51 protein-coding genes and 1 pseudogene (2 of these 52 cut by a window edge) are annotated in these 57091 nt (G+C 67.3%); 33 read left to right on the top strand and 19 right to left on the bottom strand.

Features of this window, described 5'->3' with window-relative positions; all coding sequences use genetic code 11:
- From cpaB to DIE08_RS10830, 14 genes are all read left to right on the top strand, one after another.
- On the top strand, window positions 1-78 hold the end of the coding sequence (gene cpaB / locus DIE08_RS10770) for a Flp pilus assembly protein CpaB (RefSeq protein WP_124901871.1). The gene continues 768 nt to the left of window position 1, outside the view; 78 of the gene's 846 nt are visible here — the last part of the coding sequence; its start codon lies beyond the left edge, outside the window; the stop codon is at window positions 76-78.
- A 115-nt stretch (window positions 79-193) separates the two neighbouring features.
- Window positions 194-2155 (top strand): type II and III secretion system protein family protein, encoded by a 1962-nt coding sequence (locus tag DIE08_RS10775; RefSeq protein ID WP_124901872.1) that lies wholly within the window; start codon window positions 194-196, stop codon window positions 2153-2155.
- A 20-nt stretch (window positions 2156-2175) separates the two neighbouring features.
- Complete coding sequence (locus DIE08_RS10780) at window positions 2176-2475, top strand: hypothetical protein (RefSeq protein ID WP_059599670.1); 300 nt, start codon at window positions 2176-2178, stop codon at window positions 2473-2475.
- Window positions 2476-2500: 25 nt separating this feature from the next.
- Entirely contained in the window at window positions 2501-3772 is a 1272-nt protein-coding gene (locus DIE08_RS10785; protein WP_124901873.1) for a pilus assembly protein TadG-related protein, read from the top strand.
- Between the two features lie 13 nt (window positions 3773-3785).
- Window positions 3786-4319, top strand: coding sequence for a TadE/TadG family type IV pilus assembly protein (locus tag DIE08_RS10790; RefSeq protein WP_124627436.1), 534 nt, complete (start codon window positions 3786-3788; stop codon window positions 4317-4319).
- Window positions 4316-4759, top strand: coding sequence for a TadE/TadG family type IV pilus assembly protein (locus DIE08_RS10795; protein ID WP_059599667.1), 444 nt, complete (start codon window positions 4316-4318; stop codon window positions 4757-4759). The genes DIE08_RS10790 and DIE08_RS10795 overlap by 4 nt, the downstream gene beginning before the upstream one ends.
- Window positions 4760-4780: 21 nt before the next feature.
- The gene (locus DIE08_RS10800) at window positions 4781-5989 is read left to right on the top strand and encodes a CpaE family protein (RefSeq protein ID WP_124627438.1); all 1209 of its coding nucleotides are present in this window, start codon (window positions 4781-4783) and stop codon (window positions 5987-5989) included.
- Window positions 5990-6008: 19 nt separating this feature from the next.
- A complete protein-coding gene (locus tag DIE08_RS10805; protein WP_124627440.1) occupies window positions 6009-7376 on the top strand; it encodes a CpaF family protein in 1368 nt (455 codons plus the stop codon).
- Between the two features lie 33 nt (window positions 7377-7409).
- Complete coding sequence (locus DIE08_RS10810) at window positions 7410-8387, top strand: type II secretion system F family protein (RefSeq protein WP_124627442.1); 978 nt, start codon at window positions 7410-7412, stop codon at window positions 8385-8387.
- A gap of 38 nt (window positions 8388-8425) precedes the next feature.
- Entirely contained in the window at window positions 8426-9400 is a 975-nt protein-coding gene (locus DIE08_RS10815; protein ID WP_124901874.1) for a type II secretion system F family protein, read from the top strand.
- A 419-nt stretch (window positions 9401-9819) separates the two neighbouring features.
- Entirely contained in the window at window positions 9820-9966 is a 147-nt protein-coding gene (locus DIE08_RS35615; protein WP_185633808.1) for a hypothetical protein, read from the top strand.
- A 424-nt stretch (window positions 9967-10390) separates the two neighbouring features.
- Window positions 10391-13039: a xanthine dehydrogenase family protein molybdopterin-binding subunit gene (locus tag DIE08_RS10820; protein WP_260436507.1), complete on the top strand. Its 2649-nt coding sequence runs from the start codon at window positions 10391-10393 to the stop codon at window positions 13037-13039.
- Window positions 13036-13554 carry a (2Fe-2S)-binding protein gene (locus DIE08_RS10825; protein WP_124901876.1) on the top strand — a complete coding sequence of 173 codons (519 nt, stop codon included), beginning with the start codon at window positions 13036-13038 and terminating at the stop codon, window positions 13552-13554. The genes DIE08_RS10820 and DIE08_RS10825 overlap by 4 nt, the downstream gene beginning before the upstream one ends.
- On the top strand, window positions 13551-14552 hold the full coding sequence (locus tag DIE08_RS10830; RefSeq protein WP_124901877.1) for a hypothetical protein: 1002 nt from the start codon (window positions 13551-13553) through the stop codon (window positions 14550-14552). The genes DIE08_RS10825 and DIE08_RS10830 overlap by 4 nt, the downstream gene beginning before the upstream one ends.
- 223 nt (window positions 14553-14775) lie before the next feature.
- Here the strand turns inward: DIE08_RS10830 and DIE08_RS10835 are convergent, their stop codons facing one another.
- The 5 genes from DIE08_RS10835 to DIE08_RS10850 form a co-directional block, all read right to left on the bottom strand.
- Window positions 14776-15735 (bottom strand): transporter, encoded by a 960-nt coding sequence (locus DIE08_RS10835; protein ID WP_124901878.1) that lies wholly within the window; start codon window positions 15733-15735, stop codon window positions 14776-14778.
- Window positions 15736-15768: 33 nt separating this feature from the next.
- Window positions 15769-16296, bottom strand: coding sequence for a flavin reductase family protein (locus DIE08_RS35620; RefSeq protein ID WP_185715850.1), 528 nt, complete (start codon window positions 16294-16296; stop codon window positions 15769-15771).
- Window positions 16297-16301: 5 nt separating this feature from the next.
- Window positions 16302-17540 (bottom strand): styrene monooxygenase/indole monooxygenase family protein, encoded by a 1239-nt coding sequence (locus DIE08_RS10840; protein ID WP_185715851.1) that lies wholly within the window; start codon window positions 17538-17540, stop codon window positions 16302-16304.
- A 63-nt stretch (window positions 17541-17603) separates the two neighbouring features.
- Entirely contained in the window at window positions 17604-18389 is a 786-nt protein-coding gene (locus DIE08_RS10845; protein ID WP_124901879.1) for an SDR family oxidoreductase, read from the bottom strand.
- 67 nt (window positions 18390-18456) lie between these two features.
- Window positions 18457-19686: a dienelactone hydrolase family protein gene (locus tag DIE08_RS10850; protein WP_124901880.1), complete on the bottom strand. Its 1230-nt coding sequence runs from the start codon at window positions 19684-19686 to the stop codon at window positions 18457-18459.
- Window positions 19687-20040: 354 nt separating this feature from the next.
- On the opposite strand from DIE08_RS10850, the gene DIE08_RS10855 reads away from it, so the two are divergent.
- Together DIE08_RS10855 and DIE08_RS10860 are read left to right on the top strand one after the other, a co-directional pair.
- On the top strand, window positions 20041-21066 hold the full coding sequence (locus tag DIE08_RS10855; RefSeq protein WP_124901881.1) for an AraC family transcriptional regulator: 1026 nt from the start codon (window positions 20041-20043) through the stop codon (window positions 21064-21066).
- Between the two features lie 176 nt (window positions 21067-21242).
- Entirely contained in the window at window positions 21243-22436 is a 1194-nt protein-coding gene (locus DIE08_RS10860; protein WP_124901882.1) for an NnrS family protein, read from the top strand.
- Between the two features lie 207 nt (window positions 22437-22643).
- Here the strand turns inward: DIE08_RS10860 and DIE08_RS10865 are convergent, their stop codons facing one another.
- From DIE08_RS10865 to DIE08_RS10880, 4 genes and pseudogenes are all read right to left on the bottom strand, one after another.
- Window positions 22644-23753, bottom strand: coding sequence for an S-(hydroxymethyl)glutathione dehydrogenase/class III alcohol dehydrogenase (locus DIE08_RS10865; protein ID WP_059599651.1), 1110 nt, complete (start codon window positions 23751-23753; stop codon window positions 22644-22646).
- Window positions 23754-23808: 55 nt separating this feature from the next.
- Complete coding sequence (gene frmR / locus DIE08_RS10870) at window positions 23809-24084, bottom strand: formaldehyde-responsive transcriptional repressor FrmR (RefSeq protein ID WP_059599650.1); 276 nt, start codon at window positions 24082-24084, stop codon at window positions 23809-23811.
- An 83-nt stretch (window positions 24085-24167) separates the two neighbouring features.
- Window positions 24168-24326 (bottom strand): annotated as a pseudogene (locus tag DIE08_RS10875) (LysR family transcriptional regulator); the annotation flags it as partial.
- Between the two features lie 299 nt (window positions 24327-24625).
- Window positions 24626-25639 carry a LacI family DNA-binding transcriptional regulator gene (locus DIE08_RS10880; RefSeq protein ID WP_124901883.1) on the bottom strand — a complete coding sequence of 338 codons (1014 nt, stop codon included), beginning with the start codon at window positions 25637-25639 and terminating at the stop codon, window positions 24626-24628.
- Between the two features lie 234 nt (window positions 25640-25873).
- Between DIE08_RS10880 and DIE08_RS10885 the strand changes: the two genes are divergently transcribed.
- The 6 genes from DIE08_RS10885 to DIE08_RS10910 all read left to right on the top strand — a co-directional run bounded on the left by DIE08_RS10885 (window position 25874) and on the right by DIE08_RS10910 (window position 33518).
- Window positions 25874-27028, top strand: coding sequence for an ABC transporter ATP-binding protein (locus tag DIE08_RS10885; RefSeq protein ID WP_124901884.1), 1155 nt, complete (start codon window positions 25874-25876; stop codon window positions 27026-27028).
- 63 nt (window positions 27029-27091) lie between these two features.
- Window positions 27092-28330, top strand: a complete 1239-nt coding sequence (locus DIE08_RS10890; protein WP_124901885.1) for an ABC transporter substrate-binding protein — start codon at window positions 27092-27094, stop codon at window positions 28328-28330.
- Between the two features lie 97 nt (window positions 28331-28427).
- Complete coding sequence (locus DIE08_RS10895) at window positions 28428-29345, top strand: carbohydrate ABC transporter permease (protein ID WP_059679901.1); 918 nt, start codon at window positions 28428-28430, stop codon at window positions 29343-29345.
- An 11-nt stretch (window positions 29346-29356) separates the two neighbouring features.
- Window positions 29357-30208 carry a carbohydrate ABC transporter permease gene (locus DIE08_RS10900; RefSeq protein ID WP_059679900.1) on the top strand — a complete coding sequence of 284 codons (852 nt, stop codon included), beginning with the start codon at window positions 29357-29359 and terminating at the stop codon, window positions 30206-30208.
- A 36-nt stretch (window positions 30209-30244) separates the two neighbouring features.
- Window positions 30245-32215 (top strand): beta-galactosidase, encoded by a 1971-nt coding sequence (locus DIE08_RS10905; protein ID WP_124901886.1) that lies wholly within the window; start codon window positions 30245-30247, stop codon window positions 32213-32215.
- A 4-nt stretch (window positions 32216-32219) separates the two neighbouring features.
- Window positions 32220-33518: a sugar efflux transporter gene (locus DIE08_RS10910; RefSeq protein ID WP_124901887.1), complete on the top strand. Its 1299-nt coding sequence runs from the start codon at window positions 32220-32222 to the stop codon at window positions 33516-33518.
- 44 nt (window positions 33519-33562) lie between these two features.
- Here the strand turns inward: DIE08_RS10910 and DIE08_RS10915 are convergent, their stop codons facing one another.
- The 3 genes from DIE08_RS10915 to DIE08_RS10925 all read right to left on the bottom strand — a co-directional run bounded on the left by DIE08_RS10915 (window position 33563) and on the right by DIE08_RS10925 (window position 37203).
- Window positions 33563-34723 carry an arabinogalactan endo-1,4-beta-galactosidase gene (locus DIE08_RS10915; protein ID WP_124901888.1) on the bottom strand — a complete coding sequence of 387 codons (1161 nt, stop codon included), beginning with the start codon at window positions 34721-34723 and terminating at the stop codon, window positions 33563-33565.
- Between the two features lie 170 nt (window positions 34724-34893).
- Window positions 34894-35982, bottom strand: coding sequence for an aldose epimerase family protein (locus tag DIE08_RS10920; protein WP_124901889.1), 1089 nt, complete (start codon window positions 35980-35982; stop codon window positions 34894-34896).
- 27 nt (window positions 35983-36009) lie between these two features.
- A complete protein-coding gene (locus tag DIE08_RS10925; protein WP_059599641.1) occupies window positions 36010-37203 on the bottom strand; it encodes a DNA-binding transcriptional regulator in 1194 nt (397 codons plus the stop codon).
- 266 nt (window positions 37204-37469) lie between these two features.
- On the opposite strand from DIE08_RS10925, the gene xylA reads away from it, so the two are divergent.
- From xylA to DIE08_RS10955, 5 genes are all read left to right on the top strand, one after another.
- Entirely contained in the window at window positions 37470-38792 is a 1323-nt protein-coding gene (gene xylA / locus DIE08_RS10935) for a xylose isomerase (protein ID WP_124901890.1), read from the top strand.
- A gap of 4 nt (window positions 38793-38796) precedes the next feature.
- The gene (gene xylB / locus DIE08_RS10940; RefSeq protein ID WP_124901891.1) at window positions 38797-40275 is read left to right on the top strand and encodes a xylulokinase; all 1479 of its coding nucleotides are present in this window, start codon (window positions 38797-38799) and stop codon (window positions 40273-40275) included.
- Between the two features lie 109 nt (window positions 40276-40384).
- The gene (gene xylF, locus DIE08_RS10945) at window positions 40385-41413 is read left to right on the top strand and encodes a D-xylose ABC transporter substrate-binding protein (RefSeq protein WP_059599639.1); all 1029 of its coding nucleotides are present in this window, start codon (window positions 40385-40387) and stop codon (window positions 41411-41413) included.
- 73 nt (window positions 41414-41486) lie between these two features.
- Window positions 41487-43046, top strand: coding sequence for a D-xylose ABC transporter ATP-binding protein (gene xylG / locus DIE08_RS10950; protein WP_059599638.1), 1560 nt, complete (start codon window positions 41487-41489; stop codon window positions 43044-43046).
- Complete coding sequence (locus DIE08_RS10955) at window positions 43043-44242, top strand: sugar ABC transporter permease (RefSeq protein ID WP_124901892.1); 1200 nt, start codon at window positions 43043-43045, stop codon at window positions 44240-44242. Before xylG ends, DIE08_RS10955 begins: the two co-directional genes overlap by 4 nt.
- Window positions 44243-44300: 58 nt before the next feature.
- On the opposite strand, the gene DIE08_RS10960 is transcribed toward DIE08_RS10955, so the two are convergent.
- On the bottom strand, window positions 44301-45203 hold the full coding sequence (locus DIE08_RS10960) for a LysR family transcriptional regulator (RefSeq protein ID WP_124901893.1): 903 nt from the start codon (window positions 45201-45203) through the stop codon (window positions 44301-44303).
- 99 nt (window positions 45204-45302) lie between these two features.
- Between DIE08_RS10960 and DIE08_RS10965 the strand changes: the two genes are divergently transcribed.
- Window positions 45303-46178 carry an aldo/keto reductase family oxidoreductase gene (locus DIE08_RS10965; protein WP_124901894.1) on the top strand — a complete coding sequence of 292 codons (876 nt, stop codon included), beginning with the start codon at window positions 45303-45305 and terminating at the stop codon, window positions 46176-46178.
- A gap of 14 nt (window positions 46179-46192) precedes the next feature.
- On the opposite strand, the gene DIE08_RS10970 is transcribed toward DIE08_RS10965, so the two are convergent.
- The 4 genes from DIE08_RS10970 to DIE08_RS10980 form a co-directional block, all read right to left on the bottom strand.
- On the bottom strand, window positions 46193-46591 hold the full coding sequence (locus DIE08_RS10970) for a cupin domain-containing protein (RefSeq protein WP_124901895.1): 399 nt from the start codon (window positions 46589-46591) through the stop codon (window positions 46193-46195).
- Window positions 46592-46697: 106 nt separating this feature from the next.
- Window positions 46698-46868, bottom strand: a complete 171-nt coding sequence (locus DIE08_RS35625) for a hypothetical protein (RefSeq protein ID WP_185633809.1) — start codon at window positions 46866-46868, stop codon at window positions 46698-46700.
- Window positions 46869-47136: 268 nt separating this feature from the next.
- Window positions 47137-49236 (bottom strand): acetate--CoA ligase family protein, encoded by a 2100-nt coding sequence (locus DIE08_RS10975; RefSeq protein WP_124901896.1) that lies wholly within the window; start codon window positions 49234-49236, stop codon window positions 47137-47139.
- A 19-nt stretch (window positions 49237-49255) separates the two neighbouring features.
- Window positions 49256-50032 carry an enoyl-CoA hydratase/isomerase family protein gene (locus DIE08_RS10980; RefSeq protein ID WP_124627493.1) on the bottom strand — a complete coding sequence of 259 codons (777 nt, stop codon included), beginning with the start codon at window positions 50030-50032 and terminating at the stop codon, window positions 49256-49258.
- Between the two features lie 268 nt (window positions 50033-50300).
- Here DIE08_RS10980 and DIE08_RS10985 point away from each other — a divergent pair, with 268 nt between their 5' ends.
- The gene (locus DIE08_RS10985; protein WP_124901897.1) at window positions 50301-51632 is read left to right on the top strand and encodes an MFS transporter; all 1332 of its coding nucleotides are present in this window, start codon (window positions 50301-50303) and stop codon (window positions 51630-51632) included.
- A gap of 23 nt (window positions 51633-51655) precedes the next feature.
- Here DIE08_RS10985 and DIE08_RS10990 read toward each other — a convergent pair whose 3' ends face one another.
- Window positions 51656-52462, bottom strand: a complete 807-nt coding sequence (locus DIE08_RS10990; protein WP_124901898.1) for an IclR family transcriptional regulator — start codon at window positions 52460-52462, stop codon at window positions 51656-51658.
- Window positions 52463-52549: 87 nt separating this feature from the next.
- On the bottom strand, window positions 52550-53488 hold the full coding sequence (locus tag DIE08_RS10995; RefSeq protein WP_124901899.1) for a LysR family transcriptional regulator: 939 nt from the start codon (window positions 53486-53488) through the stop codon (window positions 52550-52552).
- Window positions 53489-53742: 254 nt separating this feature from the next.
- Here DIE08_RS10995 and DIE08_RS11000 point away from each other — a divergent pair, with 254 nt between their 5' ends.
- The 4 genes in view from DIE08_RS11000 to DIE08_RS11015 are tightly spaced (at most 23 nt apart) and all read left to right on the top strand, a layout consistent with a single transcriptional unit that may run on beyond the window.
- The gene (locus tag DIE08_RS11000; RefSeq protein ID WP_124901900.1) at window positions 53743-55068 is read left to right on the top strand and encodes a cation:dicarboxylate symporter family transporter; all 1326 of its coding nucleotides are present in this window, start codon (window positions 53743-53745) and stop codon (window positions 55066-55068) included.
- Window positions 55069-55091: 23 nt separating this feature from the next.
- Window positions 55092-55652, top strand: coding sequence for a carboxymuconolactone decarboxylase family protein (locus DIE08_RS11005; RefSeq protein WP_124901901.1), 561 nt, complete (start codon window positions 55092-55094; stop codon window positions 55650-55652).
- An 11-nt stretch (window positions 55653-55663) separates the two neighbouring features.
- Window positions 55664-56491, top strand: a complete 828-nt coding sequence (locus tag DIE08_RS11010; protein ID WP_124901902.1) for an SDR family NAD(P)-dependent oxidoreductase — start codon at window positions 55664-55666, stop codon at window positions 56489-56491.
- A protein-coding gene (locus tag DIE08_RS11015; protein ID WP_124901903.1) for an amidohydrolase crosses the window boundary here: on the top strand, window positions 56491-57091 show its 5' portion. The gene runs 236 nt beyond the window's last position; only the first 601 of its 837 coding nucleotides appear in the window; the start codon lies at window positions 56491-56493; the stop codon falls past the right edge of the window. The genes DIE08_RS11010 and DIE08_RS11015 overlap by 1 nt, the downstream gene beginning before the upstream one ends.

Here is a 57091-nt window from a genome sequence, read left to right on the forward strand (position 1 = left end):
TCGCACGCGGCACCGGACGCACGGCACGATTGTGTAGGCGTGCTGACCGGGGTACGGGGCAGCGTCGAATGCTTTTGAAACCGTAGAACACACATCCAGATAAACAGATTAACCAGATCGGCCGCCGTCAGGGCACGGCGGCCTTGGAAGTCGACAACCGGCCGCTCGCCGGTCACTCGGGGGATCAGACGAAATGAAGATCAATCCGCAATATTCAGGTACCGGCCCGGTGCGCACGCGTATCGCACGGGGCACGATGATGGCCGCGATCCTGTGTACGGGGTGGCTGACGGTGTACAGCGCGCTGGCCCAGGAAGGCGCGGAATCGGCTGCGCTGATGAAGGGCGGCGCGAGCGCGCCGGCTGCCGTCGCCAAGGGGCCGATGCAGATGACGATCAGCATGGCGCCGGCGCCTGCCGCCGCGGCTGCCGCATCGTCGGGCCCGCTGCGCGGACCGAATTGCGTGGGCGCGGTGCGCGAGTCGACCAGCGTCAGCGTGCCGCTCGGCAAGTCGCTGCTGGTGCCGATGCCGGAGCCTGTCCGCAACCGGACCATCGGCAACCCGGCCGTCGCGCAGGCGACGATGGTGTCGCCGCAGACGCTGTACATCCTCGGGCTGTCGGTCGGCACGACCAACATGATCGTGCAGGGTCGCAGCGGTGCATGCCGCGTGATCGACGTGGCGGTCGGCGCGGACGCCGGCGGCCTGCAGGCGTCGCTGATGCAGCTGATGCCGAACGAGCGCGACATTCACGTATCGACCGCCGCCGGCACGATCGTGCTGGCCGGCACGGTGTCGAACTCGCTGGCCGCGCAGCAGGCGGTGCAGATCGCTCATGCGTACGGCGACAGCGCCGGTGACGGCGGCGGCAAGGGCGCCGGCGTGCTGAACATGCTGGCCGTCACGTCGCCGCAGCAGGTGATGCTCGAGGTGAAGGTCGCCGAAGTGTCGAAGACGCTGATCAACCAGATGGGCAGCGCATTCAACATCCAGGGCGGATTCGGCTCTTGGAGCGGTGCGCTCGTCAGCAACCTGCTCGCGGGTGTCGCGAGCGCCGGGATCTTCAACAAGGCGAACAACAAGCCGTTCAGCATCGCGGCCGATGCGCAGAACACCGACAACCTCGTCAAGATCCTCGCGGAGCCGAACCTCGTGACGATCAGCGGCCAGGAGGCGACATTCCTTGCCGGCGGCAAGATCTTCATCCCGGTGCCGCAGAGCAGCGGGACGGGCACGTCGTCGATCACGCTGCAGGAAGAGGAGTTCGGTGTCGCGCTGAAGTTCACGCCGACGGTGCTCGGGAACGGCCGGATCAGCCTGAAGGTTGCGCCGGAAGTGTCGGAGCTGTCGCAGACGGGCGTCACGCTGAGCGCGACCAACATCGGCGGCACCTCGATCCTGCCGCTGATCACGACACGGCGCGCGTCGACGACGGTCCAGATGGGCGACGGCGAATCGTTCGCGATCGGCGGGCTGATCAAGGACAACGCGAGCGGCGCGCTGAAGGCGATTCCCGGCGTCGGCGAGGTACCGGTGCTCGGCGCGCTGTTCCGCAGCACGTCGTTCCAGCAGGACCGCACCGAGCTGATCTTCGTGATCACGCCGCACCTGGTGAGGCCGCTGCAGACCGCCGACCTGCCGCTGCCGACCGACAGCTTCTCGAAGCCCAACGAAGCCGACGTGTATGCGACCGGCAACATGGAAGGGCGCAAGGGTGTCCGCAAGGCGGGCGCGCAACCGGCGAACGGCGCGATGGATGCACCGCAGACGCCGGCACCTGCTCCCGCGCCGCAATCGGCTGCGCCGGCCGCACCGGCCGCCGCGCTGCCCGCTCCGCGTGCGCCGCAGCCCGCCGACACACCGGCACCGGTGCCGGCGCAGCCTGAGAAGCCGGCGGCTGCAGCGGCCGCCGCGGCAGGAGCGGTGAACGCCGAGCCGGCGCATGCCGCGCAGTCGCAGCCGAAACCGCAACCGCAGGCCGATGCGGCCAGCGCGGCACGGATCGCGCGCATCGAAGCCGCTGCCGCGCGTCTCGCGGCGGCTGGCTCCGACACGCCGGCCAAACCCGCGCCGCATTCGAAGAACAGTCTGCCGGCCGCCGCCCACGCGCAGATCGCGCGGGCGAATGCGGAACCCGCGTCCACCGATCGTTGAAGCCATCCAAGGGGAAGCTCATGAAATCCGCCTACCTCGTATTCGTGCGCCGTGCGGCGCTCGCCGTCCCGCTCGCGTTCGCGCTTGCCGGCTGCATGTCGTCGACGCCGGTGTGGGACAGTCGCTTCGGCGACTCGGTCCGCGCCGTCACGCAAGCCCAGATCATCGATCCGCATGCCGCCGAACACGCGGCCTCGCGCCCGGGGGTCGACGGCAGCGCCGCCGCGGCCGCGCTCGACAACTACGACAAGTCGTTCAGGCAGCCCGAGCCGAAAGCCAATGCATTCGTGATCGGGATCGGCAAGTCGTCGGGCCAATAACACAGGCACGCTCAGGGAGAACGCCATGTCCAGCGCAGCTCGTCATCCGAAACTCACGCGTCGAGGGTTGCATCGCCAGCAAGGCGCCGTCGCGATCATCGTCGGTCTCGCGCTGGCGGTGATGATCGGATTCGTCGGTCTCGCGCTGGACCTCGGCAAGCTGTACGTCACGCGCAGCGAACTTCAGAACAGCGCCGACTCATGCGCGCTGTCCGCTGCGCGCGACCTCACGTCGGCCATCAGCCTGCAGGTCGCGGAAGCGGACGGCATCGCCGCCGGCCACTCGAATTTCGCCTTCTTTCAGCAGAACGCGGTGCAGATGCAGACGGATTCGAACGTCACGTTCAGCGATTCGCTGACCAATCCGTTCCTGACGAAGACGGCGGTCGCCACGCCGGCGAACATCAAGTACGTGAAGTGCACGGCGCAGCTGACCAACATCGCGCACTGGTTCATCGAGGTGCTCAACACGATTCCCGGTGTGCAGGTCGCGAACGCGGCGCAGGTCTCGGCCAGCGCGATCGCGACGGTGGGCGCCGGGCAGACCACCTGTGCGATCCCGGTGTTCGTGTGCCGCGCGGCGGCCGCCGCGCCGTACAAGGTCGGTGACTGGATCTCGTCGCCTTCCGGCTCGTCGTCGACGTACGGGCCCGGCAACTTCGGCTGGGCCGCGCTCGACGGTTCGACCAATGAAACGACGATCGCCAGCGAACTGTCCGGCAATACCTGCAACATCACGTCGCCGCCCACCCTCGGTTCGACGGGCCTGAAGTCCGCGTCGCTGCGCGCGTGGAATACCCGCTTCGGCATCTACACGAACGGCGCCAACGGCTCGAGCGGCCAGCCGGACTTCACCGGCTACGCGTACGTCGGCCCCAACTACGGGCCGCCGGGAACCGCGGGCATCGTCGGCGACGCGTACAACCAGTTCGTGCTCGATCGTGCGAGCTTCAAGTCCTACCAGGGCGATGGTGCACCGCCCGCCGGCAGCGGCATCGCGACCAACGGAACCGCCACGGCAAGCAACTATCAGATGTTCGGCGGCGACCGCCGGGTCGCGCTCGCCCCCGAGGGCGACTGCTCGACGCTGAACGGGGCAAGCAACCAGCTGACCGTCACGCAGTGGGACTGCGTGCTGATGCTGGATCCGCTGCCGTTCAGCCCGGGCGCCGGCGGGGTCGTCGCGCATCTCGAATACCTCGGCTCGGCGTCGTCCGGCAGCACGCCTTGCGCGACGCACGGTTTGCCGGGCAGCGGCAGCTCGGTCGGCCTCAAAGTGCCGATGCTCGTTCAATAGAGGAGACGCGATCATGAAAAGGCTCCCGATTCGCCGGTCGCGCATGCGCGGTGTCGCCGCGGTCGAGTTCGCGCTCGTGCTGATGCCGATGATCGTGCTCGCGACCGGTGTGGCCGAGTTCGGCCGCGCGATCTATCAGTACGAGACCCTCACCAAGGCGACGCGCGACGCGGCGCGCTACCTGTCGGTCTATCTGCCGGCCGACAGCGCGTATCCGCTCGCGGCGGCGCAGTGCCTGGTCGTCTACGGCAACACGACCTGCGGGTCTGCGGGCACCGAGCTGGTGCCGGGGCTCACGACATCGATGGTGATCGTGTGCGACGCCGCGCATTCGAGCGATTGCGCCGACGCGTCCGATCCACCGCAATTCGCGAACCTGCCGACCTACGACGCGACCAACAACGCGGCAAGCGGCACGGCGACCGGCAGCATCAACGTCGTCGAGGTGAAGGTGAAGGGCTATAAGTACCAGCCGATTCCGGCCTACCCGGGGCTGTCGTCGATCACTTTCGGCAACATCGTCACCGTGATGAGGCAAGTGTCATGAACCCGCGCTCCTGTCTGCCGTCGCGCCGTCGCGCCCAACGCGGCGCGACGATCGTCGAATTCGCGCTGATCGCATCGATCCTGATGATGCTGCTGATCGGCGTCTTCGAATTCGGGCGCGTGCTGTTTTACTGGAACACGGCGGCCGAGGCGATCCGGCTCGGCGCACGCACGGCGATCGTCTGCGACGTGAACGCCGCCGGCGTCGTGAAGCGAGTGAAGTCGCTGATGCCGATGGTGTCGAGTGCGAACGTGTCGGTGAGCTACACGCCGTCGGGCTGCGACGTGAGCTCCTGCTCGTTCGTGACCGTCAGCATGACCAACTTCACGGTCAAGACGATGATTCCGCTCGCTAGCGTCTCGATCACGATGCCGCCGTTCACCACGACGCTGTCGCGTGAAAGCCTGAATTCATCCACGGGCGGCACCGCCTGTCAATAATCGAACCGACGAGGCACAGCCATGATCAATATCCTCGTAGCTGCCGACGATACCGCCCGGCTCACGCAGATCGCGCGCCTGGTCACCGACAGCGGACACTATCGCGTGACACGCGCGCATGGACGATCGTCGCAGATCGAGAATCGAACGGACGGACTCGATTCATTCGACATCCTGCTGATCGACGGCGCGACGACCGATGCGACCGAGCTGTCGGCGCTCGAGCGCATCTGCCGGCTGCACCCGGGCCTGACCTGCATCCTGGTGACGGCCGACGCGGCGCCGAACGTGCTGCTGGACGCGATGCGCGCCGGCGCGCGCGACGTGCTGCAGTGGCCGATCGACCCCGCGGCGCTGGCCCGTGCGCTCGAGCGTGCCGCCGCGCAAAGCACGCGACGCGACGCCGAAGATACGCGCTTCGTGTCGTTCATGTCGTGCAAGGGCGGCGCGGGCACGAGCTTCGCCGCGAGCAATGTCGCGTACGAGATCGCTGAAGGATATAAGCGCCGCGTGCTCCTGGTCGATCTGAACCAGCAGTTCGCGGATGCCGCGTTCCTCGTCAGCGACGAGACGCCGCCGTCGACGCTGCCGCAGCTGTGCGCGCAGATCGAGCGACTCGACGGCGCGTTTCTCGACGCGAGCGTCGCGCACGTGACGCCGACCTTCCACGTGCTGGCGGGCGCGGGCGACCCGGTCAAGGCCGCGGAGATGCGCGAGGATGCGCTCGAATGGATCCTCGGCGTCGCGGCGCCGCGCTACGACTTCGTGATCTTCGACATCGGCGTGAGCATCAATCCGCTGTCGATGATCGCGCTGGATCGCAGCGACCAGATCCAGCTCGTGCTGCAGCCCGCGATGCCGCACGTGCGCGCGGGCCGCCGGCTGCTTGAGATTCTCGTGTCGCTCGGCTACCCGACCGACCAGATGCGGCTGGTGGTGAACCGGATGACACGCGCGGGCGAACGGTCCCGCACCGCGCTCGAGGAAGTGCTCGGCCTGCATGCGAGCAGCACGATACCCGACGACGCCGATACCGTGCGCGAAGCGCTCGACCTGGGGCATCCGGTCTCGCGCGTCGCACGCAGCGCAGCGGTTACGCGTGCGTTGCAGGCCTGTGCGAAGCAGATCGTCGAAGGGGACGTGCGCACCAGGCACGACGCGTCCAGCAGCGAACCGTTGATGTCCCGGCTGTTCGGCCGCAAGGCCACGCCGAAGCTCAAGTCCATGTGAATCTTTCGGGGAAACCATCATGTCATTGCGCGAACAGATGTCCTTGTACCGGACGCAGCCCCAGGCGACGAGCACCGATCCGGCGGGTGCGACGCATTCGTCGGTACGCGACGCGTACCAGAGGCTGCGCCGTGAAATTCACTCGGCGGTTCTTGAACGGGTCGAGCTGGAGCGTCTGTCACGCCTGCCGCAGGAACAGGTGCGGCAGGAAATCTCGGCGCTGATCTCGCGCATCCTCGACGAGGAGCGCCTGCTCGCGAACGACATCGAGCGGCGCCAGCTCGTGATCGACGTGTACGACGAAATGTTCGGTTTCGGCCCGCTCGAGGCGCTACTGCGCGACCCCGGGATCTCCGACATCCTCGTGAACACGTACCGGCAGGTCTATGTCGAGCGCGCCGGCCAGCTCGAGCTGACCGACGTGACGTTCTACGACGACGCGCACCTGATGAAGGTGATCGAGAAGATCGTGTCGCGGGTCGGGCGGCGCATCGACGAATCGACCCCGATGGTCGATGCGCGTTTGCCGGACGGCTCGCGCGTGAACGCGATCATTCCACCGTCGGCGATCGACGGGCCGCTGATGTCGATCCGGCGTTTCGCGGTCAACCCGCTGAAGATGGACGACCTCGTGAGCTACCAGAGCCTCACGCCGCCGATGGCGGAGCTGCTCGATGCGCTGGCCAAGGCGAAAGTGAACGTGCTCGTGTCGGGGGGGACGGGCAGCGGCAAGACGACGCTGCTCAACATCCTGTCGGGCTTCATCCCGCGATCGGAGCGGATCGTGACGATCGAGGACGCAGCGGAGCTGCAACTGCAGCAGCCGCACGTGCTGCGGCTGGAAACGCGGCCGCCGAACATCGAGGGCAAGGGCGAGATCACGCAGCGCACGCTCGTGCGCAACGCGCTGCGGATGCGGCCGGACCGGATCATTCTCGGCGAAGTGCGCGGCGCGGAAGCGCTCGACATGCTCAATGCGATGAACACCGGCCACGAAGGCTCGCTCGCGACGATCCACGCAAACACGCCGCGCGACGCGCTCACGCGGCTCGAGAACATGATCAGCGTCGGCGGCCTGACGCTGCCGCCGAAGACGATGCGCCAGCAGATCGCGTCGGCGATTTCGGTGGTGGTCCAGGCGACGCGGCTTACCGACGGCAAGCGCAAGATCGTCAGCATCCAGGAGCTGACCGGGATGGAAGGCGACATCATCAACATGCAGGAGATCTTCACGTTCAAGCGCACCGGCATGGATCGCGACGGGACTGTGCGCGGACACTTCTGCGCGACCGGCGTGCGGCCGAAGTTCGCCGAGCGGCTGCAGTCGTTCGGCATCAACCTGCCGGATTCACTCTACGACCCGGCGCAGCGTTACGAGACGAAGTGACGACGCGCCGTCGTCTGATTCCGGGGAGGTCTCATGGACTCGATATTCTATGGTTTTGTGATTCTCACCTTCGTCGCGGTGGTGCTCGCGATCGAAGGTGTCTATCAATGGTGGAACTCACGCCACGGTGCCGCGGCACGCCGGATCGAGTCGCGCCTGCGCGCGATGTCGGCCGGCGGCAGCGTGCAGCAGGAGCGGCTGTCGATTCTCAAGAAGCGGATGCTCGACGAATCGAAACCGTTCGACCGGCTGTTGATGCGTATGCCGCGCGTGCAGTCGGTGGATTTGCTGCTGCAGCAATCGGGGCTCGACTGGACGGTGGCGAAGCTCGTCGTGTACACCGCGGTGTTGCCGGTGACGGCGATGCTCGTCCTGCTGTTCACTCCGTTGCCCCTGATCGCCATGTTGCCGATTGCGCTGCTGACCGCGTGCATGCCGGCAATGTACGTGATGCGGCATCGCAACCGGCGGATGCTCAAGCTCGAGCGCCAACTGCCGGATGTCTGCGACATGATCGCGCGCGCGCTGCGCTCCGGCCACTCCTTTACGAGCGCGCTCGGGATGGTCGGCGAGGAGTTTCCCGATCCGATGGGCGGTGAATTCCGGATCACGTTCGACGAGATCAATTACGGCGTATCGCTGCACGATGCGCTGGTGAACCTTGCGACACGCGTGCCGGCCCATGACCTGCGCTACTTCGTGATCGCGGTGCTGATCCAGCGCGAGACCGGTGGCAACCTGGCCGAGCTGCTCGACAGCATCGCATCGCTGGTTCGCGAGCGCTTCAAGCTGTTCGACAAGGTCCGCGTGCTGTCGGCGGAAGGGCGGCTGTCGGCCTGGATCCTCGGGCTGCTGCCATTCGGCACGGCGGGCATGATGGCGGTGTTGAACCGGGAGTTTCTGTCGGTGCTCTGGCAGGATCCGGCCGGCATCAAGATGGTCGGAGTGATGCTGGGGTCGATGGCATTCGGCATGCTGTGGATCCGACGCATCATCCGGATTCGCGTCTGACGCGTGTCTCAGGCTTCACGAACCGATTCGAGGCTGTCATGCAAAACCTGAGCGTAGTACATACCGTGATGCTGGCCGGCTTGTTCATCTTCGTCGCCGGCGGCGTGCTGGTCGCGATGCTGCTGTTTGCGCCGCGCAACATGGAGCGCCGGATCCAGCAGGCGAGCGGAGCAAGTGTAGGCATCGGCGCCGGCGCGGGCGATGGCGGCGGGCAGCCATCGCGCTGGGTCGCGAAGCTCGTCGAGCTGTCGCAACCGATTTCCCGGCTGTCGGTGCCGCAGGAGGGCTGGGAGAATTCACCGCTGCGGATCCGGCTGATGAACGCCGGCTGGCGCGATCCGAACGCGGGCGCGCTTTACTTCGCGGCGAAGACGGTACTCGCGCTGGCGCTGCCGGGCGTCGCGCTGCTGGCGCTCGCCACGACCCGGCTCGCGGGTCAACGCATGCTGCTGTCGTTCATCCTCGTCGCGCTCGCCGGGATCGGCTACTACGTGCCGAACATGATCCTCAGGCGGCGGATCGCGACGCGTCAGCGAGTGATTTTCGAGGACTTCCCGGATGCGCTCGACTTGATGACCGTATGCGTCGAAGCAGGGCTCGGGCTCGACGCGGCGCTGATGCGGGTGAGCGAGGAACTGCGCTTTCGCAGCGAAGTGGTCGCGGGTGAACTCGACTTGCTGCTGCTCGAGATGCGTTCCGGGTTCACGAAGGAAACCGCGCTGCGCAATCTGGCACTGCGGACCGGCGTCGAGGATATCGAATCGTTCTGCGCGATGCTGATCCAGGCCGATCGCTTCGGCACCAGCATCGCCGAATCGCTGCGCGTGTTGTCCGACATGCTGCGCACGCGACGGCGGATGCGCGCCGAGGAGCGCGCCGCGAAGATCGCGCTGAAGCTGCTGTTCCCGCTGATCTTCTGCATCTTCCCGGCGCTGATGTGCGTATTGCTCGGGCCGGCGATGATTCATGTGTATCGCGTGCTGCTGCCGACCTTCACCAGTATCGGGCAGTAAGCAGCGGCGCGGGACTGCCGCGCGAACCGGATGTACGTGCCGACCGGGCATTGCCGGGCCGGCACGGTCACCGTCTTCATGGGAGGCTCCTTCTCCCCCCGGGCGGCGCCGCGACACAGGTCGATCATAGCGGCGTCAATGCAACCCGGACCCATGGTCGACCATGGAGACAGCCGTAGTCCACTGCCCGCGCGGGTGGCCCCCTACGACTAACCTCGAACGCAGTCGCGGCGGCGCGCCGACCGGACTGAAAGCGGATCCGACAGGTCCGATCTGCACGGCTGAATCCATCCGTGTCGATAACGCGAGCGATTGTTTACCGAATTGCCGGCCGGCGCAGGCAGTCGCCGCGCGGCCGCAGCGCCCTCGGGCCGCCAGCGGTGGCATGCGCCAGCCGATGACGCGGCACGTATCCACAGATGCCGCTGCCGATGCGCGTCATCGTGCCCGAAAATCTCCTTGAAATCGTCGATTCGAATTCCTACGATTATTCAAAATCAGGCTTGAATGGAGCTGCGAACGGGACGATCGCCCCGCGTCGCGGAAAGAACGAACACAACGCCTGAAATTGAAGCGGTTGCCCGACGATACGGGCAACAGGCCAGTCAAGCACGATCGGGGCCGGGGGAATCATGAACGAACACGCAGCGCGATGCACGCCGCCTGACGCCTCATCGAGCAGGCGACCACCCGCGTGGACCGAACCCGCGATGCCGCCGGGCTACGGCGCGCGTCGTCTCCCTCCCGATTACTGACAGCCGGCGCGCGCAACCGCGCCCGGAACACCGCTTTCTCACCGACATCCTGTGCACCGACGCACACGCGTATCGGGCCGCTCGCGGCCGGCGTGGCGACGCACGTCGCGCACTCGACGACCGACATAACAATTCGAACGAGGGACGCAGCATGGCCATCCGTGTGCCAGTGACACGCCGGACTTTTCTGAAGCTCGCCGGCAGCGGCGCCGTTGTCGCCGTTTCGGTTACGCATTTGCCGGCACTCGTACTCGCCGCGGGCGAGACGCAGGCCGATGCGGACGGCCCGAGCTGGGCACCGGTGCCCGGAAAGGCGCGCTGGCGCATCGATGGCGTGCCGAAGGTAATGGGCCAGAAGATCTACGCGCGCGACTTCAAGTCCCGCGACTTCGTCGGCTGGCCGCAGCAGGAGAACTGGCTTTATGCGCTGCGCTGCGACCGGGTCGACGCGGTGTACCAGGGCTACGATCTCGGCGTGCTGCCGCACGAACTGCAGCCGATCGCCATTGTCGACAACGCGTTGCTGAGCGCGCGCAGGATCAATCTTGCACCGCGGCCCGATCCGATCGCGAACCAGGACATCTACTGGCTCGCGCGAGTGGGTCATCCGGCGGACTGCTACGGGCAACCGGCCGCGCTGTTGATCTTCGCGAACTTCGATATCTATCGTCGCGCAAGGAAGCTGCTCGATTTCAATCGCGGCGTGATCCGCTACGGCGCGGCGGTCGGCGCCGGCCAGGCCGCACCGGTCGTGCCGTATTCGCCCGTGACCGTCTACGTGCGCGACGACGCACGGCGGTTCAACTACGTCGACAACTACGAGGCCGACAGCACCGGCAAGCCGACCGCGAAGTATCTGGAGGAACGCGAGGCGGCGGTTGCCAACATCGATGCGACGATTGCCCACCACGCGGCCGCCGGCACGTGGATCGGCATTCGGGCGACGGGTGACGACGGGTTCGAGACGCCGGCGATGGATCCGATGTTCATGGAGCCCGAAGCGGGACTCGCATGGTACGACGCGTCCGCCTCGAAGATGAGCCTCGTTCTCGGCACGCAGTCGGCGAACGACGATGCGATCGGTGCGTGTGCGATGTTCGACGGCAGCAACGTCCCGGTCAAGGAGGCCCAGGTCATCGCGTGCTACCCGGGCGGGGGTTTCGGCGGACGCGACAAGTCTTATTTCCCGCTGTATCTGGCTCTTGCGGCGCCGTTCGCGAAGGGCGCGCTGCGTTGGCAGCAGTCACGCTACGAGCAATTCCAGGTTGGCCTGAAACGCTGCGAGACGCAGTTCTCCGAATCGCTGTGGTTCGACCGCCGCGGCAAGCTCGAAGCGATCACCTGCGATTTCCTGATGAACGGCGGCGGGAAGAAGAACCTGTCGCCGTACGTCGCGCAGCTTGCCGCGTTGAGCGCGATGAGCTGCTACGAGATTCCGCGGGCACGCGCGCAGGCCGCGTCGACCTACACGCGGGAAGTCTTCGGCGGTTCGCAGCGCGGCTTCGGCGGGCCGCAGGCGTTCATGGCGATCGAGACGCTGATGGACGAGGCTGCACGCCGGCTAGGGATGTCGCCGTTCGAGATCCGGCGCGCCAATCTGCTCGGCAAGGCGCCCGCTCTCGGCAAGGGCCGCGCGATCACGGGCGCGCCGATCCTGTTCGACCTGCAACTGGACGCACTGCTCGACCGACTCGAACGTCATCCGTTATGGCTCGAGCGTGAGCAGATTCGTGCCGAGCGCAGCGCGCGCAGCCTCCGCTACGGTGTCGGCCTCGCGATGGCGAACGAAGCGTACGGCACCTCCGGCGACGGCATGTTCGGCATGGTGCAGATCCTGCCCGACGGCAACCTGCGCGTGGTCACGCCGTACACCGACATGGGCAACGGCGCGGCCACGACGCTCGGTCTCGCGCCGGCCGAGTTTCTCGGGCAAAACGCGCAAACGATTGCGATGAGCGAGATCGGACCGTTCAACGCGCTCGGGTTGCAGCGTTCGAGCAATCCGCCAGACGACAGCAAGTACGTGTGCTACACGTACGGCTCGTCGAGCGCCTGTCTCGGCGCATTTCATCAGTACCACGCGGTCAAGGGCGCCGCGCAGGTGCTGTTTCTGCAGAGCGTGCTGCCGGCCGCGCGCGCATGGTGGGGCGTACCCGTGCGTGCGGAGGACGTGCACTGGACCGATCGCGCACTCGCCGCGAACGGCCTCGCACCGATTCCGTGGGCGACGCTGCTCGGCACGATCAGGAAGCTCGGCCTGCAGACGACCGCGGCCGTGCATGCGAGTTATGCCGGGTATTTCTGGAAGGGAACCTATCCGTTCGCGTCCGGCAGTGCGCAGATCGACTACGACTACGTGGCGGTCGGCCTCGATCCGTATCACCTGACGCCGTTGAAGCGCGTGCTGCAGCCGCCGCCGATCAATACGACACTTTACGGGCGCACGACCTATGCGCCGTCGGCGACGCTCGTCGCGGTGTCCGTCGATTCGGCGACCGGGCGCGTGAAGGTCGAACGCGTGGTGACGGCAGTGAGCGTCGGCCGGCAGTTGTCGCCGGAGCTCGTCGAAGGGCAGTCACAGGGCGCGGTCGCGATGGGTATCGGCAACGTGCTGACCGAAACGTGTCCGCTGGGGCCGGACGGGCCGGGCGGCGGCCGATGGAATCTGGATCGCTACGAGGTCACGCGGCTGCCGGACATCCCCGTGCAGGAGCTGATCGCCTTACCGCCGCCCGGCGGCGATCCCGCGAATGCACGCGGCATCGCGGAAGCGGTGATGTGTCCGATCGCGCCGGCGCTGCTCAATGCGCTCGCGATGGCGACGGGGCGGCGGTTCCGGGTGACGCCCGTGACGCCGGAGAAGATTCGGGAGGCACTGCAATGAGCAATCCGGTCCGGATGATCATCAACGGCAAGCCCGTCGAAGCGGACGCGGCCGACGCGGACATGAACCTCATCGACTTCCTGCACGAGCGGCAGGACCTGACGGGCACCAAGCTGTGCTGCGGCATCGGCGTGTGCCGCGCGTGCACGGTCGGCGTGCGCAATGCGCCCGATGCGCCGATGGAAAAGACGCTGTCGTGCTCGACCCCGGTCAGCGCGATGGCGGACATGCACGTGTACACGATCGAGGGGCTCGCGCAGGGGGGCGCGCTGTCGCCGCTGCAGCAGAGTTTTCTCGAGTCGTTCGCGTTCCAGTGCGGCTACTGCGCGTCGGGTTTCCTGATGGCCGCGACCGCGATGCTCGATCATCTGCGCGCGCAGCCGGTGCACGAGCGCGATCTGGACGCGATGATCGAAACCTGGGTGGGCGGCAACATCTGTCGTTGTACCGGTTATGTGAAGTACATCGAGGCCATTCGCAAGGTGGCGATACGCTACACGAAGGGGGCGGCATGACGATGAGAAACTGCGTCGTCGCGCTGGCGACGATGCTGGCCGCACAGGTCGCTCCGGTCGCACCGGTCGTGCCGGTTGCGCTCGCGGCGGCAAACGGCGATACGTCGTTGCACGAGTATGCGCAGCGGTGCACCGACGAAATCGGCGAGATTCCCGCGTTCGACTGCAATGACGGCACCGATGTGCCGATCACCGTCAACGGCCGCGTGCCCGTGCGCTACGCAGCACACATGACGTGCGATCGCCCGGCGCTGTTGCCCTATGACGCGCCGACGTCCGGACAGTGCACACCGTATTCGAAGATCCTCGACCTCTCGCACGGCGACACGCAGATCTCGGCGTTTTGCCGCCGCAAGCAGATCCGTGCGAATCGGAGCCCGTATTACGACGAAGTCGACATCGTGCTGCATCATGCGGGCAACGGCAAGACCTGCTGGTTTCATGCGGAGCAGGGCGGCGCCGCCGGCATGAACGCGGCGCGCGTGCCGCCGCCGAACGAGACGACGCCGCCGCCCGGCCATCCGTCCGCGGCGGAGTTCTGGTGGAAGCCGGCCGCGACCGCGACGAAGCGCTGCGTGTCGTGTCACGACGCGAGCCCGGTCATGTACAGCCCGTGGATCGGCCAGGTCTGGAGCAAGGTGCCGACCGATCCGTGGGGCAAGTACGTGAATCTCGGCGCCGACTTCGCGTCGTGGACGTCGCACGCGATCAGCACGCCGGGCAATACCTGCATCGGCTGTCACCGGATCGGCGATCAGAACAGCTGCAAGATCTACGTGCCGCTCGCGGCCGGTTTGCTGCCGCCGCCGAAGGGAAGCAACGCGCGTGCGAGCCGGTATCCGATGACGCACTGGATGCCGATCGACAACAACAAGAGCCTGTATGAATGGAATGCGGCGAACGCGAAGTCGGTGAGTGACCTGCTGGAATGCTGTTCGGCACGCGGCAAGGACGATCCGAAGTGCAGTTTCACGCCGGCGGCGCAGGCGGCCAAATAGGTCGCGCGCGGGTTGCGCGCCGGACCGCCACGGCGCCTCTCGCTCGCCCCACCGGCGGCCTTGCCGGGCTCGACCATGACGATACGCGCGGATCGCCTCGGCCGGTGCAGCCACGGTCATGTGATGCGCCGGCCGATGAGCGATGCGCGAGAAAAACCGGGGTAGTAGAAGTTGCCATCCGTCATACGTACCCGCGGTGCGGTGTCACGCGTCGGTGTTTCGCCTACTGAAAGTGATGCACGTACCGCAGCACCATCCGCGAACCCTGCGGCCGGTTACGGGCATGGACTTCGAAGTACGCGTTGAACATCAGGTGATCCTGGGGCGAGAAGCTGTACATTGCACCCGGTCCGATCGCCAGCACGGCTTCCCGCGTGCCGGACACATCCTGACCGTTCACCTTCATGTCGGTGGTCTGGCGCAGCCAGTAGCCGTTGAGACCCAGCCGCAGCCCGGGCCGCACTTCATACTCGGTCGCAAAGTTCGCATGAACGGCCTGGCCGGCCTGCGTCGACGTCACGTCCGGCCCGAGCGCGGTCGCCGGCTCGTGATTGGCCGCATTCCACAAATAGTGCAGACGCCACGACACGGTCCACTTCGGCGTGATCCAGAACGTCGCGGCCCAGTACGGATCGAACGACCAGAAATGGCTGCCCGGATTGATCGCGCGCGTCGGATCGTATGCACCGGTTGGCGCAATGAACTGGAACTCCAGCCGCTGCGCGAAGCGCGGCCCCTGCGCGCCCATCACCGGATCGAACTGGATGAACGGTCCGACCAGCAGGTCGCCGAATCCGGCACGCGAATTCAGCGCGACGTTGCCGATTCCGTCGTTCGTATGCACGGAGGCCACCCACGGCAGGATCACGTCGAGCCCCGGATGCATGCCGCCGAACGTCAGCGGCGACTGGTAGACGAGCTGGCTCAGCCCCGCGAACAGGTCGATGTCCTGCTTCGGCAGCCCGACCTTGTTGCCGGCGTTGTCGTTGACGCGTCCAGCGGTGTAGTACGTCAGATACTGCGTGCCGTACCAGCCGGAGCCGGCAGGCGGCATCCCGTCGAGGAAGCTGGTCATCCCCAGGTTGACCGACGGCAGGTCGGTCGCATGCGCCGGCGCGGGGCCGGTCAGGCCGACTAACCCGAGACCTGCGATCGCAAGCAGGCGAGAGCCGAATTTCATCATCACCACCTCCTGAATATTTATTTGTATAACTAATCAAGCGACGCGAGAAAGATCGGGATGTGCGGAGATCGCGCGATACTGCCCCGCATGGAACACGAGCGGCGCTTTTCCGAACGCATCGAACTGCTCGATCTGTCCGATGAACAGCAGATGGTCGCCGCCTTCGTAATGGCCCACGTTGCGGCACACGAAACGCGCGCTTGCGCCGTCGAGACAAGGTACGCCGCCCGCATCGGCTTCCACGTACGACACGCCGTCGAACTTGTCGGCGCTCGGTGTCGCGAAACGGCGCGACAGCTCGATCTGGTCGTGCGCGAGGATATTGATCGCGAAGTGCGTGGCCGCGACGAAGTCGGGGCGGCTCGGCGCGACCTTGCGCAGGCTCCACAGCACGAGCGGCGGGTCGAGCGACAGAGACGAGAACGAATTGGCGGTGAGGCCGACCTTGCGTCCGTCCGCCGAACGCGTCGTGATCACGGTGACGCCGGTCGGAAACTGCCCGAACGCGGCGCGCAGTTGCTGCGGGTCGAGGCCCGAAATGCAGGTCGCGGTGGTGTCCATGTCGCTTACTCCGAACGTGCGGCGTGTTCGCGGATCAGCGCCGCACAGGCCGACGGTTCGAACCACCACGGCGCGAATTGGCGCGGATCGTCGAAGCCATTGACGAGCGTCGCGGCCAGCGACGGCAACTGGCCAGCGGCACCGAGCAGTTCGAGGATGTGCGGTGGCGGGGGGGTGAGCAGCGAGTTGGTCCAGCGCACGACGTGCTGCGCATAGGACCAGTAGCGCTCGAACGTGTCGTGCATCCAGCCTTCGTCGAACGGCTGGCCTTCGCGTGCGAGGATGGCGTCGCCGTATACCTTCGCGCATTTCGCCGCATTGTTCGAACCCTGGCCGGTGATCGGATCGTTGACGACCACCGCATCGGCCATGCCGAATACGGTCCGGCCAGACGGCAGGCGGAAGAACGGCTTGCGCACGGTCGGCGTGAAGCGGCCGGACAGCGTGCCGTTCGGATCGGTGAGCTCGACGTCGCGGCAGCGCTCGAATTCCCACGGCACATATTGCTGCAGGAACGACAGGCTGCGGTCGAGATGCTGCTCGGGCGTCTTGACGTCGGCCCAGCAGTCGAGCGGGCCGCCGGGGATTCCTTCGAACACCATGATTTCGCACGGGCCCGTCGTCGTCAGTGCGGGAAAAACGAAGTATTCGCCGATGCCGGGCAGGAGGTTGAAGCGCACGCGCGAATACGGCTGGCTCGGCGTCATGCCTTTCACGTAGGTGAGCGCAAGCGCGCGTTGCGGGCGCTCGAATGCGCTGCGTGCGTCGTCGCGGCCCAGCAGGTGCACGATTTCGCCCTTTCCGGCCGCGAGCAGCACGAGATCGTGGGTGAGCGCGAGGTCCTCGAGTTCCGGCACGCCGACGTCGCAGATGCGCACGTCCGCGCCGCGGCGCCGGATCGCGTCGAGCCAGTCGGCCATCTTCACGCGCTGGTCGACCGATTGTGCGTAGCGGGTCAGCCGCGACGACCAGTCGATCGCCTTGCGGCCGTTGCCTTCCGGATGCGGCACCGCGATGCCGATGCCTTCGACGGTCGGGCACGCTTCTTCCCAGGTGTTCAGGCCGAGATCGCGTTCGATCTGCAGTGCGGTATGGAACATGCACTGGCTCGACATGACCTTGCCGGCGCGGATCTGTTCCGCGTCGCGGTTGGTCGCGAGCGTGACGTGATAGCCCTGGTCGAGCAGCGTGAAGGCGAGTTGCAGGCCGGCCTGGCCGGCGCCGACGATAGCGATGCGTTTCATGATGAAATCCTTGGTAGAACGAATTGCATGAGGCGAAGTATGGGCGGGAGAAGCGGCTTCCGGTTATTCGGCCAGCCGCGGAATCGCGGGCACCGCCTGCTCGGGACCCATCGCGGAGTAGCCGCCGTCCACCGCGTAGTCGGCGCCCGTCACGAAGCTCGCCGCGTCGCTGCACAGGAACGTGACGACCTGCGCGACTTCCGACGGATCGCCCACGCGCCCAAGCAGATGAAACGGCGCGGCCACGCGGTCGGTCTTCGCGCGGTCGCCGTGCGTGAGCTCGTCCATCACGCGCGACCACGTCCATCCCGGCGACACCGAGTTGACGCGAATCCGGTCGCCTGCGAGATCCATCGCCATGCTGCGCGTGAGCTGGCGCATCGCGGCCTTCGAGGTCGGATAGAGCCAGCGGCCGGTCTGTGCGCATTGCGCGGAGATCGAACTGAAGTTGACGATCGCGCCGCCGCGCCGCTTCAGAAACGGATGAACGGCCTTGACCAGCATAGCGGCCGACACGACGTTGACGTCCATCGCCGCCAGCCAGTCGTTGCGCGTGGCCTGGATCCCGTTGTCGACGTAGCTGCAGGCCAGGTTGATCAGCAGGTCGATCGCGCCGAAGCGTTCGGCGACCGCCGACACCGCTCGGTCGATCGCGCGGTCGTCGGTGATGTCGGTCGCGATGAACATCCCGCGTTCGCCGAGCGTGTCGGCGACGCGCGCGCCGTTTTCCGCATCGAGATCGAGGATCGCGACGCACGCGCCGGCGCGGCCTAGGTCCTGCGCGACGGCGGCGCCGATCAGCGTCGCGCCGCCGGTGACGATCGCGACTTTGCCAGCAAGGGCAGTCATGGTGTGTCTCCTGGAATGATTGAGTGAAGGCGGCGCGCGTTGCGCGCGCTGCATGCGTATCCGTCGATCACGCGCTGTCGTGCCAGCGCTGCATCAGCCTGTTCGACGGCACGGTTTCGTCGAGCAGCTTGCGCGCCGTTTCGACACCGGCAACGGGCAGCCCGGCCGCGTCGAGCAGGCCGATCTGCACGAGCACGCTCGCCTGGTCCCAGTAGATGTGTTCGTGATACAGCTTGTCGCCGCGGAACTTGACGATCGCGACGAGCGGAATCTCGACACGCTTGCCGGTCGGCGCGACGCCGGGCAGCATCCAGTCGATCTCGGTCGTGTGTGTGAAGCAGAACAGCAGTTCGTCGACGATCTGGCTCGCGCCGACCGTGCGCGAGATCGGCGTGATCGTCGTGTCCGGCGGGTTCGCATGCACGAAGTGATGTGTGTAGAAGCGCTTGAGCTCGTCGTAGCCCACGCCGCCCGTCAGCGTCGGAATATGGTTCACGTAAGGCTGCGCGACCATCGTGGCCATCGTCGCGTCGACGTTGCGCGTGTCGAACTCGTGCCGGAGGTGTTCTTCCCACAGGGCGGACAGATCGTAGTGCGGGCCGAGCGCCGCGCGAAACGCGGCGATCGCGCGCTGGTGCGCCATGACCGCGGCGGCCTTGTCGAAATGATCGCCGCCGACGCGCGCGAACGCATGATCGACACCCGGGTAGACGTACACTTCGACGCCGTCGCGGCCGGCCAATGCAGCGGCGATGCGCTGCTGCGCGTCGGGCGGGCAGAAGCGGTCCTGGGCGGCGATCTGCAGCACGAGCCGGCCGCGCAGATGGGCGGCTTCGTCGAGCGCGTGCTCGATCCCCACGCCGTAATAGCTGACGGCGGCGGCCACGTCCGGCAGCCGGCACGCGGCGAGATACGCGAGCTTGCCGCCCAGGCAGTAGCCAAGCACGCCGGCCTGGCCCGTGCATTCTGGCCGTTGCATCAGTACGGCCAGCGCGGCGGCGATGTCCTCGACGCCCTTGTTTTCGTCGTACTCGCGGTACAACGCCATCGCGCGCTCGAAGTCGGCCGCCGTGTAACCGAGTTCGATGTTGGGCGCCTGGCGCCAGAACAGGTCGGGCACGAGCACCGTGTAGCCTTCCTCGGCGTAGTAATCGGCCACGTCGCGCATCGTCGCGTTCGCGCCGAAGATCTCGTGACACAGCACGATACCCGGCCCCGTGCCGCCGGCCGGCGTGCTCAGGTATGCGCGAAACGTCCCGCCGTCCGGCGACGGGATGTCGATGTGTCGTCCTTTCATGTGTCCCTCCGTTCTGTTCGTGACTGGCATGGGCCCAGTATTGGCGGACGAAACGCGCGCTTCTATCCGCTTTCTTCGGCCGGTATCCGCGAATTCCGGAAACCTGCGGATCGGGCCGCCGCGCCGGGGCCGGAACGCGGCGCACTGCGGGTATGTGCGGATGCGGAAGGTCCGCACAGTTTTCTACGATGCGCGAACGGTCCACTTCTTGCGTGATGTGCGCAGGGCTTGCGTAGTGTAACGAGGCGGACTGTCCGGATACTCCGGACGCTATCCGGATCGTGCGACGGGGTTCCCCGGAATCGGGAACGCGTGCACGGCGCAGGTGCAATCGAGCACGACGGGAGAATTTCGATGGGGCAATTTTGCGGAGCGGGCTGGCTGGGTGACGCTGCCTGTTTCAACCACGACACGCTGCTGCTGCAGTCAGATGACGTCGACGAGGTGCGCGCGCGGGTTGCGGACGTGTTCAAACCGCATCGGCTTACGCTGACCGGCGATTCGCGCGCGCTGCACGGCCGCATGCATCATGCGCGCTGGGGCAATCTGTCGCTGAATCTGCTCGACTACGGCGGCGAAGTGTCGATCGAACCGGGGCCGCTCGAGCACTTCTATCTGTTGCAGATTCCGCTGCGCGGCGACGCCGAGATCGAGTGCGGCGCGACGCGCTTCGTGTCGTCGCCCGACACCGCGTCGCTGCTGTCGCCGACGCTGCCGCTCCGGATGCGGTGGGGCGAGGCGTGTCCGCAAGTGATCCTGCGCATCGAGCGCGAGGTGATGGAGCGGCATGCGCAGCGGCATGTCGGCGATGACCGGCGCGTGCCGGTGGAGTTCGAGCCGGAATTCAGCCTGTCGTCGCAGCAGGGCGCGTGTCTCGCGCAAATGCTGCCGATGCTGGCCGACGCGATCGCGACGGACGGGCATCCGCTGCGCCATCCGCTCGCATTCGAGCAACTCGAATCGACGCTGCTCAACCTGTTGCTGTACGGCCACCCGAACAGCGCACGCAACGGCACACGCCCCGCGCCGGCGCCGCTCGCGCCGTTCTATGTGCGGCGCGTCGAGGAATACGTCCGTGCGCATCTCGACGAGCCGTTGACGATCGAACGGCTGGCCGAACTCGCGGGCGTCAGCCCGAGCACGCTGTTCGCCGGATTCCGCAATCGCCACGGCATCACGCCGATGGGATTCGTGCGCCAGTTGCGGCTGCAACATGTGCGCGACGAACTGCTCGACGACGCGACACCGGGGCTCGCATCGGTGACGGACGTCGCGCTGAAATGGGGCTTCGCGCACCTCGGGCGGTTCGCGATCGACTACAAGCGCGCGTTCGGGGAATCGCCGTCGGCCACGCTCCGGATGCGGCGTGCGCGGTGCTGACGGGAGGGCAGCCACAACGCAGGCTCACTTTTTGAAGTCTGGCACACGCGTGAAGCGCGCGCTTGACGCATGTCATGAACGCGGGCGATGCCACTGCGCCGCGTAGGGGCACGCTCCCGTCTCGCGCCTCACCGCGCTAGGATGAATGACGTCATCCTCGATTGCCGGAGACGCACATGAAAATCAGCGAGCCGATGCGAGCCCCGTCGGCGCCCGATACGTCACCGCTGCTGCAGCTTGGCCTGCGGCCGTTCTATCTGACCGGCGCGCTGTTCGCGAGCGTCGCCGTCGTCTTGTGGCTTGCGGCCTGGCACGGCGTGCCTGTCGCCGGGCGTGCCGGTCCGATGACCGGGCTCATGTGGCATGTGCACGAGATGATCTTCGGCTTCGTCGCCGCGATCGTCGTCGGCTTCTTGCTGACCGCCACGCGGGCCTGGACTTCGCGCGAGACGCTGCGCGGCCCGGCGCTCGCGGCGCTGTGGCTGCTTTGGCTGGCCGGACGCGTGCTCGTCTGGTCGGGGCCGCCGATGCTCGCGGCCGTCGTCGATTCGTTGTTCTTGCCGGTGACGGCCATCGTGTTGTTGCGCGTGCTCATTTCGGCGAAGAACCGTCACAACGTGTTCCTGCCGGTCGCGCTGCTGCTGTTCGGCGCGCTGAATGCGCTGTTCCATGTATCGGTGACGACGGGTCGGGCCGATCTCGCGTTGCGTGCGGCCTACGCGGCGACGGGGCTGGTCGTGTTCTTCGTCGCGGTGATCACCGGACGCATCGTGCCGATGTTCACGATGAATGCGATACCCGGCTTCAAGATTCACCGCTTCAGGATCGTGGACGCGCTCGCGGCCCCCGCGGTCGCGCTGACGTTGTTCGCGGACGCGCTCGGCGCACCCGATACGCTGTTGGTCGTCGCTGCGCTCGCGACCGCCGTGCTGCACGCGTGGCGCCTTGCCGGATGGCATTCATGGCGCGTCGGCAAGCGGCCTATCGTGTGGATCCTGCACGTGTCCTGTCTGTGGATTCCGGTCGGCTTCGTGCTGCTCGCGCTGTCGTTCGCTGGCGCGGTCGCGCACTCGCTCGCCGTGCATGCGTTGACCGTCGGCGCGATCGGCGGCGCGATCATCGCGATGATCACGCGCACGGCGCTCGGCCACACGGGACGCATGCTCGTCGCGGGCCCGTGGGAGCAGCTGTGTTACTGGCTGGTGATCGGTGCGGCAGTCATTCGCGTGTTTGGTCCGCTCTTGCCGGGTGTGCCGTACACGGTCTGGCTCGATGCGTCGGGCGCGTGCTGGATCGTCGCATTCGCGGCGTACGCGATTCACTACGCGCCGTTCCTGATGTCGCCGCGTGCGGACGGTCGCCAGGATTGACGCTCGCGCGTCGTCGGATCGCTGCAGGAAGCGTCGGGCGCAACATCACAGCCGCCTTGCGCGCCCGGCACGGCGTCATGAGACGTCGACCGTTGCCGGTCTGATAAGCGATGGTTCGGAGAATGCGTCGCGCCGGCAAGCATCGCGGCTTGCCGGCGGTATCGCGCAACGAGACCGGTTACTGCAGCCGATCTCGTTGCGCGTATTTCAGAAATGCACGACGGTCCGGATGGACTCGCCGTTGTGCATCAAGTCGAATGCCTCGTTGATGCCGGTGAGCGGCTTCGTGTGCGTGACGAACGGTGCCAACTGAATCGTGCCGGCCATCGCTTCCTCGACCATGCCCGGCAGTTCGGAGCGGCCCTTCACGCCGCCGAATGCCGTACCCAGCCAGCGGCGACCGGTGACGAGCTGGAACGGGCGCGTGGAGATTTCCTGGCCGGCGCCCGCGACGCCGATGATGACGGACTGACCCCAGCCGCGGTGCGCGCATTCAAGCGCGGCGCGCATCACGTTGACGTTGCCGATGCACTCGAAGCTGTGGTCGACGCCCCAGCCGGTCATTTCGACGATAACTTGCTGGATGGGCTTTTCGTGATCCTTCGGATTGACGCAGTCGGTTGCGCCGAACACGCGCGCAAGGTCGAACTTGCCGGGGTTGGTGTCGATCGCGATGATGCGGCCGGCCTTCGCGAGCTTGGCGCCCTGAATCACCGCGAGGCCGATGCCGCCGAGACCGAATACGGCCACCGTATCGCCTTCCTGCACCTTCGCGGTGTTCTTGACCGCGCCGAGGCCGGTCGTGACACCGCAGCCCAGCAGGCAGACCTGCTCGGGGTTCGCGTCCGGGTTGATCTTCGCGAGGGAGACTTCGGCGACGACCGTGTATTCGCTGAACGTCGAGCAGCCCATGTAGTGATAGATCGGCTGGCCGTTGTAGCTGAAACGCGTGGTGCCGTCGGGCATCACGCCCTTGCCCTGGGTGGCGCGCACCGACACGCACAGATTGGTCTTGCCGCTCTTGCAGAACAGGCACTCGCCGCATTCGGCGGTGTACAGCGGAATGACGTGGTCGCCGGGTTTCACGCTCGTCACGCCTTCGCCGACTTCCACAACGATGCCGGCGCCTTCATGGCCCAGCACGGCCGGAAAGATGCCTTCCGGATCGTCGCCCGACAACGTGAAGGCATCGGTGTGACAGACTCCGGTATGGGTGATCTTGATGAGCACTTCGCCCTTGCGGGGCGGTTCGACGTCGATTTCGACGATCTGGAGCGGCTTACCCGCCTCGAACGCAACTGCAGCACGTGATTTCATGGCAATCCTTTAAAAAATCATCGAATGGATCGAAAGGTCGACGATTCCGCACCGGTCAGCGCAAGTAGGACCGAACGAGGGTCACGATATCGTCGATCGACCCGGAAGCGGGGCGCGATGCGTCCGCGAGCTGGGTGAATTCCTCGCGCAAATGGCTTTCGAGCACGCCGGCCATCACGCCATTGATCGCGCCGCGAATGGCAGCCAGTTGCTGAAGTATCGGGCCACAGTCCGCGCCCTCCTCAAGCGCTTGCTCGAGCGCATTCAGTTGCCCGCGAACACGGCGCACGCGGGTCAGGACGCGTTTCTTTTCTTCGGGGGAATGCGGCATGGGATCTGTGGGTTTCCGGATACTGGGGGGCAGTATAGAACAATGTGGCGCGGAGGTATACGGAATCGCTGCCGGGCACACCGTCAGATCAGCAGCGTGAGCGGGCGGGACAGCGCAAGATCCTCGTTGCGCGCCGACCGCGCATGCCGGCGGATCATCGGCAGCAGGCGGTCGATGAAGCAGCGCGCGGCGCCGCTCAGCGTGCTGCCGCGGCGCGTGACGATACCGAGTTCGCTCGGCTCGTCGCTCGACCGGGGATATGTCACGGGGGCAGCTGATCTGTCGTCGACGTCGAAGCAACTGATGGTGCATGCGGGGATTCGGCACGAGTTCTGACCGGATCGGAATCGAAGACGGGACGGGCTGCCCGCTTGACATCACCCGCTCGCACAATCGGCGGATCCCGGCAACGTCAGCGACCATGCGCCGTACGGCAACCTGTCGTGGAAGTTCTGAGCGGGGAGGGGCGGCCATTTACGACGACACGTGAATGCGTGAACGGCCGGCCGGAGCGCGACGTCGACGCAGCGCGCTCCGTGCGTCAATCCCGCGCCACCCCCGTCGATTCCCGCACCACGAGCTCCGGCGCCCCGATCGTATGCACGGCGGCAGCCGGCTCGACGCCGTCGATCATGTCGAGCGTCAGCGCGATCGCCCGCGCGGCGATCTGCGACGTCGGAAACCGCACCGTCGTCAGCGCGGGGCGGAACTGGTGGGCGAGCTGGATATCGGTCATGCCGACCACCGACAGATCGGCAGGCACGCGCAGCCCAAGATCGGCGGCTGCCTGCATCGCGCCGATCGCCATCAGGTCATTGGTGGCGAACAGCGCGGTGAGGCCCGGCTTCGCCCGCAGCAGCGCGGCGGCCGCTTCGTAGCCACCTTCGATCGAATCGTGAACCGACACCGTCGTCAGCGCCTCCGCCGGATGGCCGCATGCCGCGAGTTCGTCGGCGAACCCGCGCAAGCGCACCGACTGCGGACCGCCCGAGCCCTTGCCGACGAGCGCGCCGAACGCGCGATGCCGCAACCCGGACAGATGCGCGGCTGCCAGCGCGCCCGCCGCCGCGAAATCGACGGTGACGCACGGCAGCGTGCGTGACGCATGCACGTGCTCCCACATGCACAGCACGATTGACGCGCCGTGGCGTGCGATGTCGGCGAGTTCGGCTTCCGCGAGGTCGGTGTTCATCACGATTGCGCCGGCGGCAAGCGTGCCGGCGATCCGCTCGAGGTAGTTGCGCGTGATCGCCGGATCGTCGTCGGTATTCGACACCAGCAGGTAATGGCCGCGCTTGCGCGCCTCGCGCTCGGCGGCCAGCACGAATTCCGGATAGAACGGGTTCGTGATGTTCGACAGCATCAACGCAAGCGTGGACGTGCGGCCCTCGGCCAGTGCCCGCGCGGTCAGGTTAGGCCGATAGCCGAGCTCGCGGATCGCCGCCATTACGCGCTCGACGGTCGCCGGCTTCACCTTCTGCGGATTGCGCAGCACGTTCGAGACGGTCGCCGCGGTGACGTTCGCGCGCCGCGCGACTTGCGCGAGTGTCACCATGCACGGCCTCGGGCCGGGCGGGCAACGCTGCACGAGGGAAGGGAAGCGAGGGAGTGTCTGCTCATATTCTGGGAGTGCGTCCCACAAGTTGCACAAGGACAAGCGATACGCTAATTTCTCGACACATCAGATCAAGGAGACGACATGGTACGGCGAACAGGGCGAATTGCACCACCGGAATTTAAGCGGTTAAATTTCTCGTCCCGAAGCGCCTGACCAGGAAAGGAGAGCGCGATGACCGCCATTTCATTGAAGGACGTCTCGAAGCGCTACGGCGACCATGCGCCGGTGCTGCGCGACGTGAACCTCGAGATCGCATCGCACGAGTTCTGCGTGTTTCTCGGTCCGTCGGGTTGTGGCAAGTCCACGCTGTTGCGGATGATCGCCGGGCTCGAGGACGTGACCGAAGGCGAGTTGCGGATCGGCGGCGCGCGCATGAACGACACGCCGCCCGCCGAGCGCGGTGTCGCGATGGTGTTCCAGAGCTATGCGCTGTTTCCGCACATGACCGTGTTCGACAACATCGGTTTCGGCCTGCGCATCGCCGGCACGCCGAACGACGAGATCCGGCGCCGCGTGACCGAGGCCGCGCGTGTCCTGCAACTCGATGCGCTGCTCGATCGCAAGCCGAAGGCGTTGTCCGGCGGCCAGCGGCAGCGCGTCGCGATCGGCCGCGCGATCGTGCGCGAGCCGCGCGTGTTCCTGTTCGACGAGCCGCTGTCGAATCTCGACGCGACGCTGCGCGGCCAGACGCGCGTCGAAATCGCCCGCCTGCATGCACGCTTCACGCAATCGAGTTCCGTCTACGTGACGCATGACCAGATCGAGGCGATGACGCTTGCCGACCGGATCGTGCTGCTGCACGCGGGCGACGACGTCGCACGCTTCGGCAGCATCGCGCAGGCCGGCGCGCCGCTCGAGCTGTATCACCGGCCGGCCAACCGTTTCGTCGCGGGCTTTATCGGCTCGCCGCGGATGAACTTCCTGCCGGCGGTCGTCGAGGCGGCCGATGCGCATGGCTGCCGGCTGCGGCTCGAGGGCACCGGCGAAACACTGACGCTGCGCGATCGCCCGCTGCCGCGCCACATCGGCAGCGGCGCGCGCGTGACGCTCGGGATTCGTCCCGAGCATCTGACGGTCGCCGCGTCGGACGATGCCGACCCGCCCACGATCGTCCGCGACATCGCGCTCGTCGAGCAACTCGGCGAAGCCGCCTACGTGCATCTCGACCAGCCCGGCGGCATGCCACTGCTCGCGAAACTGCCCGGCCAGGCCGCGTTGCGGCGTGGCGAGCGGCATGCGTTCCACGTGCCATCGTCGCGCTGTCACCTGTTCGACGAGGCCGGCATCGCGTTGCCGGCCATCCACGCCGAAGCGGCGTTCGCATAGCGGCGCAATGCCGACCCGCCGCGCGCGACGCGGCACCTATCACACCAATACCAGGAGACAACGATGAAACTTCGTGCGAGCCGACTGCTGCTTGCCCTGACGACTGCCGCCGCGCTCGCGGCGGGGACGGCCGACGCGGGCACGCTCAAGGTGAACGTCGCCGCGCGCGGCAACCAGCGCGCGACGTGGCAAGCCGTGTTCGACCAGTTCCACAAGGCGAATCCGGACGTCGACCTGAAGGTCAGCTACGTCGGCGAGGAGGCGTACAAGGTGCAGATGTCCGGCTGGCTCGCGACCGATCCGCCCGACGTGCTGAGCTGGAACAACGGCGAGCGGCTCGCGTATTTCGCGAAGCGCGGGCTGATCGAGGACCTGAGCGCGGACTGGCAGAAGAACGGCTGGAACGACACGTATGCGGCCGTCAAGCAGTCGTCGACCTACGGCGGCAAGCTTTACAGTTTGCCGCTCGGCTATGACGCGTATGGCCTCTTCTACCGCAAGGACCTGTTCGAAAAGGCCGGCATTCACGGTGAGCCGGCCGATTGGGCTCAGTTTCTGGATGCGTGCCGCAAGCTGAAGGCGGCCGGTATCGCGCCGATCGCGGTGGCCGCGCGCGATGCGTGGACGCTGGCCGCGTGGTTCGACTACCTCGACTTGCGGATCAACGGCTACGCATTCCACCAGAAGCTGATGGCCGGCGACGTCGCCTATACCGATCCGCGCGTGCGGGCCGTGTACGCGGCATGGAAGAAGCTGATCGACGACAAGTATTTCATCGACAACGCCCTGTCCTACGACGTCGATTCGCTGAGCCCGCTGATCGTCAACGGCCAGGCCGCGATGACGCTGATGGGCACCTGGTATTCGGCGGGTCTCTTGAGCGCGACGCGCAACCCGATCAGTTTCTTCCGCTTCCCGGTGATCGACGCGTCGGTGCCGCTTGCCGAGGACGGCCCGGTCAACGTGATGATCGTGCCGGCGAAGGCGCGCAACAAGGCGGATGCGCGTCGCCTGCTCGCGTTCATGGGGCAACCGGCGGTCAACGGTGAGTTCGCGAAGGGGATGGGGCAACTGCCGTCGAACAACAAGGCGCCCGAGCCGCAGGACCCGATCTCGAAGATCGGCTTCCGCACGCTCGCGACCACGCCGGGCGGCATCGCGCAGTTCTACGACCGCGACATGACGAAGGAAATGGCGGACGAGGGGATGAAGGCGATGCAGCAGTTCCTGTCCGACCCGACGCAGCTCGATGCGATCCTGCAGCGCCTCGAGCAGACCCGCAAGCGCATCTACCGCAAGTAACGCGCCGCGCGGCCGGGCCGGCCACGCCGGCCCGGTGCGTCGTTGCCGCCGTCGCGTCCGTTTCGTCAGTTACGTCCGTCTCGTCGAAGGTAATCTCATGTCAACCAGCCTGTCCGAAAGCACCGCACGCCGCGCAGCCGGCCCGCGGCGGCATGCGCGTGCGTCGCTGGCGCGCCGCCGCAACCGCGCGGCCCTGCTGTTCGTGCTGCCGGGTTTCGCGCTCTTCACCGTGTTCGTGCTGTATCCGATCGTCAGCAGCATCTGGCTGAGCTTCCATCACTGGGACGGGATGACGCCGATGACGTACGCGGGGCTCGACAACTACCGCGAGCTGCTGCAGTCCGACACGTTCTACGTCGCGCTGAAGAACAACGTGCTGTGGCTCGTGCTGTTCCTCGCCGCACCGCCGCTCGGCCTTGCGCTCGCGCTGTACCTGAACCAGAACGTGTTCGGGATCCGGCTCGTGAAGTCGCTGTTCTTCGCGCCGTTCGTGTTGCCGGGCGTCGTCGTCGGCCTGGTGTTCTCGTGGTTCTACGACCCGACGTTCGGGCTGCTGAAGCTGATCGTCGGGCACGGGATCCCGGTGCTCGGCGATCCGCGTTATGCGACCTTCGGCGTGATTGCCGCCGCGCTGTGGCCGCAGATTCCGTTCTGCATGATCCTCTATCTGACCGGGCTCACGGGCATCAACGGCGAGATCGTCGAGGCGGCGCGAATGGAGGGCGCGCGCGGCTTCACGCTGCTGTGGCACGTGATCCTGCCGCAGTTGCGGCCCGCGACCTTCATGGCGGTGGTGCTGACCGTGATCGGCGCGCTGCGCAGCTTCGACCTGATCTCCGTGATGACGGGCGGCGGCCCGTTCGACAGTTCCACCGTGCTCGCGTACTTCATGGTCGACCAGGCGATCAAGTACTACCGCGAAGGCTATTCGGCCGCGATCGCGGTCGTGCTGTTCGCGATCATGCTCGTCTATATCGTGTGGCAGCTACGCAAGCTGGTGCGCGTCGAATCATAAGGATCACGAAAATGTATCCGATGCCCGTGTCCCGCTGGGGACGTCCCGCCCGCTGGCTGTACCGGCTGTCGCTGCCGTGCGCGCTCGCGCTGTGGCTCGTGCCGCTGCTCGCGGTGCTCGTCACGTCGGTCCGCTCGACCGACGAGATCATGGCCGGTCATTACTGGGACTGGCCGAAGCAGTTCGCGCTGCTCGACAACTACGGCACCGCGCTCACGCAGACGCCGATGCTGCATTACTTCTCGAACAGCATCCTGATCACGGTGCCGTCCGTCGCCGCATCGATCCTGCTCGCGTCGCTCGCGGGGCACGCGCTCGCGAACTACCGGTTCCGCGGCAATCTCGTGCTGCTCGGGCTGTTCGTCGCCGGCAACTTCGTGCCGATCCAGATCCTGATGATCCCGGTGCGACAGATCATGCTCGGCGTCGGCCTCTACAACACCGTGTGGGCGCTCGTGCTGTTTCATACGGCGTTCCAGACCGGCTTCTGCACGCTGTTCCTGCGCAACTTCATCCGCGAGCTGCCGTTCGAGCTGATCGAGGCCGCGCGCGTCGAAGGCGCTTCCGAATGGGCGATCTACTGGCGCGTCGTGCTGCCGCTCGTGCGGCCTGCGCTCGCCGCACTCGCGATCCTCGTGTTCACGTTCGTGTGGAACGACTACTTCTGGGCGCTGTGCCTCACGCAAGGCGACGACGCCGCGCCGATCACGGTCGGCGTCGCCGCGCTCAAGGGGCAGTGGACGACCGCCTGGAACATCGTGTCGGCCGGCTCGGTGCTCGCCGCGCTGCCGTCGGTGCTGATGTTCTTCGCGATGCAGAAGCACTTCGTCGCGGGGCTCACGTTCGGCGCGACGAAAGGCTGATCCGTCACATCCATTTTCTTCTGCAAGGAACCCACGATGCACCTCGGCGTTTGCTACTACCCCGAACACTGGCCGCGCGAACAATGGGCCCGCGATGCGCGGCGGATGGCCGAACTGGGCCTGACCCGCGTGCGGATCGCCGAATTCGCGTGGAGCCGGATGGAGCCGGAGCCGGGCCGCTACGACTGGGCGTGGCTCGACGAAGCGATCGACACGCTCGCCAGCCAGCAGCTGAAGATCGTGCTCGGCACGCCGACCGCCGCGCCGCCGAAGTGGCTCGTCGATCGCCATCCGGAGATCCTGCCCGTCGGCGCGGACGGCGCGGTGTGGCAGTTCGGTTCGCGCCGCCATTACGACATCGCGAGCCCCGTGTATCGCGAGCACTGCGTGCGCATCGCGGACGCGATGGCACGACGCTACGGTGCGCATCCGGCGGTCATCGCATGGCAGACCGACAACGAGCTCGGCTGTCACAACACGCTGCCGAGCTATACGCGCGCGGCGCTCGAAGGCTTTCGCGCGTGGCTCGCGGTGCGCTACGGCGACATCGGCGCGCTGAACCGCGCGTGGGGCAACGTATTCTGGAGCATGGAGTATCGCGGTTTCGACGAGATCGAACTGCCGCGCCATACGCCGACCGATGCGAATCCCGCGCATCTGCTCGACTTCCGCCGCTATCAGTCGGACGAGGTCGCGCGGTTCCACGCCGTGCAGGTCGATGCGATCCGTCCGCACGCGCCAGGCCGCGACGTGCTGCACAACTTCATGGGCTTTTTTACCGAGTTCGATCACTATGCGTTCGCGCGTGGTGGCCTCGACGTCGCCGCGTGGGACAGCTACCCGGTGCCGCGTACCGAAGTGCTGCCGCTCGACGAAGCGGACAAGCGACGCTGGGCACGTACTGGGCACCCGGACGTGTCGGCGTTCTCGCATGACCTGTATCGCGGCGTCGGCAACGGGCGGATGTGGGTGTTGGAGCAACAGGCGGGGCCCGTGAACTGGGGGCCGTACAACCCGGTGCCGCATGCCGGCGCGGTGCGGCTGTGGACGTGGGAAGCGTTCGCGCATGGCGCGGAACTCGTGTCGTATTTCCGCTGGCGACAGTATCCGCATGCACAGGAGCAACTGCACTCGGGGCTGAATGCGCCGGACGACCAGTTGTCGCCCGGCGGCCGCGAAGTGGCGCGCGTCGCACGCGAACTGGCCGCGCTGGATATCGGGCTCGTCACCGGCACGCACGAGCCCGCACGCGTCGCGCTGCTGTTCGATTACGCGGCCGACTGGATGATCCGGATCCAGCCGCACGGCGCCGACTTCGACTACCAGCAGCACGCGTTCGACTGGTATCGCGCGTTGCGCGAACTGGGGCTCGACGTCGACATCGTCGCGGCCGACGCCGACGTGTCGCGTTATGCACTCGTCGTCGCGCCGACGCTGCCGGTTGTGCCGGATCGTGTCGTCGAGCAGGCGGCGTGCGGAGACGCGCACTGGCTGTTCGGGCCGCGCACGGGCTCGCGCACGGCGGAATTCGCAATCGCGCCGGGCCTCGCACCTGGCAAGCTGCGCAACGTGCTGCCGGTGCGAATCGGCCAGGTCGAGTCGCTGCGGCCGTCGCTCACACCGCGCGTCGCGTTCGACGGCGTCGATGGCCATGCGCTGAAATGGCGCGATCACGTCGATATGGAATCGGCGACCGGCATCGACGTGCTTGCTGCCTGCGACGACGGCGTGCCCGCGCTCGTGCGGCGCGACCGCGTGACGATGGCGACCGCCTGCTTCGACCACGCGCTGTTGCGTGCGATCGTCGCCCGCTGCGCGCGCGACGCCGGACTGCCGGTCCGCGCGTTGCCGGATGGCGTGCGCTTGCGCCGGCGCGGGCGTCTCGTGTTCGCGCTCAACTATGGCGACGCGCCATGCACGCTGCCGGCGCCGGACCGTGCGCGCTTCGTGCTCGGCGGCCCCGAACTCGGCGCGGTCGACGTCGCCGCGTGGGTCGAGCCGGACTGACGCGATGCAGTCGCCGCGGTCGCTACGGTCGCATTTCGCGCGCCTCGCCGGGATCGCGCATTTCTTGCCGCTGTCCGCCGCCGCGCTGATGCTCGGCGTCGCGATGTCCTTTACGGCGCCGTACCTGTCGCTGTTCGGCGTGGAGGCGGCGGGGATGTCGCCGTTTCTCGCGGGCATCTTCATGACGCTGATCGCGGCGAGCGGTGTCGTCGCGAGCACGTGGGCCGGGCGCTGGTCGGATCGCCGCGACCGGCACAGGCCGTTGCTCGTGGTGTCGCTCGCGGCGGCCGCGCTCGGTTTCGCGCTGCTGTGCGTGCTGCGCGCGCACGGGCCGGTGATCGCGGCCGGCACGATCCTGCTCGGTGTGGGGGCGGTGTCGCTGTCGCAGATCTTCGCGTTCGCACGCGCGGTGCTCCCGGTCGACGACGATGCGCAGCGCGATCTCGCGTCGGCGGCGCTGCGCACGATGCTGTCGGTTGCATGGGTGTTCGGTCCCGCGCTCGGCGCGCTGATCCTCGCGCAGACGGGTTTTGTCGGGCTTTTTCTCGCTGCTTCAGTGGGCTTCGTCGCATGCGCGGCGATCATCGCGCGGATTCCGGAGCCCGCGCGGCGGCCGGCGGCGGGTCATGTGCGCGCAGTGGACCATGCTGCGCCGCTGTCCGCCGAGGCACCGGCGGAGATCGTCGTCGCACCGCGCGCAAGCGTGCGGCGCACCCTCGTCGCGCTCACGCTAATGGGGCTCGCGGCGAACGCGACGATGATCGTGCTGCCGCTGTACATCGTGCGCGGGCTCGGCGGATCGCCGGGCAACGTGTCTGCCGCGCTGGGTCTCGCCGCGTTGCTCGAGATCCCGATGATGCTTTGGCTCGGCATCCGGTCGACGCGGCTCGACAAGGCGCGCTGGCTGACAGCGTGTGCGGCCGTGCATGCGGCGTATTTCATCGGACTCGCGGCGGTGACGCGGGTGGACATGATCCTGCCGCTACAACTGCTGAGCGCTTGCGTGGTCGCGATTACGTCGTGCCTCGGCATGACGCGCGTGTGCGACCTGATGCCGACGCGTCCCGGCACCGCGACCGCGATGTTCTTCAGCACCGCGCGCGTCGGCTCGATCGCATCGGGCGTGCTGTCGGGCGCGTGCGTCGACCTGTTCGGTTATCGCGCGACGTGCGCGGGGTGCTGCGTGCTCGCGCTCGGCGCATTCGCGCTGCTCGCGCGGGACGCGCACGGCGAACGGGGCGGTGCGAGTGGCGCAGGCGGCGCGACGGCATCTGCCCGAGGCCGCTTCGATGCACCGCACTGACGCGGGATGCGTCGGTGCGGTGATGCGGTGACGACGCGAATGCGTCAGCGTTGGCGATACGCGTCGAGCGACGACAGCGCGTTGCCGTGGAAGTCGAACAACGTGTTGTTGTCCCATTGATCGCCGGCACCGAGCTTCCAGCCGACACCCGGCGTCGGGATCCATTCCGGTTCCCACCAGAACACGCCCTTGCCGCGATTGCCCGGCACGCCCTTCACGATATCGACGACCGCCGCGAGGAACTGCGCCTGGCCGGCCGGCGACGGCGGGAACGCGGTCGAGCCGGTGTTCGTCATCGCGTTCGGTTCCGAGTCGCCGTCGCTGGTGGTCCATGGATACGCGGTCTCGACGACGATCAGTTCCTTGTCGTATCGGACCGCGAGGTCATTCGCGTTGTTGCGCAGGTCGTCGAGCGAGCCTTGCCACTGCGGGTAGTACGACAGGCCGATCACGTCGAACGCGACACCGCGCTGCGTCGCGCTGTCGAACCACCAGCGGCTTTTCGCGTTGTCGCCGCCGCTGTCAATGTGCAGCATCACCTTGATGCGCGGATCGACGGCCTTCACCGCATCGCGGCCCGTCTTCAGCAGCTGCGCGAGGTTGTCCCACTGGTCGTAGCGGCCGAGCGGCCACAGCATGCCGCCCGTGATCTCGTTGCCGATCTGCACCCACTCCGGCCGCACGCCGACGCGCTGCAGTTGGCGCAGCACGTCGGTCGTATAGGCCGACAGCAACGCACACGTTTCGGCGAGATTCTTGCCGGCCCACGCATGCGGCGGGTATTGCTTGCCGGGGTCGGCCCACCAGTCGCTGTAGTGGAAATCGATCAGGATACGCATCCCGAGCGCGGCCGCGCGTTTCGCGAGTGCGACGACATGGGCCGCGTTGTTGTAGCCGGCCGCATCACTCTGGTTGGCCGGGAAGAATGCCGGATTGCCGGGATCGTTCCATACCTTGATGCGGATCGAGTCGACGCCGTGCGCGTGCAGGATCTTCAGGCAGTCGGTCGGGCGGCCGTGGTCGAAGTACCGCGCGCCGTGCGCTTCGAGCTCCGGCAGCGTCGACACGTCGGCGCCCATCGCGAACGGGATGCCACCCGCCGCGCGCGCGACGCCTTGCGCGACGGCCGGCAGCGTGCCGGCCAGGTCGACGCATGCGAGCGCCGCGGTCGAGACACTCCAGCGCAACATCGATCGTCTGTTCATCGTCATCCTCCAGTATCGGGCCCGGTCGATCGATCGCAGGATCGCGGGCTTCGTCGGTTTAAGCGCTTAAATTTCAGCCTCGATGCGAGGCCGGATCGAGCGTAGCGCAGCCGCCGACGCCGACGCAAAGAACGCGTGCGTTGCCTACTATCTGGCGACCGGCATGTCCGCTACCCGCGCACCCCGACCCGATATCGGGTCGTCTGGCGATAGGTGTTGCCCGGATGAAGGATGGTTTCGTCGCGCAGCGCATCCATGTTGACCTGGTTCGGATAGAACCCGGCTTCGACGCACAGCGCCGCATGTCGCACGCACGGCATGCCGCCGGCCACGCGCACGCCATCCAGATAATTGCCCGTATAGAGCTGCAACCCGCGCTGATCCGTCGACACGGCAAGTTCCCGACCGCTTTCCGGATCGTAGATCGACGCGACGGGCCGCACGTTGCGCTCATGGTCGCGCAGCACGTAGCAGTGGTCGAACCCGCGCCCGCGCGTGAGCTGCGCATGTGGCCAGTCGAGGCGAGCGCCGATCGGCGCGCTCTGCCGGAAATCGAACGCGCTGCCCGTCACGTCGGCGGTGCCGGTCGGGATCAGCGCATCGTCCACTTCGACGAACGCGTCGGCGTGGATCTGCAGCAGGTGGCCGCGCACGTCGCTACCCGCGCGTCCGCTCAGGTTGAAGTAGCTGTGATTCGTCAGGTTCAGCGGCGTCGGCGCGTCGGTCACACCCACGTAGTCGATCGTCAGCGTGCCGTCGTCGTCGAGCGTGTAGCGCACCTGCACGCTCACGTTGCCGGGGAAGCCCGCATCGCCTTCCGGCGAATCGAGCCGCAGCGTCAGTCCGCCGCGATCGTCGACCACGTCCCAGCGCGCGCGGTGAAAGCCGCTCGCGCCGCCGTGCAGCAGGTTGCCGTTCTCGTTGCGGTCGAGCGTGTAGTCGATGCCGTCGAGCGAGAAGCGCGCATTCGCGATCCGGTTCGCCCACCGGCCGACCGTCGCGCCGAGGTACGCACCCGATTCGACGTACTCGGCCGGCGTGTCGTGCGCCAGCACGATATCGGCGAAGCGCCCGGTGCGGTCGGGGGCGAGCCACGACACGACGGTCGCGCCGAGATCGCTGATGACGACACGCATGCCGTGCGCGTTGCGCAGCGTGTAACGCCGCACCGGATCGCCGCCGGGCAGCGCGCCCCACGGCTCGGACGGAATGCGGCCGACATCGGCTGACGGGCGGGAAGAGTCGGTATCGATATGCATGAGTGGGTTCGCTCGTGGGCGGTGAATTCAGTGAGCGGCCGCCGCGCGTTCCTGGTATTCGCGCGGGGTGCAGCCGAGTTCGCGGCGGAACACCGCGTACATGTATTGCAACGACGTGAAGCCGCAACGGATCGCGACTTCCGCGCTCGACGCATTGCGGCCCGCGAGCAGCGCCTGCGCCGCCTCGAGCTTGTGACGCAGGATTTCCTGGTGCACGGTGCGCTGCAGTTCGCGCCGGAAGTGCTCTTCGAGCAGCGAGCGCGACACGCCGACATAGTCGGCGACCTGTTCGGTCTTGATCCCCTGGCACGCGTACTGCCGGATGAAGTGCCGCGCGCGCATCACGTGCGGGCTTGCGAGCGGCTGGTGGCGCGTCGATTCGAGCACGTTGATGCCGACCGGCGGCACGAGGATGCGCTGCCCGGGAAACCTGGCGCCGCGCAGCATCCGGTGCAGCAGGTGCGCGGCGGTGCGGCCCATTTCCTCGGTGCCCTGGATCACCGACGACAACGGAATGCGCGTCAGCGTGCGCGTGAGCGGATCGTTGTCGATGCCGATGATCGCGACCTGTTCCGGCACCGCGATGCCGGCGAGCAGGCACGCCTGCAGCAGATGCCGCGCGCGCGCATCCGTGACAGCGATCACGCCGACGGGCTTCGGCAGCGCATGCAGCCAGCCGATCAGCTCCTCGATCGCGTGATTCCAGCCCGATGCGCTCGTCGACACCCCGCGGTAGATCGGCGCGTCGAGCCCATCCGCGCGGGCGAGCCGGTCGAACGCGAGCTCACGCTGCTGCGCCCAGCGGTTCTCCTGCGCGACCGGCAGGCTGTACATCGCGAAATGCGCGAGCCCCGCGCCGATCAGGTGCGTGTAGGCGAGCGACACGAGCTTCGGGTTGTCCGTCGCAATATATGGGACACCGTCCGGGTACTGCGCCGGATCCTCGTACGACGAGCCGACCGCGACGATCGGCAGCGGCGAGCCGGCGAGCGCGTCGGCGACGGCCGGATCGTCGAAGTCCGCGATGATGCCGTCGCCGTCGAAGCGTTCGATGCCGGCGAGCCGGCAGCGAAAGTCGTCTTCGAGGAACAGGTCCCACACGACGCGCGTCGTGTGCAGGTACTGGCCGATGCCGCTGATGATCTCGCGGTCGTAGACCTTGTTCGCGTTGAACAGCAGCGCGATGCGGTGCGGTGTCTGGGCGGAAGAGGCACGGGTCATGTCGGTCTCGGGGCGGGCGCCGCTCGGGCGTCGCGCCATTGTCTCCGGGGCGCGCGGGCGGTGCCGCGCGGTTCTCTGGTGTCCGGCGATTGTAGGACGGAACGCACGCTGCGCGCAGCGGCTGGCAAGAAACGTTAAGCGTGCTGCGCAATTTCGCAATTGCCGGCCGGCAGGCGCGCGGGCACGATCCAGCCAACCGGATTCGGCCGCGTGCGTCGTCGTCGCGACGCGCGTTGCGCTGCACCAAGACCCAGCACGGAGACGCCATGTCGTATTTCGAACACATTCCCGCGATTCGCTACGAAGGTCCGCAGTCGGACAACCCGCTGGCGTACCACTATTACGACCCCGAGAAGCGCGTGCTCGGCAAGACGCTCGCCGAGCATCTGCGGATTGCCGTGTGCTACTGGCACACCTTCGTATGGCCGGGGCACGACATCTTCGGGCAGGGCGCGTTCCAGCGGCCGTGGCAGCAGCCTGGCGACGCGCTCGAACGTGCGCGAATGAAGGCCGACGCGGCATTCGAGTTCTTCACGAAGCTCGGCACGCCTTTCTATACGTTCCACGACACCGACGTCGCACCGGAGGGCGACAGCCTGCGCGAGTACGCAGCCAATTTCGCGCGGATGGTCGACTATCTCGGCGAGCGCCAGCAGGCGAGCGGCGTGCGGCTGCTGTGGGGCACGGCGAACCTGTTCTCGCACCCGCGCTTCGCGGCGGGCGCCGCGACGAATCCGAACCCCGACGTGTTCGCGTGGGCCGCGACCCAGGTGTGCCACGCGCTCGACGCGACACACCGGCTCGGCGGCGAGAACTACGTGCTGTGGGGCGGCCGCGAAGGGTACGAGACGCTGCTCAATACCGACCTGAAGCGCGAGCGCGAGCAGTTCGCGCGTTTCCTGTCGATGGTCGTCGAGCACAAGCACCGGATCGGCTTCAAGGGTGCGCTGCTGATCGAGCCGAAACCGCAGGAGCCGACCAAGCACCAGTACGACTACGACGTCGCGACCGTGCACGGATTTCTGGTGCAGTACGGACTGCAGAACGAGATTCGCGTGAACATCGAGGCGAACCATGCGACGCTCGCCGGCCATTCGTTCCACCACGAGATCGCGAACGCGTTCGCACTCGGCGTGTTCGGCAGCGTCGACGCGAACCGCGGCGATCAGCAGAACGGCTGGGACACCGACCAGTTCCCGAACAGCGTCGAGGAACTGACGCTTGCGTTCTACGAGATCCTGCGTCACGGCGGCTTCACGACCGGCGGGATGAACTTCGACGCGAAGGTGCGGCGCCAGAGCGTCGATGCGGAAGACCTGTTCTACGGCCACGTCGGCGCGATCGACGTGCTCGCGCTCGCGCTCGAACGTGCGGCCGTACTGGTCGAGAACGACCGGCTCGACGCGCTGCGCCGGCAGCGCTACGCGCAGTGGGACGACGCGTTCGGCCGCAAGATCCTGTCGGGCGGCTATACGCTGCAGTCGCTCGCGGATGACGCGCTCGCGCGCGGCGTGGACCCGCGGCATGCGAGCGGCGCGCAGGAGCGGCTGGAGAACATCGTGAACCAGGCGATCTACGGCCTGCGCTGACGCCATGTATATCGGACTCGATCTCGGTACGTCGGGCGTGAAAGCGGTGTTGCTCGACCGCGACGGCGCGGTGCGGGCGAGCGCGAGTCGCCCGCTGACGGTGAGCCGGCCGCGGCCGCGCTGGTCCGAACAGGCGCCGCGCGACTGGTGGGACGCCGCGTGCGGCGCGCTGGCCGCGCTCGTCGATGAGGCACGCGCGGGCGGCATCGATCCGCGCGCCATCGACGCGCTGGGACTGACCGGGCAGATGCACGGCGCGACGCTGCTCGATGCGCAGGGCGACGTGCTGCGTCCCGCGATCCTGTGGAACGACGGCCGCGCGGATGCGGAGTGCGCGGAACTCGAGCGGCTCGCACCCGCGCTGCGCGCGGTGACAGGCAACGTCGCGATGCCGGGCTTCACCGCGCCGAAGCTGCTGTGGGTGTGCCGCCACGAGCCCGACGTGTTCGCGCGCATCGCACACGTGCTGCTGCCGAAGGATTACCTGCGCTACCGGCTGACCGGCGCGTTCGCGACCGATCCGTCGGATGCCGCCGGTACGCTCTGGCTCGACGTCGCGAAGCGCGACTACGACGACACGCTGCTCGCCGCGTGCGGGCTGTCGCGCACGCAGATGCCGGCCGTGTTCGAGGGCAACCGCGTTACGGGCACGCTGCTGCCGGGCGTCGCGCGCGCGCTCGGGCTGCGCGAGATTCCGGTGGTGGCCGGCGGCGGCGACAACGCGGCCGGCGCGGTGGGCGTCGGGATCGTGCGGCCCGGTGACGCGTTGCTGTCGCTCGGTACGTCGGGTGTCTATTTCGCGGTGTCGGACGGGTTTCGCGCGAACCCCGAATCGGCGGTGCACGGCTTTTGCCACGCGCTGCCCGATACATGGCATCTGATGTCGGTGATGCTGAACGCGGCCGGCTGCATCGACTTCACCGCGCAACTGGCCGGTTACGACGGCGTTGCGGCGCTGCTCGCCGATGCCGAGGCGAACGCGCGCGCCAGCCGCCCGTGGTTCCTGCCTTACCTGAGCGGCGAGCGCACGCCGCACAACGACGTGAATGCGAAGGGCGTCTTCTACGGGCTCACGCCTGATACGCAGCGCGCGGATCTCGCGAACGCAACGCTCGAAGGCGTCGGCTTCGCGTTGCTCGACGGCATCGATGCGCTGCATGCGGCCGGACTGGCGCCCGACGGCATCACGGTGATCGGCGGCGGCTCGCGCAGCGCGTACTGGACGCAGATGCTCGCCGACCTGAGCGGACGCGCGCTGACGTTGCGCGCGGGCGGCGAGGTCGGCCCGGCGCTCGGTGCCGCACGGCTCGCGCATCTCGCGCTCGAACCGGATGCGTCGCTCGACGATGTGTGCCCGCAGCCGCCGATCGTCGCGGTGCGCGAGCCCGATCCCGCGCGACACGCTTGGTATCGCGATGCGCGGCGGCCGACGTTTCGCGCGCTTTACCGTGCGCTCGAACCTGTGTTTGCGACGGGCGCGTGAGCGGCGCTTCGCCGGTGCGATCCCGTGCTGTGCAGTGACTCGATGCGGGCGGCGCATTCCCGCGGCCGCCCGGTGTTCGTGAGGTTGTCCAATAACAAGGAGTGGAGACATGAAATCCGTGACGCGCCGTACCGTATTGAGTTCCCTTGCCGGCGCAGCAGCGCTGGCGCTCTTCGCGCTCGGCGCTCCGCTCGCGCATGCGAGCAAGGACAAGCCCGAGATCGGCTTCTGCATCGACGACCTGCGCGTCGAGCGCTGGTCGCGCGATCGCGATTATTTCGTCGCGGCCGCGACGAAGCTCGGCGCGAAGGTGTCGGTGCAGTCGGCCGACGCGAGCGAGGAGCGACAGATTTCCCAGATAGAGAACCTGATTTCGCGCGGCGTCGACGTGATCGTGATCGTGCCGTTCAATTCGAAGACGCTCGGCAACGTCGTCGCCGAAGCGAGGAAGGCCGGCATCAAGGTCGTGTCGTACGACCGTCTGATCCTCGATGCGGACGTCGACGCGTACATTTCATTCGACAACGAGAAGGTCGGCGAACTGCAGGCGAAGGGCGTGTTCGACGCGAAGCCGAAGGGTAACTATTTCCTGCTCGGCGGCGCGCCGACCGACAACAACGCGAAGATGCTGCGCGAGGGCCAGTTGAAGGTGCTGAAGCCGGCGATCGATCGCGGCGACATCAAGGTCGTCGGCCAGCAGTGGGTGCCCGAATGGAGCGCATCGACCGCACTGCGCATCGTCGAGGATGCGCTCACCGCGAACAACAACCGGATCGACGCGATCGTCGCGTCGAACGACGGCACCGCGGGCGGCGCGATCCAGGCGCTCGCCGCGCAGCACCTGGCCGGCAAGGTGCCGGTGTCCGGGCAGGATGCGGACCTCGCGGCGGTCAGACGCGTGATCGCCGGCACGCAGACGATGACCGTCTACAAGCCGCTGAAGCTGATCGCGAGCGAAGCCGCGAAGCTTGCGGTCGATCTCGCGAAGGGCACGAAGCCCGCGTTCAACGCGCAGTACGACAACGGGAAGAAGAAGGTCGACACGGTGCTGCTGCAGCCCACGCTGCTGACCAAGCGCAACGTCGACGTCGTCGTGAAGGACGGCTTCTATACCCAGGCCCAGCTCGCGAGCCAATAACGGCACGACGGGCAGGATGCATGTGGCCGGCCAGGTGCGGCCGGCCGCGTGCTCACTGCGAGGCAATGAACGTATGACCGAACCCTTGCTGACGATGCGTGGCATCGTCAAGGCATTCGACGGCGTGAAGGCGCTCGACGGAATCGATCTGACCGTGCGCCCCGGCGAGTGCGTCGGGCTGTGCGGCGAGAACGGCGCCGGCAAGTCGACGCTGATGAAGGTGCTGTCGGGCGTCTACCCGCACGGCACGTGGGATGGCGAGATCCGCTGGGAAGGCGCGCCGCTCGTCGCGTCGGGCGTGCGCGACACCGAACGCGCGGGCATCGTGATCATCCACCAGGAACTGATGCTGGTGCCCGAGCTGTCGGTCGCCGAGAACATTTTCCTCGGCAACGAGATCACCCTGCCCGGCGGGCGCATGCACTACGCGGAGATGGTGCGGCGTTCCGAGGCGCTGCTGCGCGAGCTGCGGATCGACGCGATCAACGTCGCGCAGCCGGTGATGAACTACGGCGGAGGCCACCAGCAGCTGATCGAGATCGCGAAGGCGCTGAACAAGCGCGCGAAGCTGCTGATCCTCGACGAGCCGTCGTCGTCGCTGAGCGCCGCCGAGACGCGCATCCTGCTCGACATCGTGCGCGACCTGAAGCGCCGCGGCGTCGCGTGCGTGTACATCTCGCACAAGCTCGACGAAGTCGACGCGGTGTGCGACACCGTGACCGTGATCCGCGACGGCCGCCACGTCGCGACCGAGCCGATGCGCGGAATGACCACCGACCGGATCATCGCGATGATGGTTGGCCGCGAGATCCGCAACCTGTATCCGCGCGAGCCGCACGAGATCGGCGACGTCGTGCTGGACGCGCGCAACGTGACCTGTCACGACGTGGCGAACCCGCGCCGCAAGCGCGTCGACGACGTGTCGTTCAGCGTGCGGCGCGGCGAGATCCTCGGCGTCGCCGGGCTTGTCGGCGCCGGCCGCACCGAGCTGATGCAGGCGATCTTCGGCGCGTATCCGGGCGCGAGCACGGCGACCGTGCGGATGAACGGCCGGCCGCTCGCGATCCGCTCGCCGGCCGATGCGATTCGCGCGGGCATCGCGATGGTGCCCGAGGACCGCAAGCGTCACGGGATCGTGCCGCAGCTTGGCGTCGGCCACAACATCACGTTGTCGGTGCTGCGCCGTTTCGCCGCCCACGGGCGGATCGACGCGGCCGCCGAACTCGACGCGATCCGCACCGAGATGCAGCGTCTGTCGGTGCGCGCCGCGCATCCGTTCCTGCCGATCGCGAGCCTGTCCGGCGGCAACCAGCAGAAGGCCGTGCTCGCCAGGATGCTGCTGGCCGATCCGCAGGTGCTGATCCTCGACGAGCCGACGCGCGGCGTCGACGTCGGCGCGAAGGCGGAAATCTACCGGCTGATCTTTGCGCTCGCGAAACGCGGCGTCGCGCTGATCGTCGTGTCGTCCGAGCTGCCGGAAGTGCTCGGGCTCGCCGATCGTGTGCTCGTGATCGGCGAAGGCGAGCTGCGCGGCGATTTCGTCAATGACGGTCTCACGCAGGAACAGATCCTCGGCGCCGCGCTGAAATCCGCGCGGCAGCCGGCCGAACCCATTGCAGCGAGTGCCCCATGAATACCGAACTGTCTTCCTCCACCGCCGTGCCGCCGGACGCCGACGCGCGTCGCACGCATGGCCATCCGCTGCGCCAGGTCTTCGTGCGCTACAAGGTGCTCGCGCTGCTGTTCGCGGTCGCGGCGATCTGGGTGTTCTTCTCGGTGCTGACCGACGGTGCGTTCGTCACGCCGCGCAACGTGTCGAACCTGCTGCGGCAGATGTCGATCACCGGGATGCTCGCGTGCGGCATGGTGTTCGTGATCATCGCGGGCGAGATCGACCTGTCGGTCGGATCGCTGCTCGGGCTGCTCGGCGGTGTCGCGGCGATCCTCGACGTCAATCGCCACTGGCCCGTGGCCGCGACGGTGCCGGCCGTGCTCGCGCTCGGCGTGCTGGTCGGATTGTTCAACGGCTGGTGGTCGACCTACCGGCGCGTGCCGTCGTTCATCGTCGGGCTGGGCGGGATGCTCGCGTTCCGCGGCATCCTGCTCGGCGTGACGGGCGGCTCGACGATCGCGCCGGTGTCCGACGGCTTCGTGTTCATCGGGCAGGGCTATCTGCCGCGCGCGGCCGGCGACGGGCTCGCGGTCCTGCTGTTCGCGCTCGTCGCGCTGCTGGTCATCCGGCAGCGCGGTACGCGGCACCGCTACCGGCTTGCGGTCGCGCCGCTGTGGCAGGACGTCGCGAAAGTCGTCGGTGCCGGGGCTGTGCTGTTCGCGTTCGTCGCGACGCTCGATCGTTACGGCGGCATCCCCGTGCCCGTGCTGCTGCTGCTCGCGCTGCTCGGCGCGTTCTCGTGGATTGCGACGCAGACCGTGTTCGGCCGGCGCATCTATGCGGTGGGTTCGAACCTGGAAGCGACGCGGTTGTCGGGCGTCGACACCGATCGTGTGAAGCTCGCGATCTTCGCGCTGATGGGGCTGATGTGCGCGTTCGCGGGCATCGTCAACACCGCGCGGCTCGCGGCCGGCTCGCCGTCGGCCGGCACGATGGGCGAGCTCGACGCGATCGCCGCGTGCTTCATCGGCGGCACGTCGATGCGCGGCGGGTCGGGCACCGTCTATGGCGCGCTGATCGGCGCGCTCGTGATGGCGAGCCTCGACAACGGGATGTCGATGCTCGACGTCGACGCGTACTGGCAGATGATCGTCAAGGGTGGGGTGTTGGTGCTGGCGGTGTGGATCGACGTGGTGTCGCGTTCGAACCGGCGGTGACGGGCGGTGCGGGTGCGATCGCCGCTTGCGCAGGCGCCGGGCGGCGGCGCACGCCGTTCTACCCGGCACCCGCCTTGACGAAATCGACGAACGCGCGCAGCGGAGCCGGTACGAAACGCCGCCCCGGGTAATACAGATACGGGCCCGAGAACGGTCGCCACCATTCGCCGAGCACAGGCTCGAGCGCGCCGCTCGCGAGGTGCGGACGAAGCCAGTCTTCGAAAAGATGCACGATGCCGAGCCCGGCGCAGGCGGCGTCCACGACGAGATCGACGGCGCCGCCGATCTGCACGACGAGCGGGCCCGACGGCTCCACGCGGACCACTTCGCCGTCGCGCTCGTACTCCCACGCCGGCATCGCGCCGCTCGCGAACCGGCCGCGCAGGCACGCGTGATCGAGCAGATCGCGTGGATGCGCCGGACGGCCACGGCGCGCGAGATAGGCGGGCGCCGCAGCGGTGGCGAAGCGTTGCGTACGCGGGCCGATGGGCACGGCGATCATGTCTTGTTCGAGGCGCTCGTCGTAACGGATGCCCGCGTCGCAGCCGGCCGCGAGGATATCGACGAAGCTTTCGTCGGCCACGACCTCGAGCCGGATCTCCGGATACGCGTCGAGAAAGCGCGGGACGATGGACGGCAGCACGAGCCGCGCCGCGCTCATCGGCACATTGAGCTTCAGCGTGCCGACCGGTCGCTCGCGGAACGTGTTCACCACGTCGAGCGCCGCCTCCACCTCGCTCAGTGCCGGCGCGAGCCGCGCGAGCAGGCGCTCCCCGGCTTCGGTCGGCGACACGCTGCGCGTCGTGCGGTGCAGCAGCCGCACGCCGAGTTGCGCCTCCAGCCGGCGCACGGCTTCGCTGAGACCGGATGCGCTCGCGCCGACCATGCGCGCACCTTCGCGAAAGCCCTTCGCCCGTGCCACCGCCACGAACGCGTTCAGATCGCCCAGATCGACTTGCATTGTTCGCCTTTTCGTACAGGTCGTGCAGATTATGACCGGTTATCGCGCAGCGCGACACGGCGTAACCTGCGGCCACGCATTCGATACAGGAGCACGATCATGTCCCCCATTGTTCAGTCCGGCACGTATTCCGTCGCGGGTCGACGCGTTCACCGCATCGGCTATGGCGCGATGCAACTGGCCGGCCCCGGCGTGTTCGGTCCGCCGAAGGACCGCGACGCGGCGCTCGCCGTCTTGCGTGAAGCCGTCGCATCGGGCGTCGACCACATCGACACGAGCGACTTTTACGGCCCGCATGTGACGAACCAGCTGATTCGCGAAGCGTTGCATCCGTATCGAGACGACCTGCTGATCGTGACCAAGGTCGGCGCGAAGCGCGGCGACGACGGTTCCTGGCTGCCGGCGTTTTCCGGCGAAGCGCTCGCCGCAGCCGTGCAAGACAACCTGCGCAACCTCGGTCTCGACGTGCTCGACGTGGTCAACCTGCGGATCATGTTCGACACGCACGGCCCGGCAGAAGGCTCGATCGAGGCGCCGCTGTCCGCACTGGCCGAACTGCAGCGGCAGGGCCTCGTGCGGCACATCGGGCTGAGCAACGTCACGGCCGCGCAGATCGCCGAAGGGCGCCGGATCTGCGACATCGTCTGCGTGCAGAACCATTACAACCTGGCGCACCGGGACGACGACGATCTCGTCGATGCGCTCGCGGGCGACGGCATCGCCTACGTCCCGTACTTTCCGCTCGGCGGCTTCAATCCGCTGCAGTCGTCCACGCTCGACGCGATCGCGGTCCGGCTCGGTGCGACGCCGATGCAGACCGCGCTCGCGTGGCTGCTGCAGCGCGCGCCGAACATCCTGCTGATTCCGGGGACGTCGTCCGTCGCGCATCTGCGCGAGAATCTCGCCGCCGGTGGGTTGGTGTTGCCGGAGGACGCCGTGCGCGAACTCGACGGTGTCGCGTCCGTTCGCGGTTGAGGCTGGCGCGTGACTCAGCGCGCCTGACCCAACTGTTCGTCGATCGTCCGGGTCAGCGGTGACTGGACATCGCCGGTGTGCTTCGTCTGCACGGGCTCGATCAGCACGATCCAGCATTCGTTGTCGGCGACGGGGTTGTGCCGTTTGCCGCGCGGTACGACATGCATCGAGCCGGCGGGCAAGTCGACGGCGCGCCCGCCTTCATACTCGATCCTGAGGTGCCCGCGCACGACGAAGAACAGCTCGTCTTCGAGCGCATGGTCGTGCCACACGAGCTGGCCACGGACCTTTGCGACTTTCACGTACTGATCGTTGACCTGCGCGACGACCTTGGGCGACCAGTATTCGGACACATCCGCGAAAGCAGCCTCGAGGTCGAACGATTCGGCAAACGGAACGGCGGGGAGGGACATCGCGTCTCCAGATGCGGTTGCGTGTATGCGGGAAGCGCTACTTTTCCGATTATCGACGCGTCGGGAAAGCCGATTATATTGGCGCCGCCGCGGCGCTGCGAGCGCGCTACGACCGGTCGCGGTTGCGCGCGCGTGTCGCCCCCGTGATCACGGCGATGCCGAGCAGAATGACGGCCACGATCTCGATGATGTGCTGCGACACATGCAGCGTCGTCAATCCCCAGGCCACGCCGCCGATGAAAATGATCCATCCGGCCAGGTAGATAAGCAGGGTCATCGTTCTTCTCCTTGCGGTTCGAGTTCATCGCGCGGGCTGCTGTCGCGGGGCGGGCCGTCTTGTCCGGCGGCCGCATCGATGCTCGCAGTCCAGTGGATACCGTCGCGATGAGCAATGCACGTGCCCGCGCACGGCACGCGAATTGCTCCGGTGGCCGCTCGGCCGTTCGGCCGCTCGCACCGGTGGCGAGCGAAATCGATGCGTTGCCGCCGGCCCCGCGCGCGGCGGCACCGGCGGGCCGCCTTGTGCCGCAGCGGCGCGCTCGCCGTCAGGCCAGTACGGCGACGCCGTCGGCTGCCCGCACGCCGTGGCCGGCATCGAGCACGAACAACGGATTGATTTCGGCTTCGACGAGCCGCGCGCCGAGCTGGCGCGCCATCCGCGAGAACGCGACGAGCGCGTCGGCGAGCGCGTCGACGTCCGCCTTCGGACGGCCGCGATACCCGTCGAGCAACGGCCACGTGCGAAGCGCGCGGATCATGTCGAGCGCGTCGTCGCGCGACAGCGGCGCGTCATCCGGCAGCATCCGCAACACCGTGTCGTTGAATATCTCCGCGGTCACGCCGCCCATCCCGAGCAGGATCGCGATGCCGAGCGGGTCGCGATGCAGGCCGACGATCATCTCGACGCCGCCCGCAATCATTTCCTGCACGAGGAACGCGTCCGGCACGAACCCCGCGCCGGTCTCGACGTCGGCACGCATGCGTCCGAGCCGTTCGCCGATCGCATCGGCATGCACGCCGACCGCGACGCCGCCAATGTCGCTCTTGTGCGTGACGCGGTTCGACAGCAGTTTCAGCACCACGCGATCGCCGAGATGCCGTGCCGCCTGCTCGGCATCCGCTGCATTGCGCACGACGCGCTCGCGCACGGGCGTCACGCCGAAGCGTGCGAACAGCGCCTTCGCCTGCGCCTCGTCGAGCGGCCCGCGCGGCAGGTCCGGCACGTCGACGCCGGTTGCCGCGCCAACCGCATCGAGCGTGGGCGCGGCCGCCCGCGCGCGCCAGCGGCCGGCGTCCCGCATCGCGACCATCGCGCTCGCGACGCTCTCGGGCGACACGAACGCCGGCACGCCGAGCCGGTTCATCGCATGCGTGACGGCCGGCGCATGCGGGCTCACGAACGCGACCACCGGCTTGTCGGTGCCGGGCAACGCATCGCGCACGGCGCCGGCCATCAGCTCGGGCATGCCGATGCTCGACGAACCCGCGATCACGGCGACTGCGTCGTATGAAGGGCTGGCCGCGAGCGTCTCGATCGCGCGGCGCAGCAGCTCGGGCTGCAGGCCGGCGAGCGTCACGTCGATCGGATTGCGGTCGAGCACCGCGTGATCGCCGGACTGCAGCGCGCGTAGCGCGGCAGCCGTGTCCGCATCGGGCGCCGGCGTGTCGAAGCCGGCCAGCCCCAGGTTGTCGGCGACGAGCGTGCCCGCGCCGCCGGTCGACGTGAGAATCGCGACGCGCGTGCCGCGCAGCGTGCGGCCGGCCGCGAAGGCGTTCGGCATGTCGAGCAGATCGCCGAACGTCTGCGCGCGAATCACGCCCGCGTCGCGGAACAGCGCGTCGTACATCCGGTCCTCGCCGGCGAGCGCGCCGGTGTGCGAGACGGCCGAGCGCGCGCCGGACTCCGATCGTCCGATCTTGTACACGACGATCGGCTTGCCCGCACGCGCCGCGTGGCGCGCGGCCGCGCGAAATCGCGCGGGATCGCGCAGCCCTTCGAGGTACAGCGCGATCACGGAGGTTGCATCGTCGTCGATGAAGTAATCGATGAAGTCGCTCACGTCGAGATCGACTTCGTTGCTGGTCGACACGAGCTTCGACAGGCCGATGCCGCGATCGGCGGCGCGCGACAGCAGCGCACCCAGAATGCCGCCGCTCTGCGACACGACGCTCACGCCGCCGACGGCGAAGCCGTCGGTGTCCAGCGCGCCGCTCGCGGACAACGTGACGCGATCCGTGAGGTTGACGACGCCGATCGTGTTCGGCCCGAGCACCCGCATCGAGCCGGCCGCCTCTTTCAGTTGTGCCTGGCGGCGTGCGCCGGCTTCGCCGGTTTCGGCGTAGCCGCTCGCGAGCACGATCGCGGCGGCGGTCCCGCGTTTCGCAAGCGCTTCGACCGCGACGTGCGCGCGCTCGGCGCCGAGCAGCACGATGCCGACGTCGGGTGCGTGCGGCAGCGCTTCGACGTCCTCGTAGCAGCGCAGGCCGGCAATCGACGGATAGCGCGGATTGACCGGGTAGATGTCTCCCCCGAACCCGTGTTTTTGCAAGTAGGCGATGGGTCGGCCGGCGGTCTTCGCGGGATCGGCGGACGCGCCGATGACGGCGACGCGGGCCGGCCGCATCAATTTTTCGATGGCGTTCATCGGAGGCTCCTGTCGGCGCTCAGCGCACGTTGTCGAGGAATGCGCGCACGGCATCGCGGTGCTCGCGGCTCGTGTAGCAGATCGCTTGCGCCTGGCTGCCTTGCGACAGCACCTGCGCGGCCGACAGTTCGTAGCTCTGGTTCAGGATCGCCTTGCCGAGCGCGAGCGCGGTGGGCGAGCCCTGGATCAGCTCGCTCGCCCACGCGGTGGCGTCGGCGAGCAGCGTGTCGGGCGCGCTGATCCGGTCGGCGATGCCCAGCGCGTGCGCCTCGCGTGCGTCGACCTTGCGGCCGCTGAAAATCAGGTCCTTGGCGGCCGCGAGCCCGACCCGCCGCGGCAGGAAATACAGGCCGCCGCCGTCGGGAATCAGTCCGCGCTTGATGTAGCTCCACACGAACGTCGCCGCTTCCGAGGCGATCACGAAATCGCACGACAGCGCCATGTCGGCGCCGAGCCCGGCCGCGGCACCATTGACGGCCGCGATCGTCGGCTTCGGCATCGCATGCAGCAGCGTGACCGCATGGTGGACGCGCTGCTGGCGAGACCAGCCGTTGAACGCGACCTCGTCGGCCGGCGCGTCCATGCGCTGCGCCATGCCGGTGATGTCGCCGCCCGCGCAGAAGCCCTTGCCGCTGCCGGTGACGATGACGGCGCGAACTTCCGGTGCGCGGGCGAGCGAATCGAGCGCTTCGATGAGTTCGGTGCGCATCGCGTCGCTGACGGCGTTACGCTTGTCGGGGCGATTCAGGGTAAGGGTCGCGATGTTCGATTGAATCGTGACGTCGATGGTTTGCATGGTTTCTTCCTGCGTCGAAAACGAGCGGTGCGATGAACCGGCGGTGCGGGGCACATGGCCGATCCGGGTGCTGCAAGCGTAGCGCGGCGCCATGCGGCTGCCATCGGCCTGGTTTCACTGAATGAAACTGTCAGGTGATCCGTGGTTGTTTCATCCAGTGAAACAGCGCGGTTGCGGCTCGCCGCCAGCCGCCGATAATCGATTTCACCGCGACCGGATGAAAATACCGATTCGGTGTCGCGGGGCATTCAACAAGACTGGAGACAAGATGCAACACGCCATTGCAACGGAACCGCTCGAGCGAAGCGGCGCCGATCGGCCGGCACTCGACGCCGTATATGCGAAGGTCACGAAACGGCTGCTGCCGTTCCTGTTCGTCTGCTACGTATTTGCGTATATCGATCGCGCCAACATCGGCTTCGCCCATCTGCAATTCTCGCGGGACATCGGGCTGACCGAAGCGGCGTTCGGCTTCGGCGTCGGCCTGTTCTACGTCGGTTACATGCTGTTCGAGGTGCCGAGCAACCTGTGGCTTGCGCGGGTCGGCGTGCGCAAGACGCTGATGCGGATCATGGCGCTGTGGGGGCTTGTATCGGCGGGGACCGCGTTCGTGCAGACGCCCACGCAGTTCTACATCGCGCGCGTGCTGCTCGGCGTCGCGGAGGCCGGCTTCTTCCCGGGCATCATCCTGTATTTCACGTACTGGTTCCCGTCGGCGCGCCGCGCACGCGTCACCGCGCTGTTCATGACGGCGATCTGCGTATCGGGCATCGTCAGCGGCCCGGTGTCCGGTTTCATCCTGAACAACCTGTCGGGCGCGCTTCACCTGAAGGGCTGGCAGTGGCTCTTCGTGATCGAGGGGTTGCCGTCGGTCGTGGCCGGCTTGTTCGCGTACCTGTATTTGACCGATCGTCCCGAGCAGGCGACATGGCTGAGCGCGGACGAGAAGGCACTGCTGCTGCGCGAACTCGAACACGACGCGGCGCTGAAGGCATCGCAAGCGCACGGCTCGATCTGGGATGCACTGAAGGAGCCGAAATTCTATTTCCTGACGTTCGCGTATTTCAGCGTGCCGTGGGCGAGCATCGTCGTGCACGTGTGGGCGCCGAGCGTGATTCGCAAGAGCGGCATCACGAACTTCTGGTACATCGGGCTGCTGTCGGCGATCCCCTACGTGTTCGGCGCGGTCGCGATGTATCTGCTCGGCCGGCATTCCGACCGCAAGCTCGAACGGCGCTGGCATTTCATGGGCAGTGCCGTCATGGCGGCGCTCGGCGTCGCGCTGCTGCCGGCCGCGGCCGCGCAGCCGGCTGCGCTCATCGTGCTGCTCTGCATCGCGACGGCCGGCTATCTCGGGATGCTGTCGCTGTTCTGGACGATTCCGCCCGCGTATCTGTCGAGCACCGTGGCCGCGAGCGGGATTGGCCTGATCAGCAGTCTGGGCCAGTTCGGCGGCATTGCGGCACCGTCTGTGATCGGCTACACGTCGACCCAATTCGGCAGCAGCGCGATCGGCCTCTACACGGTCGCGATCGTGTCGGTGCTCGGCGGGCTCGCCGTCGTGCTCGGCATCCCGGCTCGCGCGATTCGCGAACGCTGATGCAGGGGGAGCCGATCGTCGCGTCAGCTGTCGAGGCGCAGCGTCGCGGCGACGATGTCGTCGCGCAATGCCAGCAATGCCGCCGACAGGCGGGCGGCGACGGCTGAAGGGGCATCGAGCGTACGCACGCTGAAGTTGAGCGCGAGCGTGCGGTGGCCCGCAATCTCGAGCGGCGTCGCGAGTGCGACGACTTCCGGCTGCCAGCTCGCGACGCAGAATCCTTGCGCGCGCACCGCTGCGACGGCGTCGTCGATCTCGGCACGGATGCGCGGCCACGATGCGCGATGCGGTTCGAGTTCGGCGAGTTGACGCGCGTAATCGGCGCCCGGCAGCGACGCAAGAAACGCGCGGCCGAGCGACGTCAGCGCCATCGGCACGCGCTGGCCGCTGACGACGGTGCGAAGCGACGCACGCGGGCTGTAGCGGATCGATTCGAGGTAGACCATGTCGTCGCGGTCGGGGCCGGCGATGCCGACGTTGATGTGCAGCGCCTGGGCCGTCTCGCGCAGCCGCGGCGCGGCCGCCTGCAGCACCGTCGAACCGCTCCTGAGCGCATGCGCGAGGCCGAGCACCGGCAATCCGAGCCGGTAGCCGCGATGCACGGGATCGTGTTCGAGATAGCCGGCTTCGACGAGCGTGCGGGCGAGCCGGGTGATGGTGGCCTTCGGCAGGCCCGTGAGTTCGACGAGGTCGCCGTTGCCGAGCAGCGTCGCGCCGGAGCCGAACGCGCGCAGCACGTCGAGCCCGCGTTCGAGCGAGCGGTTCGAGACCGTCGACGACGGGCCGCGTTCGGTTGCGTCTGACGAGTGCGACGGGCGGGATTCACGCATGGTGCAGTGGCTCGCGAGGGTGGGGAGATGGGACAGCGTCGAATGCGTCGCCGCGCCGGCCGCGCACACATGGCCGGCACGCGGGGTTCACGAGTCCGATGCGAGCCATACGACCTGATCGCTCCAGGTCTGCTCGCGCGTAAAGCGGAACAGCGTGTCCTTGAGCATGCGGATCCATGCGTCGACCAGACGCGACGGGCGGTTTTCGCGCAACGTGGTGATCGATACGGTCGAGCGGATTGCGGGCCGTTCAATCGCAATGGCTTTCAGCTCGCCGCGCGCCAGTTCTTCCTGGATCGCAACGTAGGTAAGCAGCGAATAGCCGACGCCCGCGCGCACGAGCTGCTTGGTCAGCGCCACGCTGTCTATTTCGAACGCGACGCGCAGCCGCACGCCGTGCTGAACGGCGGCCTGGTCGATCAGTCGGCGGTTGCTGTGCGGCAGGCCGGGCAGGATCAGCGGCATGCTCGCGAGATCGCGAATGCTCAGCGCCTTTCGCACGGGTGCCGCGTCCGGCGGCGCGACGACGATCAACGGTTCGCTGAAAAGGGGAACGACATCGAACGCATCGAGGGGCGGCTGGTTGTAGACGACGGCGAGATCGACGCGCCGATCGAGCACCCATTCCTGCAGCGAATTGCTGAGCCCCTCACGAACGTGCAGCGACACGCCGGGCCAGCGTGCATGAAAGTCGCGCACGAGATCGGTGCCGATCAGCCGGCCGATCGTCGGCGGCAGGCCGACCGCGAGATAGCCGCGTTCGGTGTCGGCGCTGGCACGCACCTGATCGGCCGTTTCGCTGACCATTCGTGTGATCATCTCCGCATGCTCGAGGAGCCGCGAACCCGCGGCCGTCAAGCGAACGCCGCGTCCGTAGCGGGTGAACAGCGCAACGCCGATTTCTTCCTCGAGCTTCGCGATCTGGCGGCTCAACGCGGGTTGCGCGATATACAGCTCCGCCGCCGCGCGGCTGAAGCTGCCGGCGCGTGCGACGTGAATGAAACTGCGCAGTTCTCGAATGTCCATTTCGGTGTTGAGCTATGCCGACGTGGCATAGAAATACATGTTCATAAGGTCTTTGTCAAAGAAGACGCCAGATTCTATGCTGCGGTTAGATAGCAATTCAACCCAATAACGATTCCGGAGACGCCATGCATCCTCTTCCTCCCGCCCATCCCATTCCTCATTCGCGGTCGCGTCGCAGCGCGCCGCCGCGTCGTCGCTGAGCGTTTCGGCGTTCGATCGAAGCGCCATCCGAACCGAAATATGAAGGAATACTGATGAAGAGCCTGAAAAAACTGCACGTCCAGGTGCTGATCGGCCTGGCCTGCGCGATCGTGCTGGGCCTGCTCGCGCCGAAGACCGCCATCGCGATGAAACCGTTCGGACAGGGGTTCATCGCGCTCCTGAAGATGATGCTGGCGCCAATCATTTTCTGCACGCTCGTCCAGGGCATGGCGCACGTCAAGGATCTCAGGATGCTGGGCCGGATGGGCGTGAAATCGCTCGTCTACTTCGAGGTGGTCAGCACGATCGCGATGGTGCTTGGCTTCGCGATGGTCAACCTGTTTCCGCCGGGCACGGGCCTGCACGCCGCCAACATCGCCGAGAGTGCCGAAGCGCTGAAGACGACGTCGAATGCCGGCGAGATCTCCGCGGTTGCGTATCTGCTCAGCCTCATTCCGCATACGCTCGTCGATGCGTTCGCGAAAGGCGACATCGTGCAGGTCCTGATCATCTCGATCCTGGCCGGGCTCGCGCTGAACGTATCGGTCGGCGCCGATTCGGTGGTGCTGCGCGGCATCGACGAAGCGCAGAAAGTGCTGTTCCGGATGCTCGCGTTCATCATGCGCCTCGCGCCGCTCGGCGCGTTCGGCGCGATGGCGGCCGCCGTTGGCAGCTATGGCGGCGTGACGCTGCTGTACCTGTTCAAGGTCATCGTTCTGTACTACGCGACCTCCGCGATCTTCGTGTTCGGCGTGCTCGGCGCGATCAGCTGGTCGATCGGCCTGCCGTTCGCCGCGATCATGCGCCTGATTCGCGACGAGCTTCTGCTGACGCTCGGTACCGCGTCCAGCGAAGTGGTGTTTCCGCGCCTCGTCGAGAAGATGAAGCGCGCCGGCTGCGACGAAGTCGTGGTCGGGTTCGTGCTGCCGGCCGGCTACAGCTTCAATCTGGACGGCACCGCCATCTACATGGCGATCGCGATCGGCTTCATCGCCCAGGCGACCGACACGCCGTTCTCGCTCTGGCAGCAGCTTGGCCTGCTCGCGATCCTGAGCCTGACGTCCAAGGGCGGCACGACCGTCGCCGGCGGCGCGTTCGTCAAGCTGGCGGCCACGCTGCAGTCGGTGCGTTCGTTGCCGCTCGCCGGGCTCGGCCTGCTGTTCGGCATCGACCGGATCATGGCGACCGCGACCGCACTCGTGAACGTGGTCGGCAACACGATGGCGGTGTTCGCGATTGCCCGTTGGGAAGGGCTGTTCGATTCCGCCGCGTTCAACCGCGAAACCGGCCGCACGGCGCGACGCTCGATGCTGCGCGCGCGCGTCGCGCCTGCAGATGCACGAGCCGAACGGTCCGGCGCGCCCGCCGAAGCCAACTGAATTCTGTCGAGGTGATTTCATTCATGGAACGTATTGCCACGCTCGCCCCCGAGCACATGTCCGACGCGCAGCGCCAGGTGTACGACGCGATCGCCAGCGGGCCCCGCAAAGGCGTGCGCGGCCCGCTGGCCGTCTGGCTGCATCGCCCGAAGCTTGCAGGCTGCGCGCAGGCGCTCGGCCAGTACTGTCGCTATGACAGCAGCGTGCCGCCCCGGCTCTCCGAGCTGGTCATCCTGTCGATGGGGCGCCATTGGCTCGCCGAGTACGAATGGGCTGCGCACAAGCCGTTCGCGCTCGAGGCAGGCCTGACGATCGACGTGATCGACGCGATCCGCGACGGCGTCGAACCGCCGTTCGTCCGGCACGACGAGAAGCTCGTCCACGCCTTCGTCACGCAATTGCACGAACGCCACGAGATCGACGATGCGTTGTATGCGGCGCTCGTCGACACGCTCGGCGAAGGCGCGGTCGTCGATCTCGTCGGCATCGCCGGCTACTACACGCTGATCTCGATGACGATCAAGGTCTTCAACGTGCCGCCGCCAGCCGGCGTCGCCCCCGAACTCCCTGCAACACACGGTTGAACACACCCATCATGAACGACACATCCATCAACGAGGCAGGCACCGGCCGCCTGCAAGGCAAGGTAGCGATCGTCACCGGCGCGGGCTGCGTCGGTCCCGGCTGGGGCAACGGCCGCGCCGTGGCCGCGCTGTTTGCCGCCGCGGGCGCGAAGATCTTCGCGGTCGACATCAACATGGACGCGATGGCCGAAACGGTCCGCCGCGTCACCGAGCTCGGCGGGGAGATTACTGCGCACACGTGCGACGTCACGAACAGCGCCGCCGTCGCGGCCATGGTCGACGCGTGCCGCGAAACCTACGGGCGCGTGGACATTCTCGTGAACAACGTCGGCGGCTCGGCCGCGGGCGGCCCGGTCGCGTTGTCCGAGGAAGCGTGGGACAAGCAGGTCGCGTTCAATCTGAAGAGCGTCTACCTGACCTGCAAGCACGTGCTGCCGGTCATGGAGCAACAGGGCGCCGGCGCGATCGTCAACACGGCGTCGACCTCGGGCATCCGCTGGACCGGCTCCGCGCAGGTTGCCTACGCCGCCTGCAAGGCCGGCGTGATCCAGCTGTCGAAGGTGGTGGCCGTCGAATACGCGAAGAAGGGCATTCGCGTCAACACGGTCGTGCCCGGCCAACTGCATACGCCGATGGTCGAGGCGCGTCTCGCCGGTCAACGCTCCGGCGGCGATGTCGACAAGCTGCTCGAAAGCCGGCTCGCGCGCATTCCGCTCGGCTTCATGGGCGACGGTCGCGACACGGCGAACGCCGCGCTGTTCCTGGCCTCCGACGAAGCCCGCTTCATCACCGGGACGGAGATCGTCGTGGACGGCGGCATGACCGCACGGTGCGACTGATGGTGCACGCTCGGCAGGATGGCCCGGTGGCGCCTGTGTGGGATTGCCACACGCACATCTACGGGCCGTGGGAACGGTTTCCGGTGCCGGCCGACGCCGCGTACGTGCCCGAGGCGGCGCCGATGTCGCACTTGCTCGCGCTGCACGAACGGCTCGGCGTCACGCATGGCGTGATCGTCCAGGCCGCGTGCTATCGGCACGATCACGCCGCATTGCTTGCCGCGATCGCCGCGACCGGCGGCGCCTATCGCGGCGTCGCGCTCGTCGACGACACGATGGACGACGGCACGTTGCGCGAGCTTCACGAAGGCGGCGTGCGCGGCATCCGGTTCAACTTCATGGGGCACCTGCCCGGCGAGCGTGACACGGACAAGCTGCTGCGCACCGCGGAGCGCGTTGCAGCGCTCGGCTGGCACGTGCTTCTGCACGGCCGGCTCGCCGAACTGCTGCCCGTGCTCGACACGTGGGCCGGGGTCGACATTCCGATGGTGATCGACCACATGGCGCGCCCGTCGTTGCAAGCGCCGTGGACCGACGACGAACGCGGCGCATTGATCGCGCATCTCGGCAATCCGTATCGCTGGATCAAGCTGTCCGGCG

The sequence above is a fragment of the Burkholderia sp. Bp9004 genome (genome assembly GCF_003858025.1).
Lineage (GTDB): Bacteria > Pseudomonadota > Gammaproteobacteria > Burkholderiales > Burkholderiaceae > Burkholderia > Burkholderia diffusa.

Excerpts from the sequence above, each read along its gene's own strand:
- DIE08_RS10775 (WP_124901872.1), top strand. The coding sequence starts at position 194 with ATGAAGATCAATCCGCAATATTCAGGTACCGGCCCGGTGCGCACGCGT.
- DIE08_RS10780 (WP_059599670.1), top strand. The coding sequence starts at position 2,176 with ATGAAATCCGCCTACCTCGTATTCGTGCGCCGTGCGGCGCTCGCCGTC.
- DIE08_RS10785 (WP_124901873.1), top strand. The coding sequence starts at position 2,501 with ATGTCCAGCGCAGCTCGTCATCCGAAACTCACGCGTCGAGGGTTGCAT.
- DIE08_RS10790 (WP_124627436.1), top strand. The coding sequence starts at position 3,786 with ATGAAAAGGCTCCCGATTCGCCGGTCGCGCATGCGCGGTGTCGCCGCG.
- DIE08_RS10795 (WP_059599667.1), top strand. The coding sequence starts at position 4,316 with ATGAACCCGCGCTCCTGTCTGCCGTCGCGCCGTCGCGCCCAACGCGGC.
- DIE08_RS10800 (WP_124627438.1), top strand. The coding sequence starts at position 4,781 with ATGATCAATATCCTCGTAGCTGCCGACGATACCGCCCGGCTCACGCAG.
- DIE08_RS10805 (WP_124627440.1), top strand. The coding sequence starts at position 6,009 with ATGTCATTGCGCGAACAGATGTCCTTGTACCGGACGCAGCCCCAGGCG.
- DIE08_RS10810 (WP_124627442.1), top strand. The coding sequence starts at position 7,410 with ATGGACTCGATATTCTATGGTTTTGTGATTCTCACCTTCGTCGCGGTG.
- DIE08_RS10815 (WP_124901874.1), top strand. The coding sequence starts at position 8,426 with ATGCAAAACCTGAGCGTAGTACATACCGTGATGCTGGCCGGCTTGTTC.
- DIE08_RS35615 (WP_185633808.1), top strand. The coding sequence starts at position 9,820 with ATGCCGCTGCCGATGCGCGTCATCGTGCCCGAAAATCTCCTTGAAATC.
- DIE08_RS10825 (WP_124901876.1), top strand. The coding sequence starts at position 13,036 with ATGAGCAATCCGGTCCGGATGATCATCAACGGCAAGCCCGTCGAAGCG.
- DIE08_RS10830 (WP_124901877.1), top strand. The coding sequence starts at position 13,551 with ATGACGATGAGAAACTGCGTCGTCGCGCTGGCGACGATGCTGGCCGCA.
- DIE08_RS10835 (WP_124901878.1), bottom strand. The coding sequence starts at position 15,735 with ATGATGAAATTCGGCTCTCGCCTGCTTGCGATCGCAGGTCTCGGGTTA.
- DIE08_RS35620 (WP_185715850.1), bottom strand. The coding sequence starts at position 16,296 with ATGGACACCACCGCGACCTGCATTTCGGGCCTCGACCCGCAGCAACTG.
- DIE08_RS10840 (WP_185715851.1), bottom strand. The coding sequence starts at position 17,540 with ATGAAACGCATCGCTATCGTCGGCGCCGGCCAGGCCGGCCTGCAACTC.
- DIE08_RS10845 (WP_124901879.1), bottom strand. The coding sequence starts at position 18,389 with ATGACTGCCCTTGCTGGCAAAGTCGCGATCGTCACCGGCGGCGCGACG.
- DIE08_RS10850 (WP_124901880.1), bottom strand. The coding sequence starts at position 19,686 with ATGAAAGGACGACACATCGACATCCCGTCGCCGGACGGCGGGACGTTT.
- DIE08_RS10855 (WP_124901881.1), top strand. The coding sequence starts at position 20,041 with ATGGGGCAATTTTGCGGAGCGGGCTGGCTGGGTGACGCTGCCTGTTTC.
- DIE08_RS10860 (WP_124901882.1), top strand. The coding sequence starts at position 21,243 with ATGAAAATCAGCGAGCCGATGCGAGCCCCGTCGGCGCCCGATACGTCA.
- DIE08_RS10865 (WP_059599651.1), bottom strand. The coding sequence starts at position 23,753 with ATGAAATCACGTGCTGCAGTTGCGTTCGAGGCGGGTAAGCCGCTCCAG.
- frmR (WP_059599650.1), bottom strand. The coding sequence starts at position 24,084 with ATGCCGCATTCCCCCGAAGAAAAGAAACGCGTCCTGACCCGCGTGCGC.
- DIE08_RS10880 (WP_124901883.1), bottom strand. The coding sequence starts at position 25,639 with ATGGTGACACTCGCGCAAGTCGCGCGGCGCGCGAACGTCACCGCGGCG.
- DIE08_RS10885 (WP_124901884.1), top strand. The coding sequence starts at position 25,874 with ATGACCGCCATTTCATTGAAGGACGTCTCGAAGCGCTACGGCGACCAT.
- DIE08_RS10890 (WP_124901885.1), top strand. The coding sequence starts at position 27,092 with ATGAAACTTCGTGCGAGCCGACTGCTGCTTGCCCTGACGACTGCCGCC.
- DIE08_RS10895 (WP_059679901.1), top strand. The coding sequence starts at position 28,428 with ATGTCAACCAGCCTGTCCGAAAGCACCGCACGCCGCGCAGCCGGCCCG.
- DIE08_RS10900 (WP_059679900.1), top strand. The coding sequence starts at position 29,357 with ATGTATCCGATGCCCGTGTCCCGCTGGGGACGTCCCGCCCGCTGGCTG.
- DIE08_RS10905 (WP_124901886.1), top strand. The coding sequence starts at position 30,245 with ATGCACCTCGGCGTTTGCTACTACCCCGAACACTGGCCGCGCGAACAA.
- DIE08_RS10910 (WP_124901887.1), top strand. The coding sequence starts at position 32,220 with ATGCAGTCGCCGCGGTCGCTACGGTCGCATTTCGCGCGCCTCGCCGGG.
- DIE08_RS10915 (WP_124901888.1), bottom strand. The coding sequence starts at position 34,723 with ATGAACAGACGATCGATGTTGCGCTGGAGTGTCTCGACCGCGGCGCTC.
- DIE08_RS10920 (WP_124901889.1), bottom strand. The coding sequence starts at position 35,982 with ATGCATATCGATACCGACTCTTCCCGCCCGTCAGCCGATGTCGGCCGC.
- DIE08_RS10925 (WP_059599641.1), bottom strand. The coding sequence starts at position 37,203 with ATGACCCGTGCCTCTTCCGCCCAGACACCGCACCGCATCGCGCTGCTG.
- xylA (WP_124901890.1), top strand. The coding sequence starts at position 37,470 with ATGTCGTATTTCGAACACATTCCCGCGATTCGCTACGAAGGTCCGCAG.
- xylB (WP_124901891.1), top strand. The coding sequence starts at position 38,797 with ATGTATATCGGACTCGATCTCGGTACGTCGGGCGTGAAAGCGGTGTTG.
- xylF (WP_059599639.1), top strand. The coding sequence starts at position 40,385 with ATGAAATCCGTGACGCGCCGTACCGTATTGAGTTCCCTTGCCGGCGCA.
- xylG (WP_059599638.1), top strand. The coding sequence starts at position 41,487 with ATGACCGAACCCTTGCTGACGATGCGTGGCATCGTCAAGGCATTCGAC.
- DIE08_RS10955 (WP_124901892.1), top strand. The coding sequence starts at position 43,043 with ATGAATACCGAACTGTCTTCCTCCACCGCCGTGCCGCCGGACGCCGAC.
- DIE08_RS10960 (WP_124901893.1), bottom strand. The coding sequence starts at position 45,203 with ATGCAAGTCGATCTGGGCGATCTGAACGCGTTCGTGGCGGTGGCACGG.
- DIE08_RS10965 (WP_124901894.1), top strand. The coding sequence starts at position 45,303 with ATGTCCCCCATTGTTCAGTCCGGCACGTATTCCGTCGCGGGTCGACGC.
- DIE08_RS10970 (WP_124901895.1), bottom strand. The coding sequence starts at position 46,591 with ATGTCCCTCCCCGCCGTTCCGTTTGCCGAATCGTTCGACCTCGAGGCT.
- DIE08_RS35625 (WP_185633809.1), bottom strand. The coding sequence starts at position 46,868 with ATGACCCTGCTTATCTACCTGGCCGGATGGATCATTTTCATCGGCGGC.
- DIE08_RS10975 (WP_124901896.1), bottom strand. The coding sequence starts at position 49,236 with ATGAACGCCATCGAAAAATTGATGCGGCCGGCCCGCGTCGCCGTCATC.
- DIE08_RS10980 (WP_124627493.1), bottom strand. The coding sequence starts at position 50,032 with ATGCAAACCATCGACGTCACGATTCAATCGAACATCGCGACCCTTACC.
- DIE08_RS10985 (WP_124901897.1), top strand. The coding sequence starts at position 50,301 with ATGCAACACGCCATTGCAACGGAACCGCTCGAGCGAAGCGGCGCCGAT.
- DIE08_RS10990 (WP_124901898.1), bottom strand. The coding sequence starts at position 52,462 with ATGCGTGAATCCCGCCCGTCGCACTCGTCAGACGCAACCGAACGCGGC.
- DIE08_RS10995 (WP_124901899.1), bottom strand. The coding sequence starts at position 53,488 with ATGGACATTCGAGAACTGCGCAGTTTCATTCACGTCGCACGCGCCGGC.
- DIE08_RS11000 (WP_124901900.1), top strand. The coding sequence starts at position 53,743 with ATGAAGAGCCTGAAAAAACTGCACGTCCAGGTGCTGATCGGCCTGGCC.
- DIE08_RS11005 (WP_124901901.1), top strand. The coding sequence starts at position 55,092 with ATGGAACGTATTGCCACGCTCGCCCCCGAGCACATGTCCGACGCGCAG.
- DIE08_RS11010 (WP_124901902.1), top strand. The coding sequence starts at position 55,664 with ATGAACGACACATCCATCAACGAGGCAGGCACCGGCCGCCTGCAAGGC.